This is a genomic window from Neobacillus terrae (assembly GCF_011393025.1).
Classification (GTDB): domain Bacteria; phylum Bacillota; class Bacilli; order Bacillales; family Cytobacillaceae; genus Neobacillus_A; species Neobacillus_A terrae.
Genome location: NZ_JAAOEO010000005.1, coordinates 57,672 through 115,342 on the forward strand (window position 1 = coordinate 57,672; position 57,671 = coordinate 115,342).

General features: G+C 37.8%; 47 protein-coding genes, 1 tRNA gene and 6 pseudogenes (1 of these 54 only partly in view). 17 read left to right on the forward strand and 37 right to left on the reverse strand.

The features are described 5' to 3' along the window. The 11 genes and pseudogenes from G8761_RS08645 to G8761_RS08695 all read right to left on the reverse strand — a co-directional run. On the reverse strand, window positions 1-918 hold the 5' portion of the coding sequence (locus G8761_RS08645) for a PTS ascorbate transporter subunit IIC (RefSeq protein WP_166025645.1). Its footprint begins 417 nt before the window's first position; 918 of the gene's 1,335 nt are visible here — the first part of the coding sequence; the start codon lies at window positions 916-918; its stop codon lies beyond the left edge, outside the window. A 26-nt stretch (window positions 919-944) separates the two neighbouring features. After that, a complete protein-coding gene (locus G8761_RS08650) occupies window positions 945-1,217 on the reverse strand; it encodes a PTS sugar transporter subunit IIB (protein ID WP_166025647.1) in 273 nt (90 codons plus the stop codon). Window positions 1,218-1,234: 17 nt separating this feature from the next. Then, window positions 1,235-1,684: a PTS sugar transporter subunit IIA gene (locus G8761_RS08655; protein WP_166025649.1), complete on the reverse strand. Its 450-nt coding sequence runs from the start codon at window positions 1,682-1,684 to the stop codon at window positions 1,235-1,237. Window positions 1,685-2,890: 1,206 nt separating this feature from the next. After that, window positions 2,891-3,078, reverse strand: a pseudogene (locus tag G8761_RS08660) (DnaB-like helicase C-terminal domain-containing protein); the annotation flags it as partial. Window positions 3,079-3,225: 147 nt separating this feature from the next. Further along, window positions 3,226-3,720 (reverse strand): DUF2179 domain-containing protein, encoded by a 495-nt coding sequence (locus tag G8761_RS08665; RefSeq protein WP_166025651.1) that lies wholly within the window; start codon window positions 3,718-3,720, stop codon window positions 3,226-3,228. Window positions 3,721-3,749: 29 nt separating this feature from the next. Beyond that, window positions 3,750-4,835 carry a tartrate dehydrogenase gene (locus tag G8761_RS08670; protein WP_166025653.1) on the reverse strand — a complete coding sequence of 362 codons (1,086 nt, stop codon included), beginning with the start codon at window positions 4,833-4,835 and terminating at the stop codon, window positions 3,750-3,752. Between the two features lie 44 nt (window positions 4,836-4,879). Beyond that, window positions 4,880-5,539: an ABC transporter permease gene (locus G8761_RS08675; RefSeq protein ID WP_166025655.1), complete on the reverse strand. Its 660-nt coding sequence runs from the start codon at window positions 5,537-5,539 to the stop codon at window positions 4,880-4,882. 38 nt (window positions 5,540-5,577) lie between these two features. Further along, on the reverse strand, window positions 5,578-6,471 hold the full coding sequence (locus G8761_RS08680; protein ID WP_166025657.1) for an osmoprotectant ABC transporter substrate-binding protein: 894 nt from the start codon (window positions 6,469-6,471) through the stop codon (window positions 5,578-5,580). Between the two features lie 22 nt (window positions 6,472-6,493). Next, window positions 6,494-7,132: an ABC transporter permease gene (locus tag G8761_RS08685; protein WP_166025659.1), complete on the reverse strand. Its 639-nt coding sequence runs from the start codon at window positions 7,130-7,132 to the stop codon at window positions 6,494-6,496. Then, on the reverse strand, window positions 7,125-7,925 hold the full coding sequence (locus G8761_RS08690; protein WP_166025661.1) for a betaine/proline/choline family ABC transporter ATP-binding protein: 801 nt from the start codon (window positions 7,923-7,925) through the stop codon (window positions 7,125-7,127). The genes G8761_RS08685 and G8761_RS08690 overlap by 8 nt, the downstream gene beginning before the upstream one ends. 172 nt (window positions 7,926-8,097) lie before the next feature. Beyond that, a complete protein-coding gene (locus tag G8761_RS08695) occupies window positions 8,098-9,195 on the reverse strand; it encodes an aromatic ring-hydroxylating oxygenase subunit alpha (protein WP_166025664.1) in 1,098 nt (365 codons plus the stop codon). A gap of 252 nt (window positions 9,196-9,447) precedes the next feature. Between G8761_RS08695 and G8761_RS08700 the strand changes: the two genes are divergently transcribed. Next, window positions 9,448-10,815: a sigma-54 interaction domain-containing protein gene (locus G8761_RS08700; RefSeq protein ID WP_166025666.1), complete on the forward strand. Its 1,368-nt coding sequence runs from the start codon at window positions 9,448-9,450 to the stop codon at window positions 10,813-10,815. 29 nt (window positions 10,816-10,844) lie between these two features. Here the strand turns inward: G8761_RS08700 and G8761_RS08705 are convergent, their stop codons facing one another. From G8761_RS08705 to G8761_RS08720, 4 genes and pseudogenes are all read right to left on the reverse strand, one after another. Further along, window positions 10,845-12,269, reverse strand: coding sequence for an aldehyde dehydrogenase family protein (locus G8761_RS08705; RefSeq protein ID WP_166025668.1), 1,425 nt, complete (start codon window positions 12,267-12,269; stop codon window positions 10,845-10,847). 135 nt (window positions 12,270-12,404) lie between these two features. Continuing rightward, a pseudogene (locus tag G8761_RS08710) lies at window positions 12,405-12,794 on the reverse strand (DnaB-like helicase C-terminal domain-containing protein); the annotation flags it as partial. 180 nt (window positions 12,795-12,974) lie between these two features. Further along, a complete protein-coding gene (locus tag G8761_RS08715) occupies window positions 12,975-13,460 on the reverse strand; it encodes a hypothetical protein (RefSeq protein WP_166025672.1) in 486 nt (161 codons plus the stop codon). Window positions 13,461-13,915: 455 nt separating this feature from the next. Beyond that, window positions 13,916-14,335, reverse strand: coding sequence for a hypothetical protein (locus G8761_RS08720; protein ID WP_166025674.1), 420 nt, complete (start codon window positions 14,333-14,335; stop codon window positions 13,916-13,918). Between the two features lie 94 nt (window positions 14,336-14,429). Here G8761_RS08720 and G8761_RS08725 point away from each other — a divergent pair. Together G8761_RS08725 and G8761_RS08730 are read left to right on the forward strand one after the other, a co-directional pair. Next, window positions 14,430-14,543: pseudogene (locus G8761_RS08725) on the forward strand (IS1595 family transposase); the annotation flags it as partial. A 51-nt stretch (window positions 14,544-14,594) separates the two neighbouring features. Beyond that, window positions 14,595-15,032 (forward strand): GNAT family N-acetyltransferase, encoded by a 438-nt coding sequence (locus tag G8761_RS08730; RefSeq protein WP_166025676.1) that lies wholly within the window; start codon window positions 14,595-14,597, stop codon window positions 15,030-15,032. A gap of 473 nt (window positions 15,033-15,505) precedes the next feature. On the opposite strand, the gene G8761_RS08735 is transcribed toward G8761_RS08730, so the two are convergent. Genes G8761_RS08735 through G8761_RS08750 form a run of 4 tightly spaced genes read right to left on the reverse strand, consistent with a single transcriptional unit; the run spans window position 15,506 to window position 19,678 of the window. Further along, the gene (locus G8761_RS08735) at window positions 15,506-16,987 is read right to left on the reverse strand and encodes a sodium:solute symporter family protein (protein WP_166025678.1); all 1,482 of its coding nucleotides are present in this window, start codon (window positions 16,985-16,987) and stop codon (window positions 15,506-15,508) included. Continuing rightward, window positions 16,984-17,184: a DUF3311 domain-containing protein gene (locus G8761_RS08740; protein ID WP_166025680.1), complete on the reverse strand. Its 201-nt coding sequence runs from the start codon at window positions 17,182-17,184 to the stop codon at window positions 16,984-16,986. Before G8761_RS08740 ends, G8761_RS08735 begins: the two co-directional genes overlap by 4 nt. A 32-nt stretch (window positions 17,185-17,216) precedes the next feature. Beyond that, window positions 17,217-18,395, reverse strand: coding sequence for a M20 family metallopeptidase (locus tag G8761_RS08745; protein ID WP_166025682.1), 1,179 nt, complete (start codon window positions 18,393-18,395; stop codon window positions 17,217-17,219). Window positions 18,396-18,409: 14 nt separating this feature from the next. After that, the gene (locus tag G8761_RS08750) at window positions 18,410-19,678 is read right to left on the reverse strand and encodes a M20 family metallo-hydrolase (RefSeq protein ID WP_166025684.1); all 1,269 of its coding nucleotides are present in this window, start codon (window positions 19,676-19,678) and stop codon (window positions 18,410-18,412) included. A gap of 250 nt (window positions 19,679-19,928) precedes the next feature. Here G8761_RS08750 and G8761_RS08755 point away from each other — a divergent pair, with 250 nt between their 5' ends. Continuing rightward, window positions 19,929-21,290, forward strand: coding sequence for a sigma-54 interaction domain-containing protein (locus G8761_RS08755; protein WP_166025686.1), 1,362 nt, complete (start codon window positions 19,929-19,931; stop codon window positions 21,288-21,290). Window positions 21,291-21,659: 369 nt separating this feature from the next. Here G8761_RS08755 and G8761_RS08760 read toward each other — a convergent pair whose 3' ends face one another. The 3 genes from G8761_RS08760 to G8761_RS08770 all read right to left on the reverse strand — a co-directional run bounded on the left by G8761_RS08760 (window position 21,660) and on the right by G8761_RS08770 (window position 26,464). Beyond that, window positions 21,660-22,997, reverse strand: a complete 1,338-nt coding sequence (locus G8761_RS08760; RefSeq protein WP_243449947.1) for an aspartate aminotransferase family protein — start codon at window positions 22,995-22,997, stop codon at window positions 21,660-21,662. A gap of 79 nt (window positions 22,998-23,076) precedes the next feature. Beyond that, complete coding sequence (locus tag G8761_RS08765) at window positions 23,077-24,705, reverse strand: amidohydrolase (RefSeq protein ID WP_166025688.1); 1,629 nt, start codon at window positions 24,703-24,705, stop codon at window positions 23,077-23,079. A 247-nt stretch (window positions 24,706-24,952) separates the two neighbouring features. Continuing rightward, window positions 24,953-26,464 (reverse strand): amidase, encoded by a 1,512-nt coding sequence (locus tag G8761_RS08770; RefSeq protein ID WP_166025690.1) that lies wholly within the window; start codon window positions 26,462-26,464, stop codon window positions 24,953-24,955. A gap of 709 nt (window positions 26,465-27,173) precedes the next feature. On the opposite strand from G8761_RS08770, the gene G8761_RS08775 reads away from it, so the two are divergent. After that, a complete protein-coding gene (locus tag G8761_RS08775) occupies window positions 27,174-27,419 on the forward strand; it encodes a hypothetical protein (RefSeq protein ID WP_166025691.1) in 246 nt (81 codons plus the stop codon). A 250-nt stretch (window positions 27,420-27,669) separates the two neighbouring features. On the opposite strand, the gene G8761_RS08780 is transcribed toward G8761_RS08775, so the two are convergent. Both G8761_RS08780 and G8761_RS08785 read right to left on the reverse strand, forming a co-directional pair. After that, window positions 27,670-28,182: an acyl-CoA thioesterase gene (locus G8761_RS08780; protein WP_166025693.1), complete on the reverse strand. Its 513-nt coding sequence runs from the start codon at window positions 28,180-28,182 to the stop codon at window positions 27,670-27,672. Between the two features lie 635 nt (window positions 28,183-28,817). Then, on the reverse strand, window positions 28,818-29,417 hold the full coding sequence (locus G8761_RS08785; protein WP_207789166.1) for a DedA family protein: 600 nt from the start codon (window positions 29,415-29,417) through the stop codon (window positions 28,818-28,820). A gap of 609 nt (window positions 29,418-30,026) precedes the next feature. Here G8761_RS08785 and G8761_RS08790 point away from each other — a divergent pair. Next, window positions 30,027-30,698 (forward strand): CotD family spore coat protein, encoded by a 672-nt coding sequence (locus G8761_RS08790; protein WP_243449948.1) that lies wholly within the window; start codon window positions 30,027-30,029, stop codon window positions 30,696-30,698. A 127-nt stretch (window positions 30,699-30,825) separates the two neighbouring features. Then, window positions 30,826-32,625, forward strand: coding sequence for a transglycosylase domain-containing protein (locus tag G8761_RS08795; RefSeq protein WP_166025698.1), 1,800 nt, complete (start codon window positions 30,826-30,828; stop codon window positions 32,623-32,625). A gap of 57 nt (window positions 32,626-32,682) precedes the next feature. Here G8761_RS08795 and G8761_RS08800 read toward each other — a convergent pair whose 3' ends face one another. The 3 genes from G8761_RS08800 to G8761_RS08810 all read right to left on the reverse strand — a co-directional run bounded on the left by G8761_RS08800 (window position 32,683) and on the right by G8761_RS08810 (window position 34,854). After that, window positions 32,683-33,225 carry a DoxX family membrane protein gene (locus G8761_RS08800; RefSeq protein WP_166025700.1) on the reverse strand — a complete coding sequence of 181 codons (543 nt, stop codon included), beginning with the start codon at window positions 33,223-33,225 and terminating at the stop codon, window positions 32,683-32,685. 553 nt (window positions 33,226-33,778) lie between these two features. Next, a complete protein-coding gene (locus G8761_RS08805) occupies window positions 33,779-34,396 on the reverse strand; it encodes a cell wall hydrolase (protein ID WP_166025702.1) in 618 nt (205 codons plus the stop codon). Between the two features lie 233 nt (window positions 34,397-34,629). After that, on the reverse strand, window positions 34,630-34,854 hold the full coding sequence (locus G8761_RS08810; protein WP_166025704.1) for a hypothetical protein: 225 nt from the start codon (window positions 34,852-34,854) through the stop codon (window positions 34,630-34,632). Between the two features lie 344 nt (window positions 34,855-35,198). Here G8761_RS08810 and G8761_RS08815 point away from each other — a divergent pair, with 344 nt between their 5' ends. Further along, on the forward strand, window positions 35,199-35,417 hold the full coding sequence (locus G8761_RS08815; RefSeq protein WP_166025706.1) for a hypothetical protein: 219 nt from the start codon (window positions 35,199-35,201) through the stop codon (window positions 35,415-35,417). 911 nt (window positions 35,418-36,328) lie between these two features. Here the strand turns inward: G8761_RS08815 and G8761_RS08820 are convergent. The 3 genes from G8761_RS08820 to G8761_RS08830 all read right to left on the reverse strand — a co-directional run bounded on the left by G8761_RS08820 (window position 36,329) and on the right by G8761_RS08830 (window position 39,744). Beyond that, complete coding sequence (locus G8761_RS08820; RefSeq protein WP_166025707.1) at window positions 36,329-37,837, reverse strand: COG4705 family protein; 1,509 nt, start codon at window positions 37,835-37,837, stop codon at window positions 36,329-36,331. A gap of 380 nt (window positions 37,838-38,217) precedes the next feature. Beyond that, complete coding sequence (locus G8761_RS08825) at window positions 38,218-38,655, reverse strand: hypothetical protein (RefSeq protein ID WP_166025709.1); 438 nt, start codon at window positions 38,653-38,655, stop codon at window positions 38,218-38,220. Window positions 38,656-38,715: 60 nt separating this feature from the next. Beyond that, on the reverse strand, window positions 38,716-39,744 hold the full coding sequence (locus G8761_RS08830; RefSeq protein ID WP_166025711.1) for a threonine aldolase family protein: 1,029 nt from the start codon (window positions 39,742-39,744) through the stop codon (window positions 38,716-38,718). Window positions 39,745-39,994: 250 nt separating this feature from the next. Here G8761_RS08830 and G8761_RS08835 point away from each other — a divergent pair, with 250 nt between their 5' ends. Continuing rightward, window positions 39,995-40,729, forward strand: coding sequence for a cell wall hydrolase (locus G8761_RS08835; RefSeq protein ID WP_166025714.1), 735 nt, complete (start codon window positions 39,995-39,997; stop codon window positions 40,727-40,729). A gap of 372 nt (window positions 40,730-41,101) precedes the next feature. Here G8761_RS08835 and ppsA read toward each other — a convergent pair whose 3' ends face one another. Next, window positions 41,102-43,702 (reverse strand): phosphoenolpyruvate synthase, encoded by a 2,601-nt coding sequence (gene ppsA, locus G8761_RS08840; protein ID WP_166025716.1) that lies wholly within the window; start codon window positions 43,700-43,702, stop codon window positions 41,102-41,104. A gap of 203 nt (window positions 43,703-43,905) precedes the next feature. Between ppsA and G8761_RS27080 the strand changes: the two genes are divergently transcribed. Then, window positions 43,906-44,187 carry a hypothetical protein gene (locus G8761_RS27080; RefSeq protein WP_243449949.1) on the forward strand — a complete coding sequence of 94 codons (282 nt, stop codon included), beginning with the start codon at window positions 43,906-43,908 and terminating at the stop codon, window positions 44,185-44,187. A gap of 466 nt (window positions 44,188-44,653) precedes the next feature. After that, window positions 44,654-45,091 carry a VOC family protein gene (locus tag G8761_RS08850; protein WP_166025718.1) on the forward strand — a complete coding sequence of 146 codons (438 nt, stop codon included), beginning with the start codon at window positions 44,654-44,656 and terminating at the stop codon, window positions 45,089-45,091. Between the two features lie 444 nt (window positions 45,092-45,535). On the opposite strand, the pseudogene G8761_RS28035 reads toward G8761_RS08850, so the two are convergent. Continuing rightward, window positions 45,536-46,011 (reverse strand): annotated as a pseudogene (locus G8761_RS28035) (DUF6609 family protein). Between the two features lie 349 nt (window positions 46,012-46,360). Here G8761_RS28035 and G8761_RS08860 point away from each other — a divergent pair. Next, a complete protein-coding gene (locus G8761_RS08860) occupies window positions 46,361-47,488 on the forward strand; it encodes a CAP domain-containing protein (protein WP_166025720.1) in 1,128 nt (375 codons plus the stop codon). Between the two features lie 156 nt (window positions 47,489-47,644). Here G8761_RS08860 and lacZ read toward each other — a convergent pair whose 3' ends face one another. After that, the gene (lacZ, locus tag G8761_RS08865) at window positions 47,645-50,683 is read right to left on the reverse strand and encodes a beta-galactosidase, LacZ type (protein WP_166025721.1); all 3,039 of its coding nucleotides are present in this window, start codon (window positions 50,681-50,683) and stop codon (window positions 47,645-47,647) included. Window positions 50,684-50,736: 53 nt separating this feature from the next. Further along, window positions 50,737-50,994 (reverse strand): annotated as a pseudogene (locus tag G8761_RS27085) (carbohydrate ABC transporter permease); the annotation flags it as partial. Between G8761_RS27085 and G8761_RS08870 the strand changes: the two are divergent. Beyond that, window positions 50,993-51,405, forward strand: a pseudogene (locus G8761_RS08870) (immunity protein Imm33 domain-containing protein); the annotation flags it as partial. The pseudogenes G8761_RS27085 and G8761_RS08870 sit on opposite strands and share 2 nt — an antisense overlap. A 126-nt stretch (window positions 51,406-51,531) precedes the next feature. On the opposite strand, the gene G8761_RS08875 reads toward G8761_RS08870, so the two are convergent. Together G8761_RS08875 and G8761_RS08880 are read right to left on the reverse strand one after the other, a co-directional pair. After that, entirely contained in the window at window positions 51,532-52,029 is a 498-nt protein-coding gene (locus G8761_RS08875; RefSeq protein ID WP_166025724.1) for a DinB family protein, read from the reverse strand. 891 nt (window positions 52,030-52,920) lie between these two features. After that, window positions 52,921-53,265 carry a hypothetical protein gene (locus G8761_RS08880; protein WP_166025726.1) on the reverse strand — a complete coding sequence of 115 codons (345 nt, stop codon included), beginning with the start codon at window positions 53,263-53,265 and terminating at the stop codon, window positions 52,921-52,923. A gap of 514 nt (window positions 53,266-53,779) precedes the next feature. Between G8761_RS08880 and G8761_RS08885 the strand changes: the two genes are divergently transcribed. Together G8761_RS08885 and G8761_RS08890 are read left to right on the forward strand one after the other, a co-directional pair. Next, on the forward strand, window positions 53,780-54,580 hold the full coding sequence (locus G8761_RS08885; protein WP_166025728.1) for a COG4705 family protein: 801 nt from the start codon (window positions 53,780-53,782) through the stop codon (window positions 54,578-54,580). 967 nt (window positions 54,581-55,547) lie between these two features. After that, window positions 55,548-55,626: transfer RNA gene (locus G8761_RS08890), tRNA-OTHER, on the forward strand. A 162-nt stretch (window positions 55,627-55,788) separates the two neighbouring features. Here G8761_RS08890 and G8761_RS08895 read toward each other — a convergent pair. Beyond that, window positions 55,789-56,175, reverse strand: a complete 387-nt coding sequence (locus tag G8761_RS08895; protein ID WP_166025730.1) for a YybH family protein — start codon at window positions 56,173-56,175, stop codon at window positions 55,789-55,791. 133 nt (window positions 56,176-56,308) lie between these two features. On the opposite strand from G8761_RS08895, the gene G8761_RS08900 reads away from it, so the two are divergent. Both G8761_RS08900 and G8761_RS08905 read left to right on the forward strand, forming a co-directional pair. Then, window positions 56,309-56,542, forward strand: coding sequence for a hypothetical protein (locus G8761_RS08900; RefSeq protein WP_166025732.1), 234 nt, complete (start codon window positions 56,309-56,311; stop codon window positions 56,540-56,542). Window positions 56,543-56,556: 14 nt separating this feature from the next. Next, on the forward strand, window positions 56,557-57,534 hold the full coding sequence (locus G8761_RS08905) for a hypothetical protein (protein WP_166025734.1): 978 nt from the start codon (window positions 56,557-56,559) through the stop codon (window positions 57,532-57,534). Window positions 57,535-57,671: the final 137 nt, after the last annotated feature.

Consider the following 57,671-nt stretch of genomic DNA (forward strand, 5'->3'; position numbering starts at 1 on the left):
GGCTGGACAGTCTAGAGCTGGAAGAGCATTTGGAACCACACGGTCCGCAACCCCTTTAAAGGCAGGGACGATTTCTGCAATCAGCATACGCACACCTGCTAATACGATGTAAACCCCGGCAGCAAACGTAATCGCCTGTGTGATGGAGAAGATGATGAAGTTCGATCCACCACTAAGTTTTGTTTCAATGAAGTCCTGTCCTGAAGCAAAAGCAGCAATAAAGAACATAATGGCCATCGTAAGTGATATTGAAACAGAAGTATCTCTCAGGAAGCCAAGTGATTTAGGAACCTTGATATCTTCTGTGGATTTTGATTTATTGCCAACCCACTTACCGATGGTTCCTGATACAAAATAGCCGATGGTGCCAAAGTGGCCTAGTGCGATATCATCGGACCCAGTAATTTGTCTTGTATATGGCTGAAGAAGAGCTGGCATAAGAACCATTAAGATACCAAGAGTCAGGGAACCGGTTACAACTAATGAAACTCCTTTGATTCCGCCAGTTGATAGGATAACTCCTATCATACAGGCCATATATAAGGTATGATGTCCTGTCAGGAAGATGTATTTAAACTTCGTGAACCGGGCTAATAAAATGTTAACGACCATACCGAATAACATAATAAGTGCTGTTTCTTTTGCAAAAGTCTTCTGTGCAAGAGCAACAATCGCCTCATTGTTTGGAATGACTCCTTTTATATGGAAGCCATGCTCGAACATTTTTCCGAAGATATCAAGTGAACCGACCAATACTCCGGCACCTGCACCGAGTATGATAAATCCCATTACGGTTTTTAAGGTCCCTGAGATCGTATCGGCAACACTTTTTCGCTGCAAAATTAATCCTAATAAAGCAAAGATTCCAATCAGGATGGCGGGTGTACCTAAAATATCTTTCATGATGACATTTAACATCGATATCCCTCCGCTTTACTTGCAGATTAGTTGTTTACGATATTTTTTTGTATCGCTTCCTTTATCTCCGGCAGGCTGAACAGATTTTTGAGCGAAATGGTTTTTCTGACTCCGTCCTCCAGCTGCTCCATAATTTCAGGAGAGCCAATATAGTAATCTGCCTTTTCCGCCTTGCCTGTCGTTAAATCCGTATGGGAAACGTCTGCCTCAATCCCCAATTCCTTCAGCACTTTTTTGACATTCAGTTCAATCATGAAGCTGCTGCCTAGTCCCACTCCGCAAACGACTAATATTTTCATTGTCTCCTCCTCCTTTTTCAGCTTGAATACTGATTGATCACCTTCATGATCTGCAAAGTAGAATCTGCTTCCATAATCGACTGGATCGCCTCTTCATTCGACAGCAGCCCGGCTAACTGTGATAAGGTATTCAAGTGTGTCTCTGAATCCGCCGCTGCCAGGACGAAAATTAAATTCGCATCATGCCTGGATTCCTGTGAAAAAGCGACACTTTCCTTTAAGCACAGCAGGCTCATTCCCAGTTCCTTCACCCCTTGCTCCGGCCTGGCATGTGCTAGGGCAATTTTTGGAGCGAGGACGATGTAAGGCCCATAATCCTGAACATTTTCAATCATTGCATCAATATACTCCGGCTGGATGCTGCCTTTTTTTAATAAAGGCACAGCAGCTATTTGTATTGCTTCCTTCCAGTCCCGAACATCTTGCCTGATTTGAATGGTATCCAAAGTTAACAATTGGTTTAGCATCTAACATGCTCCTTCGTTATCTGGTTATCTGAGAGAATATGAGAAAAATAGATGGGAACATTGTCTCGTATGTTTTATTCGTGCAAAAGAACATGCTTTTTCCACCCCCACCTTTCTCTAAAAAAACTAAATTTATGATTCTATTTCGTGTAATTATTATATTTGGGAAAATTTTTATTTAGTCCAAGTGGTCAGAATATTTTTATTTAATGGCGCTTTTAAACAATTTAATTAAGCGATGTTCTATAATGGTTATATATGGGTTTGGGTAGGAAAGTCATAAAAAGGAGGGTTTGAATCTGAGAAAATTTATGCCCATTTTATCTTTATTGACACCAATTATATGGTTTTATATTGTGTTTAGGACGCCGCTTTTTCATCACGCTTCCCATTTATTTGTTTATATGATGATAGGTTTGGGATATATAATATCCATTTTCATCGCTTGGTATAGCCCAAGTGAATTTTGGAGAGTTGTATCACTTGTCATTTTGTCAATCATCCCAGTTGGTTTTATCATAATAGCTATTTTATTTGGAATGTCAGGAGCATAGAAAGACAATCATCACTTACAAAAAGACCGAAATAAAAAGGTATTATTTCTTTCATTAAAATCAACTAATTTTTATACCTGAACCTATTTATAACTCGTTAGGTAGTTGAAGTTCAATAACTGCAGCTGATATTATGGATGTAACAACTAAATAATTAGGAGTGTGATTGCTAAGTGAGTAATGGAGCTTTTATTGCTATTTTTTCAAGTTTTATTGGTGCGTTTGTTTGTATAATGGCAGCTATTAAAATAAGAAAAGACAAAAAGAATCATCCTAAATAGACCTCACTCAATCAAGATTAATTTTTTTGCCGTTTTAAACATTTGAACAAGGTTATAATTTGATTTTTGACACGCTGAAAAAAAGCATTTATTCCACTCGTTTATCCAATGATAAATCCTCTAATTCAAGACCACAGTACCTATAATGATAATTGCCAAGATATTTGGTTACAACTCCCGAAACCCGTCCATCCAATCTTTGCAACGATGGTGGAAGTTATTAACGTGCTTATGCTTTCACTTTTTCCACCGGACCATATAAAGGGTGGTGGTGGTACCTGGATAAGGTTATTGGTGGAACTATAAAAATTGGAATTACTTCTCTTTTTGAGTAGAAAATATGTAAGAGAACCAATTAAGGTTCTCTTTTTTCATCCAAGATTCACAAACTCTCCGTACTCTTTTTTAAATCCAAGCTTTACGGTTCCGATTGGGCCGTTCCACTGTTTGGCAACAATGATTCGATGATATCCTTTTGCTTAGAATCTTTTTGATAATAATCCTCTCTGTAGAGGAAGGTGATGACATCCGCGTCCTGTTCGATCTGACCGCTTTCACGTCAATCAGATAAAAAACAAATCTTATCGTAAAAAAGTAACATTATGAAAATTGCCATTAAAAAAGCTCAGAGCAAGCTCTCAGCTTTTTGAAATATTATTGTTTCCAAAGTCCGATTTTAATGTTTTGTGTGTAACCAATATTAATTCTATTTAACAACATAGCCACCGACATATTCAGTAGGTTCATAAAAAATCATGAAAGCTTCATTATCCAATGATTTTATGATTTTTTTTAAACGATTAAGATCTTTTCTTTTTGCGAGAATAAGATGAACATCATGAGTGCCTAAAGAGCCTTGACCTTTCCAGGTGGTAACTCCAAAACTTTCTTCTCTAAGCTTATTACTTAATTCCGATTCATTTATGGTAATGACCTGCAGAACTACATTACCTAAAGCTAATCTCTTTTCAATTGTCATACCCATGAAAATTCCAATTGCATATGTACTACAATAAATAAATACTCCCATTGGAGAATTTAGATTTTTGAGCACCATTGATAAACCGATTATATACACAAAAATTTCAAGCATTCCAACCAAAACGGTAACATTCCTCTGCCCTTTTACCATAAAGACGCTTCTTAAACAGAATAAAGCTACATAGGAGAGCTGAATGCCGGCAAGCACCAAATAATTCATCGAATTCCCTCATTATCAATTTGAGAATCTTAAAATTTAATAAGCTCTTCACTAAACAGAATTTCTCTTATTTTATCTCCTACTTCAGAAGTTGTGGCAGTGCCGCCAATGTCCGGTGTCAAACACTTTTTTTCAACTAATAATTTTTCGATTGCTTGGAGGACCTTTCTTGCCCAATTTTCATAGCCAAGAAACTCCAGCATTTGGCTCACAGACCAAATGGCTGCCATAGGGTTTGCGATTCCTTTTCCAGCTATATCTGGAGCTGATCCATGAATGGGCTCAAACATAGATGGAAATTCGCGTTCAGGATTAATATTTGCACCGGCTGCAAGACCTAAACCACCAGCAAGTGCAGCACCCAGGTCTGTTAGAATATCGCCAAATAAATTCGAAGTAACAACTACCTCGAAACGTTCTGGCTGCATAACCATAAACATGGCAGCCGCATCAACTAAATAAGAATGTGTCGGAACATCTGGATACTCAAGCGCTATTTCCTCAAAGACCTGATCCCAGAAAACCATTGAATATTGCAGTGCATTCCCTTTACTTATACTAGTAAGGCTTTTTCCTAATTTTCTTGCTGTTTCAAAAGCATATCGTATAACTCTTTCAGTGCCCTTCCTTGAAAATACACCTGTTTGTAGAACAACCTCGTTTTCCTTCCCCTTATATAACCAATCACCTGCTCCGGCGTATTCACCCTCTGTATTCTCACGGATAAACAGCATTTGCACTTTATCTGTGGTTACTTCTTTCAACGGGCAAGGTGCTCCATTTAATAAATAGATAGGCCGAACATTAATGTATTGGTTAAATTGCTTTCTTATGACTAATAAAAGCTCTGTTAATGAAATATGATCAGGAACTCCTGGAAAGCCTACTGCTCCCAAATAAATAGCATCAAATTCCTTTAGGATCTCCATACCATCTGCTGCCATCATCCTTTGTTTTTCCAGATAATACTGACAGCCCCAATCGAAGTACTGATAATCAACCTTAAAGGAACCATCTAATTCTGCGACTGCGTTAAGTATTTTTATTCCCTCTGTTATTACTTCTGGACCAATTCCATCTCCAGCAATTACTGCAACTTTGAAGGTTTTAGTCATGTTTTCCCCTCCCTTTCATAGAAAAATGTTACAAGCTGACTTTTTTATTCTTGTGGTTTTGTTTTATGAAGATGAATACCGGACTTCTTCTCTACAAATCGAAGAAAGAAGTCGACTGAAATAGCCAGCAAAGCAGCTGGTATTGACCCGGAAAGTATTTTAACATCATCTGTAGACATTATTCCGCGATAGATCCAATCACCCAATCCACCGGCTCCTACAAATGTAGCAATGGTAGCTACACCAATGGCAATAACAGTTGCAATTCTTATGCCTGCTAATATGATCGGGAAAGCGAGTGGCAGCTTTACTTTAAAATATAGTTGCTGATTCGTCATTCCCATTGCCAGCCCAGCTTCTATAAGGTGTTTGTCTACTCCTTTTAAGCCAATATAGGTATTAGAAATGATCGGCAATAAGGAGTAAAAAAATAAAGCAACGATTGCAGTTGTAGAACCCAGACCAAAGAAAATCATTATTACTAGTAATAAGGCAATTGATGGTATCGTCTGTATCGCATTCACTATGGTCTGTATCAGGATAGCAAGTTTCTCATTTCTTGACATTATTATCGCCAACGGAATTCCTGCCAGGATTGATAATAGGACACCAGAAAAACTCATATAAATATGCTGAAGGGTAAGCTCAAGAATTGTGTCCCAATCTTTTACAAGCAATATAATGGCTTGAATGAAGGTATCCATTTACCACTCGCCTCCTTGAATAGCCTGTATATTTATTCTCACTTTTTAATCAAACCCTTTTGTTCTAAAAATTCTTTTGCTACATCTGCTGGTTCTTTCTTTTCAACATCGGCTTTGAAGTTCAGCTCTGTCATTGTCTTGGAATCAATTAACCCTCCAAGTTTCGCAATTATTCCTTTTAATTCAGGGTGTTTTTTAAGCAAATCATCATTAACAACCGCAGCACATTGATATGACGGGAAGAACCTTTTATCATCTGTTAATGTCTTTAAGTTATAATCCTTTAATCTTGGGTCAGTAGAGTAGGCTAAAACAACATCTACATCCTTGTTTTTAACTGCCTTATATACCAAGCCTATCTCCATTGGAGAAGTTTTACCAAATTTAAACCCATAAGTTTTTTGAAATGCAGGGTAACCATCTTGAACGCGCTCCAACCAGCCATTGTCTGTACCAAGACTTAGTTTTTCAGCGTGAGGAGCAACATCGGAGACCTTTTCTAATTTTAATTTATCCGCAACGTCTTGCCTGACTGTAAATGCATATGTGTTTTCAAAGCCAAATGGCGGCAGCCACGTTTGTTTAAACTTTTTTTCAAATTGTTTAGATACAAGGTCAAAGGATTCTTTTGGGTCTGTTGGAAAAGAAGTCATGCCCAGTGAACCGCTAAGATCAGTACCTACATAACGGATAGAAACCTGAATATCACCATTTTTTTGGGCTTTATGGACAACAGGAGTAGAACCTAGTCCTTCAACAATTTTTGCTTTTAAATCTGTTTTATCTTCAATTAACAATTTAACCATGTTTGATAGAATAAGCTGTTCTGACCATGACTGTGATCCAATGTTTACAGTATCATCTTTACCGCAACCCGCTAACATTGTAAAAATTAATAATACTAGCATTAAACAGCCCATTAATTTTTTCATCTATATCCCCCTAAAAATATTTTTATTTTCGCAGACCCTTTGGAGTAGCAAAGAATTGTAATTTTCTAGTTAAAAACTCTGTAAGCGTTGCCAAAAGTACCGCTCCTAGGGCTCCGGCAATAATCATATTATTATTCGACGTAGCTAACCCTGTAAAAACTAAATACCCAAGGCCTCCGCCACCAATGAGAGATGCGAGCGTGGCCCAGCTAATCGTGTAAATGGTTGCTGTTCGGAAACCACTCATAATGACAGATACTGCCATTGGTATTTCAACTTTCATTAAAATTTGCAATTCCGTCATTCCCATCCCTTTTGCAGCATTTGTTAACGCCGGATCCACATCCTTAATTCCCGTGTAGGTATTTTGTAACATTGGCAGCAGGGAATACAAAAAAAGTGCACTAATCGCTGGAGTCACTCCAATCCCTAGCAATGGAATCATGAAGCCTAAGAGAGCTAAGCTTGGAATAGTTTGAATGATATTAACAAAACCTAAAATGTATTTACTCAGCTTTTCAAATTTTGTTAGTATAATTCCTAACGGTATGGCAACGATAAAACCCGCGCCTACCGAAATGAAAGATATATAGACATGCTGCCATATAATTTGGAGGATTTCGCTGTGCCGGCTGCTTATAAACTGTAAAAGGTCATTCATTGCCAGCTACCTCAGAAGGAATTTCAATATCTCTATCTCTATATCCCTTCAATACTTTCAAATTCTGCTGTAGTCTCTTCGAACCAATAAACTCAATTACAAATTCATTCGCAGGGTGAGCGAGCAGGTTTTCCGGAGTATCCAGCTGAACAATTTCTCCATCTCGCAATAAGCAAATACGATCAGCAATCTTTAGTGCCTCATCCATATCATGTGTTACAAACACAATGGTTTTTTTAATCGTTTTTTGAAGCTTTACTAATTCATCCTGCAATTGTTCCCGACTAATTGGGTCCAGTGCACTAAATGGCTCATCCATTAGAATAATAGAAGGATTTGCAGCCATGGCACGGATAACCCCGACACGCTGCTGCTGTCCCCCACTTAATTCTGACGGATATCGTTTTTTAAATTCTTCTGGTTTTAAGCCAACCATTGTTAACAGCTCATCCACACGTTTTTCGAATTCTGCTGCCTTCATCTTCTTTAATTTAGGAACTAACGCAACATTCTGAGCGATCGTCATATGAGGAAATAATCCAATTTGTTGAATAACGTAACCAATGTCTCTTCTGAGTTGAACCGGATTCTTTTCAGTAATGTCCCGGTCATCAATCATAATCCGACCGCTTGAAGGATCTATTAACCTATTTATCATTTTCATTGTAGTAGTTTTTCCACACCCACTCGGACCAATTAAAACAAACAGCTCTCCTTCATTAATTGTAAAATTTAGACCCTTTATGATCTCTTTTTTGTTATATGCTTTTTTTACGTCTCGAAATGTAATCAAAAATCTCCCTCCTTAAATTCAAATAAGTATTACACTTGTTGGATAAAATAATGAATTTCGAAATTAGAACCCTTTCCTAACAGTAAAATGATTGAAGATTTTAAAAATCATCAATACACTATCTATTAATTCAAATGTGTTACCAACCTAGTCAATCTGTACGAAACCTTTTTTAACTTTTTACTGGTAAAGCCTCTTTTTCTAAATTGAGTGATTCTCTGATAAGATTGTGGAAGTAGAGAACTCCATGCTCTGAAGGTGAAAGAATCCCCTGTGAAAAAGCCTTTGAACGAAATCCTATTTGTTCTCTTTCAACAAGTTCTAGATCTTCGATTCTTACTTGCTCTGCAAATTCCAGCAGGGTTTGTTGTTCTGGAGTAGGCTCTCCACCTTTAAAATATACCTGATATGTCCCTTTAGTAGTTTCATGGTCTATCGGCGACATTTTAATTATAGAAATGTTTCCTGGCCCTGGATAAACTGTAATCATTGTATTCGGCCATAACCAGTAAAACCGTCCTTCCTGGACTTCTGCGGTATCTAAATCCAGCTTCAAACTTTGTTTATTTTGTTTCTCTTTAATTTGAGTTCCCTGAACACTGCAATTAGACTGATTGATAATCTGATATTTGCTTAAGTCAAGGGTAGCTGCAAAGCCTGGATGTGCAATTGGACAATGATCGCATTCTAAATAATTATCAACAAAGGCTTTCCAGTTACACTTAATTTCACGTATTCTCTCATTGAATTGCCTTAACTCACCATGAAAATTAAATTGGCTAAAATCGTCGAAAAAGTCTTTATAAGTTTCATAAAGAGATGGAGCATTCGGGTCTAAGTTAACGAATACAAGAGAACCCTCTACTTCGCATCTTACCGTTTTTAAGGATATATCACTTGAACAAAAACACGGATTGTCTTTAAAATTTGGAGCTCTATGCAGCTTGCCATCCAGATGAAACGTCCATCCATGGTAAGAACATTGAAGAATTTTTTTATTGCCTGCTTCATTGTTTTCTAATCTAGTTGCGCGGTGTGGACAAACATTATAAAATGCACGAATTAAATTATCTTCTCCCCTGACCACTACAATTGGCTCGCCAGCAACGTCACATGTAATAAAATCTCCAGGATTTTTAATATCATTTTCGTGTCCTATAATTTGCCAAGTCCTTTCAAAAATTAATTCATTTTCGGCCGCTAGAATGTCTGGATCCACATACAAAGAATATGGAATGGTTGAGAAAATAAAATTTTTATCATTAGTCATGGTTTTTTCCCCTTTCGAATTAAAAAAGTGTGGCTTATCTTAAATATTGCAAGAATCGTGCCAACACTTTTCCCCTATCAATATAGGGAAAAAGTATGGGATTTTCATTTTTAATCCAAGAACACCGAGTTGAATGGAACTCATTGAGTTGAATTAAACTCAAATAAGCCATTTTACCGAAATTTTTATTACAATATTTTAAATTGTCTGATAAAATTGAGTCTATACCAACTCATTTCGGGGGAATTTAAGTTGATTAGTAATATTCAAATCACAAAAGAGATATTAGAAAAGATATTGGAGAATTCTTCGGATGAGATTTTTGTATTAGACAAAAACTTACGGGTAGTGTATGTTAACAAGCAATGTGAGCGTCACTACGGACTTACACAGGAAGATGTGTTAGGAAGAAAAAATAGTGATTTTGTAGATAGAGGATTGTGGAAACCTTCTATAGTTCCTTTGGTTCTTCAGGATAAAAAACCTGTTACTATTAAACAGGTAACCTACTTAGGCAATGAATTACTAACGACAGCAGTACCCATTTATAATGAAATTCATGAAATCGACCTGATTGTAATAACCTCTCGCGAACTCCTGGACTATAAGATGGTGAAGCAGAAACCCAAGATAAAAAAGGTTTTAGAAGAAGAAGGACAAAAGAATATCATCACTACTAGCAGTAAGCTGAAAGATGTTTTTGAATTGGCTGAAAAAGTAGCTCTTGTCGATTCAACAGTACTAATACGGGGAGAATCTGGAACAGGAAAAGGGGTGATTGCAGACTTTATACATCAAAAGAGCCACAGAAAGAACAAAACCATGTTAACAATCAATTGCGCTGCAATTCCTGATGATTTAATTGAATCCGAACTGTTTGGATATGCCCAAGGCGCTTTTACTGGTGCGAGTAAGGGTGGGAAAAAAGGGCTTTTGGAAGCTGCTAATAATGGAACCGTTTTTTTAGATGAAATCGGTGAAGTATCCCTTAAAGTTCAAGCTAAGCTCCTTCAGGTTATTCAAAACAAAGAATTTATTCCAGTTGGAGGAAATGAAGTAAAAAAAGTAAATGTCCGCATTGTTGCAGCTACAAACCAAAATTTAGAAGAATTTGTGAAACAAAAAAAATTCAGAGAAGACTTGTATTATCGTTTGAACGTAATAGAGTTATATATGCCCCCTTTACGCGAAGTACCTGAGGATATAATTCCATTAACCTCCTATTTTTTAGGTGTCTTTAATGAGAGGTACAATAAAGCTGTGAAAATTACCAAGGAAACCTTAAAATTGTTTTTTAATTATTCCTGGCCAGGGAATGTCCGACAGCTACAAAATTTAATAGAACGTTTAGTTGTGATTACCGATTCCGATATTACAATAAAGGACATACCTGAACTGATCCGCAGCAAAATTCCCATTGATCTTCCTTTATTTGATTCCTTAGAACAGGCTTTGGAGAATACTGAAAAAAGAATGGTGTTAGAAGCGTACGAACGATATAAAAGTACCAGAAGTGTAGCAAAAGCACTGAATATTAGCCAAACTAAAGCGTCCAAACTGATTAGAAAACACAAGAAAAATACGGAATACCGAAATGAAAAGCCTCAATTAAACAATTGAGGCCCTTCACAGATAAGGATTTGTTTTTTTTATAAATTTCTATTAAATATTGTTAGTTTCATTTCGGTCATTTCTTCCACCGCATATTTTAAACCTTCTCTTCCTGATCCACTTTCTTTCACACCACCATACGGCATATGATCTACTCGATATGTTGGAATATCATTAATTAAAACAGCACCAACATGAAGCCTTTCAGATGCATCTAAAGCAGTATGAACATTTTCTGTATAAATGCCCGCCTGTAAACCAAATCGTGAATCGTTAACACAATCAATGGCTTCTTCGACAGTTTTTACTTTATTAATGAGGACGATTGGTGCGAAAACCTCTTGACAGGAAACCTTAAAGTCGGGTTTACTATTTAAAATAACGGTAGGATGTAAAATATTTCCCTCAGCTGCACCTCCTGCTGCTACTGTTGCTCCAAGTTCTTTTGCTTCATTAATCCATGTTATTGTCCGTTCTACATCGTTAGGGGAAATTAAAGCTGATACTTGAGTTTCTGGATCAAGAGGGTTTCCCAGCTTCAACAATTCAGTCGCTTCAACAAACTTTTTTACAAGTTCCTCATATACTTCTTCATGCGCATAAATTCGTTGCAGAGAAATACATACTTGGCCTTGATTCGAAAACGCCCCTTCTACACAACGATCAATTATTTTATCTATCTTTACTCCTTTATCAATTATTACTGCTGCATTAGAGCCAAGTTCAAGAGTAACTCTCTTTAATCCAGCTTTATTCCGAATTCCCATTCCAACCTCTGGTGAACCAGTAAAAGTAACCATATCTACTCTTTCATCTGTTACAATCGTCTCTCCTACAACCCTTCCTCCCCCTGTTACAACATTCAGGGCTCCTGCAGGTAGTCCCGCTTCTTGGAATAGCTCTGCAATAAACAGAGCTGATAACGGAGTTTGAGTTGCCGGTTTTAAAACTATCGAATTTCCAGCTGCTATTGCAGGACCAACCTTATGTGCAACCAAATTCATAGGGAAATTAAATGGAGTAATGGCTCCGATTACTCCTAAAGGTTCACGGCTTGTGTACGCTATTCTTTTTTCACCGCCTGGGGCTGCATCCAGAGGAATCGTTTCCCCGTAAATCCTTTTGGCTTCTTCCGCTGCAAACTTATACGTAAGTACAGTTCTGGCAACTTCACCCCTTGAATATTTAATAGGTTTTGAAGCTTCTAATGCAATGATTTCTGCAGCTTCTTCCGCTTTCTCCTCTAATAGGATGGCCACCCTTTCTAATATTGTGGCTCGTTGATGTGCCGGCATTTTAGACATTACATTTTTTGCATTAAAAGCTACTTCGATTGCATGTTTTGTTTCTTCTTCAGTAGCTAACGGTATTTCTGCAATAACTTCTTGAGAATAGGGTGAAAGAAGAGGATTATATCGTTCGGATTCTACCCACTCACCATTAATAAATAATCGCTTTTTCATTTAATTTCCTCACTCTCTTTTCAAAGTAATTAAAGCCAGCAAGCAGCTATATAGAGAATTATGCAAGTTTTATGCCAAATTTCAGTTTCAGCGAAAAGAGTACTAAAAAAATTTTCATCTTTATAAACCTCTTTTTCAGATATTCACAAACTCTCCGTACTCTTTTTTAAATCCAAGCTTTACGGTTCCGATTGGGCCGTTCCACCGTTTGGCAACAATGACTTCGATGATATCCTTTTGCTCAGAATCTTTTTGATAATAATCCTCATAGTAGAGGAAGGCGATGAGGTCGGCATCCTGTTCGATCTGGTCGCTTTCACGCAAGTCTGAAAGAAGAGGCCGGTTGTCCTGACGGTTTTCCACTCCCCTTCTCAGCTGGGAGAGTGCCAGAACGACTACATTCCTTTCCCTGGCCAGATGCTTGAGTCCACGGCTGATCTGACTGATTTCCGCCTGGCGGTTTTTTTGGTATTTTGCCTCCGCTGATATGAGCTGCAGATAATCAATCATGACGATGATCCTCTTGCTGGTGCCATTTTATTACCTCCATTTGACCTTTGAATATTAAGTCTTTTCTTATTTTCATTTTAATCACCCATTACAATATTCCCTACTGGAATTACTAAATTTTAAAAACTATTTCGATTAGGAAATCATTAACTTGGCACAGTTCTATCAAAAAAAAAAACCTTCTTTATTGAAGGTTTATCGAGTCCACTTTTTATTAAAAAACGATTTCTTAGTACGAGTTGGTTCAGTTATATATTGAAAAGCATATAGAATCAAACACCTTATAAAGCTAAAAAATAAGTATTGAAATTTAGTTAAGTTTTCTAAAGAAAATACTTTAAAACCTTTTACAAATTTTAATCCCCCGAAGATAAATAAAATATGAAGACTAACATTTGTAATTAAAAATAACGGGAATTTACCATAAGTCATTTTTAACACCCATAAGCTAGTGGCAAAGTAAGGACCGAAATTCATAAAGTTCATACTATTAAAAGGTCCGAAACCACTATAAAATTTCCACCACTTTTTCTTTTCACCGTAAAAATCTATAGCCTTAGTGAATGTACACATAAATATGGCGGTGGGAAGAAATCTTTTAAATGCTTTCCTACCTAGTAACGGTACAGATAACCAAGGAACAACGAGTAACGCAATTAAAAACAATTTTTGATTTTTCATTTTACCACCTATATAGGATATGTTTAATAAGATTTACACCTATTGTTAACAAGAATGCCTACTTTATACAGCAAACGGATACTATAATTTACTGGAAACTTTATCCTAGCTAAGAAAATAATTATTTGAAGTGATATACTGGAATAAGTCGGGGGTTTATTGCCTTCGGCTTTTTTGCTTATTGGGGATTGAACAAATTTATTTCCGAGAAAAATAATAAACGGAAAAGATAAAGGAACTTATGAAGAAATAGTTAATAAATATCCTGAATACAAAAAGTCTTTTATTGTATCGGATAATCCAATAACAGAATTAATGGTTATTTCTTCACATAGAAAAGGGAGAAAAAGGTACATATTTAAAGGGAGTCAGAAAAGTTATCTGATTCCCTTTTATTTTTGAAAACTTTGTTGAACTTTAGCACCAAGTAGTGACACAAATATTAAAAACATTTATTATTCCTTTCTAAAAATAACTATGCCGAAAAACATTGGAATTATCATCAGCAGTGCCACTGATAATGTAGGAAATGGTAATTTTGCAGCAAAAATTGAACTTATTACTCCTAAAAAACCAGCAATGACAAAAGGAATAGAAGTTGTAGCTTTGTTTGCACCTTCCTTTGCATAATACCAAGCATCCCATACTACATACACAAAGAACCCTGGATAAAATAACATACCCTGATAATTAACTACCTCTAATGCTTGTTGGTGGAAACCATTAAAATCAAGTTGAATAGCATTATTTATGTTACCAACCATATTATCAAAATGTTCCAATATTACGAAAATAACACCTTTTATAAATTGCCGATTATATATTTGACCAAACCCTGGCATCAGTAATGAAAATAATGCTGCAACATTCCTCATAATATTTTCCTTTTTTAAATTGAATATATTTAGCTTTATTTTCTCTGTTGGTTTCCGTTTTATACCTATTTCTTATTTAACTATCCTGCCCTTTAGTCGCAGTAATGAAAGCACTAAGCAACATATTAAAGAGCTTCTTTTAACATCATTTGTATTTGAAATGACAGAAACTTATGATAGTCTGCAACTATCTAAGTTCATTGCTTAAAACAGGTATTAACGGGCAATCTGCTTAAAATACTGGGAGAGGACTCAATTTATGGATATAAGAAAACCAAACGATTCGGAATATAAAAGGATTTTATCGCTTTCGCCACAAGCCTTATTCGATGGTACATTAGGTGAGGTAAAACCATCGGATGAAAAAATCAAACAACTTATTGAACCGCTATTGCAGAAAGGAAGCTACTATTTAATAGCTTCTGAAGAAGATAATCTATTGGGCTGGATTCTTATAGGAACAAGCAAAGACCAATTTACTGAAAAGAAATATGGTTTTATTTATGAATTGTTTGTGTTAGAAGAATTTAGAGGAAATGGAATTTCAAAACGATTGATAGAATCAGGTATGGAACATCTTAAACAGGACGGATATTCAGAGGCTCGTTTAAGTGTATACGCAGGTAATCAAGCCATAAAACTATATGAAAAAATGGGATTCAAAAATAGAACCATTACAATGAGTATGTCCATTTAAAAAAACTGTTTACTGATAATACGCCGATTTAGGGAACCAGTTAAATTGGTTCCCTACATTTTATTAAAAAATCAACATTAAACTTTAACAGAGCTTATTTTTTAAAAAAGCAATATTAAAGCTCGTTGGTGATTTGGCAGAAAGCGGGACTCCGGCAGGAAAAGCGGTCCTGGGAGAGCTCAGGTGCATAGCGCCGTGCTGAAAGAAGAACGGATTTAAGGAATTAGTTGAAGATATAAAAATTGGCCAAGAACAAAAGGCGCAAGCGCCCTGATTAGCCCCAACAGGCATAAGACGAATCATGTAGGAAATCCTGATTTCTGAAGTGATTAGGCTTATGACCCCGAGGGGCTGGGCGCTGGAGCTGGATTACAATAATTTAGTTCGAAGTTATCCACAAGGTGAAAATCTATAATTTCCTAAACGACAAAAAAAGAGCGAAAATCGCTCTTTAAAGTCTTTCACAATATTTACTATTCCAAATCCGTTGCTTCCTTCTTCGCTAATGGAATGGAATATTTCTGTGTGACTACGCTGACAATAGTCATTGCCACAATGTTTAAGATGAGCGCGATAATTCCAACATTCAAATCTTTTACCATCTGAGGCAAAGATGGGAACAATGTACCGACTGTGGAGCTTGTGATCGTTACATATAAGACGGTCAGCTCCCCTACAATGATCCCGACCATTGCACCTTGCTTGGTTACGAAATTATTCTTCATCAAACTAGCAATTAGTGCAGGGAATAATTGAGTTACAAAACTATAGCCCATTAACAGCAGTACGACAATGGTATTTCCGCCATTCAGCGTGAGATAGACTGATAATAAAGAAATCACTGGGACCAGGTATTTTGCCAGCTTCATAATTTGATTGTCGGTAGCATTTTTGGCAAATGGTTTATAAACGTTTCTGGCCAAAAGGGTTGCTGCGGACATCAACAGCATCGACCCCGGAACAAGGGCCGTTAATAGACCGGCAGCTCCAATAAAGCCGACAACCCATGGATCAAAGGTTTTAATAGAAAGCTTTAATAACGAAAGATCCTGATCTGCTCCCTCTAATCCCTTGACTTGCAAAATAGCAGCGAACCCGACGAAAAAGACAAACAACAAAAGCATTGCATAAATAGGGCTGATTGCTGCATTTTTACGGAATACTTTTTCGCTTTTTGCTGAAAAGGCAGATCCAAAGGTATGCGGCCACATATAAAATCCAAGTGAGGTTAATAAGACGGTTGATATAAACCAGGATATGCTTAAACCTTGTTTTGGTATGGTAACAAAATTAGGATGTGCCTTATCGATTGCTTCGAACATCGGCTGAATGCCGCCATAATAGTGGAAAGGCAGATAGAGTCCTATAATCATAACAAGTATAAGGATCATGATATCCTTTAAGACGGCCGTCCAAGCGGACCCGTGGATACCGGAGATCATAACGTAGACAGTTACGGCAATCGCCCCAATCCAAATTGCCAGAGTTGGCGAAATCGTGCCGTAAGAGGCCTGTGAAACGATAATCCCTAAGCCCTTGAATTGCAGGATAATATAAGGAACAATGGCAAGAACGCCTACAAGGGCAACAATAATTCCAAGAGCCTGGCTATTATATTTGCTGGCAAAAAAATCAGATTGCGACAAAAGATTTTTTTCTTTCCCATATCTCCAAACAGCCGGCAATAAATAATAAGAAATCGCATATGCCAGCATCATATAACCTAAAATATAAAGGGCCGGTCCGCCTTTTCCATAGGCCCAGGCGCTTCCTCCCAGAAAAGTAAAAGTTGTATAGATTTCACCGGCCATTAATAAGAAGACGAACACAGCCCCAAAACCCCGGCCTCCAACTGTCCATTGCTCCAAGTTCATGTCATGGCCTTTTTTTGCCCTTATCCCCATGGCAACAGCAAGTAAAAGAAAAGCAAATATGATGACTAATGCAATATTCATTGAGTTTCACTCTCCCTATTGGCGGGATCAATTTTATAAACAATCCACATAATAATCGACGTCAGGACAACCCACATAACCATCCAAAAGATAACAAAAGGCAATCCGAGGACATACGGTTTTACTGTATTCACAAATGGGATACAAACGAGAACGCCGATAAACGGTAACACAGTCAATAAATGATGAAGCTTCATTTTTCAGTCCCCCTCAGTAAGAAATATTTTTATTAAAACTCAAAAACAGCTTCAAGGAACATCTTTAAAGCTATTTCAAGAGAGTCTTCATCAATCGTGAATTTAGGATGATGGTGGGGATACGTAATACCTTTTTCTGTGTTCCCTGCTCCAACGAAAAAGAAGGTGCCCGGAGCTTTTTGCTGGTAGGCAGAAAAATCTTCTCCTCCCATGGTTGGCCTCACCTGAATCACATTTTGTTTCCCTACAACTTTATTGGCAAGTTCCTCAATCACACTCGTTACAGAATGATCATTATCAACAGGCCTGTATCCGAATTCGTAGTTGAACGTATAGGTCGCATGATGGGCCTTCGTAATTCCCTCGATGATTTCTTCCATTCTCTGAGGAAGACTTTCGCGAACACTGCTATTGAGTGTACGGGTTGTTCCGACTATTTCTACTGTATCGGGGATGACATTGTGTGTCGTGCCTCCGATAAATTTTGTAACAGACAGGACAACAGGATCAATTGGATCGATATTCCGGGAAACGATCTGCTGCAGGTTGCTTACCACCTGTGTGGCGATCACGATGCTGTCAATCGTTTGATGCGGCATGGCAGCATGCCCGCCTTTACCCTGGATTGTCAGGTAAAAAGTATCCATGGACGCCATCACTGGGCCATATCCAATTCCGATCTTACCAGTCTCTATCGGTGACCATAGATGCTGCCCAATCACCAAATCCACCCCATCCATCACACCAGCCTGAACCATTTCCTCTGCCCCGCCAGGCAGCGTTTCTTCCGCATGCTGAAAGAGAAAACGAACCTCGCCTTTAATCTTCTCTTTTAAGGAGGAAAGAATCTTGGCTGTTCCCAAAAGGACAGCCGTATGGCCATCATGGCCACAGGCATGCATAACACCCGGGGTTTCCGATACAAAATCAAAGTCGTTTTCTTCCTGGATCGGTAGAGCATCCATGTCCGCACGGATCGCTAATACCTTTCCTGGCTGATCACCAATTAATCGAGCCATTACACTGGTTTTGGTTGGACGGGATACTTCCAAATCTCCAAAAGAAATAAGAGTTTGATAGACAAAATCGGAGGTTTTTGCCTCCTGAAAGGATAACTCAGGGTTACGGTGTAAATAGCGCCGCCATTTAACCACCTCGTCTTTTACCTCATTTACTAGGTTTTGAACATTGTTAACTGACTCAATAATCATAACTGCTGCCTCCCTTATCTATTTTGTAATTCGTGAATCACATTTTTCTTTACTGCCAGCGCCTCTACAGCATGAAGTAATAGCTGGCAGCCGTCTTTAATATCTTCTAGCTTTGAAAACTCCTCAGGACAATGACTCTTTCCTTTTATACTTGGTATAAAGATCATTCCCACATCTGTTACGTCAGACATTAGCGCAGCATCATGTACGGCGCCGCTATTCATCACTTTATAATCCAATCCATTTTTAATGGCTTCCTGTTCAAGAATCTTTCGTATCCTAGGGGATAGCTGTTTACTATCCGATTTGCCAACCAGTTCGATATGGCATTTAAGCGAGTGAACCTTACAAACCTCATTTACCTTTTGAAATAACTCTTTCGTAACAAAGTCGATTCCTTCCATCTCTACATCTCTTGCATCAATATAGAATTCTACTTTCTGAGGAATGACATTTGGCAGATTTGGCTCACAAGTAATTTTTCCTGCTGTTGCCACCGTTGTTGGCAATGGGGAATCTTTCACCACGCTTTGAAGATGGGCGATGACAAGGGAGGCTCCTACCAAAGGGTCTGACCGTAAATTCATGGGTGTGGTACCGGCATGATTGGACTCTCCTTCAAGGGTCACTCTGTAGGTTTTCATTCCAGCAATCGCTTGAACAATCCCAATCGATTTCTTTTCTGTTTCCAAAACAGCCCCTTGTTCGATATGTAATTCAATCATGGAGTCTACTTCATGTTTGCGAAGGACTTCATTTTCAACATTGTCTATTGCGAGCCCAAAATCCTTCACCACATCGTAAACGGATTTCCCATCGCCGTTTTTGATGGATTTTAATTCATTTAGAGAATATTTCCCTGTAAGCACCTTGCTCCCCAGCATGGTAATTCCAAAATTAGAACCCTCTTCTTCTGAAAAAATAATTAGTTCAACGGGACGGATCAGCTCCGCATTTTCTTCCTTCAAAACTCTAATAATCTCTAAAGCAGCTAACACTCCTATTAAACCATCATACTTTCCGCCATTTGCAACGGTATCAATATGGGAACCAATTAAAATAGGCAGGTCATTTAGCTCCTCACCACCATACCTGGCTCTTATATTTCCGAACCCATCAACCGTAAGGACTAAATCCATTTTTTTTATCTCTGCTAACAAATAATCCCTTGCTTGCTGATCCTCGCTGCTAAAAGAAAAACGAGTACATCCCTTTCCTGGCGTTTTTGTAAAAGCAACTATATTTTCCATATCCTTTAAAACTCTCTCTATCTTAATTTCCATATCTATCACCGCCTCAATTGTTATAAAAATTTAATCCTCGTATCACCCTTAAAACAAAAATAAGTGATAAAATATTCTAAATACTCAAAACTCCTTTGAATATACTTCTTTGCAATTTTCGTGCCAAGTTAATTGAGGGCGAGAGTATAGGAAAATATAGTTTTCGATTTTAATTTTTGATGAATTTTATCATCAAAAGCGATGAATTTTATCATCATCCTTTTCATTTATCTATTAAGGGGGAAATCAAATGGAAAATAGTCTGCTTGATCCTTATCTAAAAGGATTTGAAGAATTGGAATCTATATTAAATTTAAGCTATGACGGAATTACGGTTGCTGATGGGAACGGAGTTTTTAGGAATGTAAGTCTCTCCTGGACTGAATTATCCGGAATTCACTCGTCTGAGATTATCGGAAAGAGTTCATCATTCTTAGAAAAAAATGGATTTTGTGATATATCTGTCACTTCTGAAGTTTTAAAAGCAAAGACACCAGTAATTCTTACACAGCAGATTGCAGGAAAGAAAAAGGTCTTAGTAACCGGTATCCCGATTTTTGATCAAGATACAAATAATATTGAGAAAATCATTAATATCACCAAAGACATTACGGAGATGAATACATTAACAAGCGCTTCTTCTCTTTTACAAAACGGGAGTGAAAATAAGTTACATAAACGGACAAGATTGGATAGGAACAATAACAGTCAAGCCCTATTAAAAATATTCGACATGGCCAATCATGTTGCTGATCTGCCTGTAACTGTGCTGCTATTGGGAGAAACAGGGGTTGGAAAAGGGTTTATGGCTAAACTCATGCATAATAACAGCAAGAGAAAGAATCAGCCTTTTGTCCTCATCAATAGCGGGGCCATCCCGGAAAATCTGCTTGAATCTGAACTATTCGGTTATGAGAAAGGTGCTTTTACAGGAGCCTCGAAGGAAGGAAAAAAAGGTCTTTTTGAGATTGCTGATAACGGTACTATTTTTCTGGATGAAATCGGCGACCTGCCATTAAGCTTGCAGGTAAAGCTCCTGCATGTATTAGATGAAAAAAGAGCACGAAGAATTGGCGGGTCCTCCTCTTATGAAGTAAAGGCGAGAGTCATTGCGGCAACCAATAAGAATTTAAAGGATTTGGTAGGTAAAGGGCAATTTCGGGAGGATTTATTTTACCGTTTAAACATCGTTCCCATCAAAATTCCCCCTTTGAGAGAGCGAAAGGAAGATATTTTTTTTCTCACTCAAAGCTTTCTGGATCACTTTAATATCAAATATGAAACCAATAAAAAGCTTACTGAAGAGGCTATGAGACTATTATATGATTATGACTATCCGGGTAATATCAGAGAACTGGAGAACATAATAGAGAGATTGGTTATCATGACGATCGGGGACATTATTGATAAAACTGCCATCCTTGAAGTGATAGAACCTCCGAATAAGGTGATTGATAGAGAAATTATTCCCCTGAAAGAGGCAGTCGAGCAATTGGAAAGAAGTTTACTATTAAATGCTTTTAACAAATATAAGACTACCAGGAAGGTAGCGGAAGCATTGCAAATAGATCAATCCACTGTTGTGAAGAAAACTAAAAAGCTTAATATATAAAAATTGAAGGTGTGGATTTCTTCTCAGCAGAAAAAAAGGCGCAAGCGCCCTGGTTTTATGATGAAAGGCTAAATACGCCACATCCTGTGGCAACGCCTTTCTGACCCACTTCCTGTGGGCCTCCAACAGGCATAAGACGAATCACGTAGTCATCCTCGGAAAAGCAAAAGCTTTTCCTTCGTGCGATGCGGATGCTTCCGAAGCTTTCCTTGTCCTGATTTCTGAAGTGATTTGGCTTATGACCCCGAGGGGCTGGGCGCTGGAGCTGGATTACAATTTCCTAGTTCGGAGTTTTCCACAAGGTGAAAATCTATAATTTCCTAACCGACGAAGAAGTCCGGGCAAATCTGCCCGGCCTTTCTGTTACTTTTAGATTGATTTGATGCTTTCTTTTACACATTGAACTATAAATGAAAAATCATCTTCCGTAATGCTTAATGGCGGGGCTAGCTGTAAAACATTATTAAAGCCTGCCACTGTATCACCATTCTTACCAATGAGTAAGCCTTTTTGCCTGCATGCATTGATGACTTTCGTTAACATTTCGGCTGGTGCAGGTTCTTTCGTTTGTTTGTTATTTACTAACTCGATCCCCAGAAGAAGGCCTTTTCCTCGAACATCTCCCACATTTGGATGCTCTGTTAGCTCACCTAATTCCTGTAATAACCGTTCACCCAGTTCTTTTGACCGTTCTACTAGTTTTTCATTTTCCATAATTTCAAGATTTTTTAAGGCCAAAGCACATGCCGCGGGATTTCCCCCAAAGGTATTTACATGGCGAAAGCGATCGTAATCCTCACTGCCTACATACGCTTCGTAAATTTCCCTTTTAACAGCCGTCGCAGATAATGGAAGATAGCCACTTGTAATCCCTTTTGCCATTGTGATTATATCCGGCTTAACTCCATAGTTCATAAATCCGAACGGTTTACCTGTGCGGCCAAATCCACAGATCACTTCATCACAAATCAAGAGTGCTCCGTGTTTTTCACAAATTTCCTTTACTCTTGCCATATATCCATCTGGAGGCATTAAAATTCCCCCACCTGTGATAATCGGCTCCATGATCACTCCAGCAATTGTTTCGCTTAATTCCCAGGTCATAACTCTATCGATTTCTTCAGCACTCGAAAGTGTATCGGCGTCACTTGGATTTCGATAAGTATCAGGCGGGGCTACATGGAGGAACCCTTGCCCTAATGGTTCATATTTATATTTTCGTTGAGCCTGCCCTGTTGCGGCCAGCGCCCCCATGGAATTTCCGTGATAGGACCGATAACGGGAGATAAACTTGTAACGGCCTGAATTCCCTTTTTGCTGATGGTATTGGCGGGCTATTTTAAAGGCTGCTTCATTTGCTTCTGAACCGCTGTTTGAAAAGAAAGTAACATAATCATCCCCAAGCCATTCGTTTAACTTTTCTGCTAGTTTAATAGCCGGCAAGTGACTTTGTGACAAGGGGTAGTACGGCATTTCCTCCAACTGCTCATAAGCTGCCTTCGCTAGTTCCTTTCTTCCGTACCCCACGTTAACACACCAAAGACCGGACATTCCGTCAAGGTAGCGGTTTCCATTGATATCGGTTACCCAAGCCCCTTCTGCTTTGGTAATAATCAAATTGGAGGGATTTGCGCCTGCACCCTTCATCGAATGCCAAAGATATTTTTCATCTGTAGCTTGAAAATCCTTTGTTCTTGTTTCCATCATAATGATCTCCTTTCTTTTTTCCATTTAGAGTCCTTAAAGTGTTTTACCTTCTGTTGTAAGTTCACTGGCTTAAATATATTCACATTTTTACAGCTTCATTTTCATGTTTTTCTTCATAGACAACTTCCCCATCGATCATGGTACATACCACTTTAATGGATGGGATTTCATCCGTTTTTGCATTAAGGATGGAGCGGTCTAATATAATTAAATCCGCCCGTTTCCCAACCTCAATGGAGCCTGTTTCATTTTCACTGAAGGAGGCGTATGCTCCGTTCCAGGTAATCATGCGAATGGCATCCAGCAGACCAATTCGTTCCTTTTCACCGACAACGGCTCCAGTTGGAGAAATTCTGGTGATTGCACTGTGAATTCCTCTCAATGGATTGAAATCTGTCACTGGGCAGTCAGAAGCAATGGCAGCCGGTACCCCTGCTTGGATATAGCAATTCAATGGATACATTTGTTTAGCACGGTCCCCGTAATTTTTTATATATCCATCTCCATATTCAAAAAAGAAAGCCGGATTCGGCGTTGGAATAACGCCTTCATTAACCATCCTTTCAATCAGGTCCTTTTGTGCAATGCCCGCGTGTTCGATCCGGTGCCGCGCATCCTCTCGAGGGTATAACTTGTTCGCTTTTTCGATGCAGGTCAGCAGCATATCGATGGCGGCATCACCCTGGGCATGGGATGTAATTTGCCAGCCTTTTTGATGAGCTGGAATAAAAAGCTTCTCGATTTCTTCCTGCTGATGATAATGGATGCCATAATTAGTGGGATCACTGTCGTATGGCTCTCTTGTCCAGACGGTTGGGCCGCTGCTGCTTCCATCCAAAAATAATTTTACTGGGCCATATTTAAAACGGTCATTTCCATCGTTTGTTTTGACATCACAATCAAGAAAATGTTTGACTACACTCTCAGGATCATTCAGAGCCCCGATCATTGCATAGACTCTCTGTTTAATTACATCGTTCTCAGTATCCTCTTTAAGGGCTTCCACATTAGATATTCCATATCCTGTTGCATCATGGATGGATGTAATCCCTTTTTGAACAAAATGCTCGGAAGCAATCGAATGAGCCTGCCTGATTTCTTCACGTGTAAACCCTGCTATTTGGAACATTTGCATATGGGCATTCTCAAGCAGCAATCCACTTGGCTCTCCATTATCCCTGCGTACAATTTTCCCACCCTCCGGATCTGGAGTATTTTTATCGATGGAGGCCAGCTGAAGGGCATAACTATTTACGGCTGATATGTGGTTGCAGGCACGAACAACAATAATCGGATGCTCGTCCGAAACCGAATCCAATTCCTCCTTAGTAGGGAAGCGCCCATCTTCAATTTTTTGGTCATTAAATCCCCACGCCCGGATCCATTCACCTTTAAGAGTATCCTTCGCCTTCTCTTTCAGTTTTTCCAGCAAATCTGAAATGGTTTGGACGGATTCGTCTTTACAGGAAACAGATAATTCGTTCGTTCCATACAGGGTAATATGCAGATGGGACTCAATAAAGCCAGGAAGGATCGTTCTTCCGTCCAAGTCAATGACCGTACTATTTCCATCCTTCCATTTCAAAATTTCATCCGTGCTGCCAACAGCGGCGATTCTGTTATCCTCAACCGCCACAGCATTAACAATTTCATTCTTTGAATTGACCGTAATGACTTCTCCATTGGTAAATAAGAATTTTTTTGTCATCTGCCGATACCCCTCCATTTTACGGAATTGTCTACATTAGATTTATTACAGCGGTAACATAAAGCGCTTTCAGTAGACATGCAGGGGGGTGTCCATAAATACTTCCTTTTACCCAGCATGACTTCTATCCTCCAATAAAAGAGATTCCAACTGCGAAACCAAAGGTCAAGCCCGTGGGAGTACTCTGTACGATGAAATGAAATGCCCCCCACGACGATATGATGGAGGGCTTTTCTTTCTTTTCTTATTAAACCCGTATATATTTGTTCGGATTTACTAATGAACGTTCCTTACAGACATTGTAAATATGCTGCCATGGTTTTAATCTTTCAAACATTGCACTAGCCGTTAATACATCAGCATCCCCATATCGTTTTCCGATAATTTGCATTCCAACAGGCATATTATTTTCCGACATACCGGCTGGAATGGATGCAGAAGGGTGACCCGAAAAGTTGGTAAAGTAGGTCATACACCAGCCAATTAATGGGTCAACTTCTTCCCCGTTAATATGTGTGGGACCTTTTGTATTTCCATCGTTTGCATTATCAACAGGTAAACAGGCTAATGTCGGTGTAATTAAAAGATCAAAATTTTCAAAGACATTTTGAATAGAATCATAGATTTCTGTTCTTATTTGCTGATCCCGCAGCATATCCAAAGTTGTGAACTTATAACCTTGTTCAATCCAAGATATATATTCAGGAGGAAGATCATTCGGATGATCTTTCAATATATCTATACCCTGAGCCTTTAGGTTCTCTAATGTCTCGATGTTAATCGGCATCATTAATCTGGACCAAAGGTCACTCAGCTCTCTTTGATCACGTTTAATTCCAAGGTTAACCTCTTCTACATGTGCACCTGCTTTTTCAAACTCTTTTACTGCTTGATTGACAACATCTGTTACGCGCTTGTCGACAGGGAAGACATCAAAATTAGGGCTATAAGCAATTTTCCATCCCTTTAATGGACGGCGAAGTGCAGCAACAAAATCAACCTTTTCATCCAAGCTAAATGGATCTCTTGGATCATACCCAGATAATGCTGTTAGTCCAAGTGCTGCATCCTCTACGGTTCTTGTCAATGTTCCTTCAAATAAAAATGGCATTGTGCCGCCAAATGCATTAGGACGGGTTACAGATGGTACACGGCCAAAAGAAGCTTTATAACCATATAATCCACACCATGAAGCTGGAATTCTAATGGAACCTCCCCCATCTGTCCCTTCTGCAATAGGCAGAAGACCATCAGCAACTGCAGCGGCACTTCCCCCGGATGAGCCGCCGCTATTTTTGGTTAAGTCAAACGGATTACTCGTCGGTCCAAACAAATAGTTATCGCATGTACCACGGAATCCCATAACAGGACTATTGGTTTTGCCAAGAATAATAGCTCCGGCTCTTTCCATCCTTTCAGCAAATACACAATAAAAGTCAGCAACATTATCCTTAAAGGCTCTTATTCCGCCAAAAGTAGAAACCCATCCTGGCTTAAAATCAAACAGGTCTTTAATAGCTGTCGGGATGCCATGTAAAATACCGAGTTCTTCTCCTGACATAAAAGCACGTTCTGCTTCTTGCGCTCTTTTTTTAGCTTCTTCAAAGCCAAAATAAACAAACGCATTTAAACTTTCATTTCTTTCTTGGATTCGGTGGATATAAGCATCTACAATATCAACAGGTGACAGTTCACGCCTCATCATTTTCGTGGATAATTCACTTACGGACATATAAGCTACTTGTTTGGCTAATTCCATAATTATTGGCCCCTTTCAGTTTATAAGAAGTATAATGTGCTGGAATCTAGCTGCTCTATTAAATCCGCTTGCTTTTATATGTAGGAAGGATTCTCTTGGAGGTGTCATTTTCATCATCGAGTCTTTTTGAGGCTAACTCTTTTAGAATAAAAATATGCGGATTCTTGACTCTGAGAAATGCAAATTTGCGGCTTTTTGTTCCAATTATTATTCAAGCTTCAAAAAAATATCGTATACCTTTTCTCGTTAGATCTTTAACAATATATCCTTTTTAAGGATTATATTTCATACCCTTAAGAGCTTCACATATTTGTGTTTTGCCCGTTTCAAATAATATTTAACCCAGTGAAAATTAACATAAAAGATGTATTCCTTTATAACTCGGCAGACATTTTCCAAGCTGGGTGTTATTGTCTTTTGATTCAGAACACCACCTTTTAATGGATATTTATGTTGTAGGATATATTAGTGATATATTTTAAATATAAATTAAATTACCGAATTGTCAATATTTACGGAATTTTTAGTATTTGTTAGCTTTTTATCTGATAACCAAAGAAATTAATAGAAAAATCGATAAAGAAGTTATATAAGGAAATAGGTCACGATAACTGAAAATGAGAAATAGAACAGAAAAATATCTTCAGCTGTAATAGGTGTTTGTTTTTTATTAGCCAAAAGAAATTTTGTGGGATTTTAGGAGTTTTGAATGAATGATTTTGTGGGATTTCTTCTTTTTTTACTGCTTCTGTTTTTATCATTAAGCTTTTCCCTGCTCATTGCGAAAAAGCTATTAAATAATGGATTGAACCGAAAGAGGTGCAGAATGGTTTTTGGCCTGTTAACTGGATTGATCGTCGGTTTTGGCGGCTTTCTGTTATCTTTTATAGATGGTATAAATATTGGTTTTGACGGCACTGCTTCCCTCATTATCCTGACTGGATTTCTGGCATAGTTCGGCAGCAAAGGTTCTACAGTTGGTTACGGGTTTGAAAGGAAAAACTTTGTTTTATTGGATTTTAATTTTAAAAGCTTCAAAAAAGAATTAAGAGTGGAATCAATAAAAATTTATAGGGACAGGAGATTCAAAAATCTGATTTTCATCCTTTTCCTCTTTTCCCTGCCCTTTATCGTCATTATTTTTGTCCTTAAATTTTTCTGAAATAAGATAGAAAAAAAGGATGCTTTTGTTTAAGCATCCTTCCTTACCAAGGTAAACCTGTACCAAAGTCCTGTGCCAGGTTACCACTTTCTTTTCTTCTTCTTTTTCGATTTTCTGCTCTATCTGGTGCTGAATTAAACAGTCCTTTTTCCATATCCGTTTCCGGAACTACTTGGGGTACCGGTGTGGGATGCCCATTTTCATCTATAGCCACCATGGTTAAAAAAGAAAGTGCACATACATTCCGTTCTCCCGTTAATAAATTCTCTGCGATTACTTTCACGAATACTTCCATTGAGGTACGCCCTGTGTAAGTTACAAATGCCTCTAGGCAAACAGCATAGCTCTCATAAATGGGGTGGAGAAAATCAACAGAATCAGTCGAAGCCGTTACGATATTTCTTCGGGAATGACGCATTGCTGCGATGGAGGCAATATCATCTATATAAGCCATTAGCTTGCCTCCAAACAAGGTTCCATGATTATTGGTATCTGGAGGTAATACGATGCTTGTTTTCACTACAAAAGAATCTCGGCATTTTTTTTCTTCTCTCATATGGACTCCACCTTTCTGCTATTTCTATCTTTTATTATGTACGCAATGTATGAAGCTTTACCAAAACTGTTCCATTACAAATCCAGAGTTATAGGTATTAAAGAGTCATTCAAGGATCTTTATTTTTGTTTAATATTCTGTATATGTTCATATGTTTTTTTAGCTATCATTCTTAGTTGATCGTCACTCATTGGTGAGTCAAATTTATTGGAAACCTTCTTTTTTTCTTGCAAAGGATCCTCTCCATTCTTAATAAATTTTCTTAATAAAATCAAGGAAATTTTCGACATTTTCTAGAATCTTAATTTCTAATACCAATGACATCACAACTAAAAGTTCTCATGACGGGAATGTTTTACTGCATAGGTTGTTGAATTCATAATTATTGTACCTTTTACTTTAAGTTTTTATACTGTCATGTCAGTTTAATAATGGAGTGTTAACTACATAAAACCTCTCAGTGCCGCCCTGGTTTTTCCGTCAAGCTACTATAAAATTCCTTGTAAATTATGTAAAATTGTTAATTTCGAATGATTCAAATTCCTCCTCGAGTGTTACCGAACACTCGAGGATTCATCTTTTATCTTAGGAAATTTCATAATTTAAAGAATACCAATATCATTCGTTTCTCAAGCTTATTTTCTCCCTCTTTTCTTCCAAAAATAATAAAAGATGGCTAAACTAAATAATAAAAGTAATATTAAATAACCGCTATAATGTGATACATAAGCTGCTACGTGATGCCAATCCTGCCCTAATTTTCTGCCTAAGGTAATGAAGGTAAAACTCCATAACAGTGCCCCAGTATAGGCATAGATGACAAATTTTTTAAAAGAATATTTATTAATAGCAGCCATATATGCCGCTAAATGGCGAACTCCAGGAATAAAATAGCCAATTAGCAAAAGAATTGGTCCTATTTTTTGGAATAATTTACTTGTTAAATTGATTTTTTGTTCAGTAATGTGAAACTTCGGTCCAAACTTTTTTAATAATGGCAGACCAAATTTATAGCCAATAAAGTAGCTAAGAGAAATTCCTGCTGCTGCACCAAAAAATGCACTTATCAAGGAAAGTGAATACGTTAATTTCCCTTGAAAGACGTTAAATCCCACATAAGTAAGGAGTACCTCATCAGGTATCGGAAGACCTATTATTCCACCTATTAAAACAATAATAATTCCAAAATAACCAAAATGATCAATAAGATAATTTAAGTGCTGTTCCACAAACATCCCACCAATAAATAATAATTAAGTCTACCCAAATACAATCTTTTTATTTTCTATAAGCCCTAAAGACCCAAAAATTAAAAAAATAAAAGAAAGTAAGCTTTCCCACTCTACACAATACCTCATATTACTAAATATTCTCTAAATGTATCCTTAAATATCTATTAAAATTTCTCGATTATGGGATGTTTTGCCCTACAGCTTTTTAAAATCAAAAACATTTAACTAACTTGCGAAATTTTCTTGAGTTGCTTTTTCAAGGACAAAGCTTTGTTGGTGATCGTGCGAAAAGTCCTCGTGAGCATGTTTCAATTACGAGACGGGATATAAAATTAATACGAATGTAATGATTTGTTCATACTTTTTTAATATCTAAGATTTAAGATTGTATTTGTTGCTAGGACAAAGCAATTGCTTTATCAAACCCCCTTTTAATAAAAGTGCCAGGAACCTTCCGCCAAAAGGTCCTGGCTCTTTTTGTATATTAATGTAGATGATAAACAACGAGCAAATTGCCTAATATCTCTTTTCAAAATGGGTATTTGACCAGTCCTCCCACTCAATCGTTACATAGACTATGGTGTATAGAAAAAATTACAGATGGAGGTTATTATGATGTTGTTTAGAGATAGGAAGGAACCACCTGCCCCCCCAGTATATCATGTACCGGCACAGCCTATGCCTGTACCACAAATGCCTGCAGCACCAATCCCAGCTCCAGCCTTAGCACCACAAATGCCTGTAGCCCCAATCCCAGCACCAACCTGTGTACCAGAACCAGTAGGATGTCCAGAATTTTGTCCGCCAACCGCATTTCCTGCTGAGTATGATCCGCCACTTGTTTCTCCAACGCAGGATTTTGTAAAAACAAATTTATTTAACAGGGTAGTTTCACATGTACATCCCACTCATACGACGACTGTAAATAAAGAATTGATTACTCATCAGCACTTTTTCCCGCACACTGAATCCTGTGTAAATGAATGCTGTGAGCAGCATGTAATGTGCGGTGTTCCTGTTAACCCATGTTGCGTGCCAGGACCGATCGGAGCGTTTGGACCGGGTGGACCGATTGGACCAGGTGGACCGATTGGACCAGGTGGAGCGTTCGGACCGGGTGGACCGATTGGACCTGGTGGAGCATTTGGACCGGGTGGACCGATTGGACCGGGTGGAGCGTTTGGACCGGGTGGACCGATTGGACCAGGTGGAGCGTTTGGACCGGGTGGACCGATTGGACCAGGTGGAGCGTTTGGACCGCCATTTAGACCGGTTGGTTTTTAATTTTCCCAAAGCCCAAAGAACTTTGACATTTTAATTATGATAAAAACAGGCTAAATGACAGATGGTCAAAAGGCCTGTTTTTTACTATTATTGTATTTTAAATTACATTTTTGCAAAGAGGAAAAATATGAAGCATACATCCATCAAGTTATTACTTCCAGTTTTATCTTTATCTTTATTTTTATCAGGCTGCTCTTCGGGTAGTCTAGTTAATAGCGTCAAAATCGATGACTCAAAGATGATGTTTGTAAACAACTCCATCATTTACGATCAAAACAATCAAGAAATTCAAAGCCTTTCATCCTCTCAAAATAGACAAATGTTCCATTTGAAAGACCTGCCTGAATATCTAAAGATGGCCTTTGTCACGACTGAGGACAAGCGGTTTTACCAGCATGGAAGTGTGGATCCCAAAGGCATTTTCAGAGCGCTTTATAATGATGTAATGACAGGCAGCAAAAAAGAAGGCGCCAGTACCATTACTCAGCAACTCGCACGGAATGTTTTTTTATCCAATGAAAAAACATACGAAAGAAAATCAAAAGAAATCATTATCGCGGCTGAAATTGAAAAAAAGTATACAAAGGATCAGATCCTCGAAATGTATTTGAATTATATTTATCTGGGTAGCGGGGCTTATGGGGTACAGGCTGCCGCCCATGAGTATTTTGGCAAGGATGCGAAGGATCTTACGATTGCTGAATCTGCTCTTTTGGCAGGTTTGCCAAAAGCACCGAGCAGTTACTCCCCTCGCAATCATATGGATTTGGCAAAGAAACGCAGGGCCGTTGTACTTTCGATTATGAAAAAAAATAACCTTATTACTCCCGAACAGGAAAAAGAAGCGAATGCTGAAGAAATCACTTTAGCGAAAAAAACAGTCACCCGATATAGTCCTTATCAAGCATATATCGATTATGCAGCTAAGGAAGCCGCAAAGGATCTCAACATCCCTCTTGAACAGCTTTCTCGCGGAGGATACCAAATATATACGAATCTTGATATTTCCCTGCAAAAGTCAATGAACCAGGCTGTATCTAATTATTCTTTTTCAGAGGATGAACCGGATCAAGTGGTGGAAGTTGGAATGACGTCCATTGATCCAAAAACTGGAGGAATCCTGGCTTTATATGGCGGTAGAAATTACACCTATCAGGATTTTAACCATAGTACTGCCCCCTTTCAACCGGGGTCTGTTTTAAAGCCGCTTGCTGTATATGCGCCAGCTTTGGAAACAAAGCTATGGAAACCTGAATCATTGATTAAGGACGAACCAATGAGTTTTGGCAATTACTCGCCGCACAATGCTGGCGGGCGTTATCATGGATACGTCACTCTTAAAGAGGCACTTGCCAGGTCGTTGAATATACCAGCCGTTTCCCTTTTGCAGCAAATTGGTGTTGATAAGGGTTATCGTTTTGTACAAAATGCAGGAATACCGTTAGATTCAAATGACAGAAATCTATCTCTTGCACTTGGAGGTTTGACCAGAGGGGTATCAACACTTGAAATGGCTCAGGCGTACGGAGCATTTGCGAATAAAGGGTTGATGAATGAAGCCCATTCTGTTCGGGAAATAAAAGACAAGAATGGAACAACCATTTTTACAGTTAGCCCCAAATCTAAGGCTATTATGACCCCTGAAACGGCTGATGATATAACCAAAATGCTGAAGGATGTTATTTTTAAGCCGTATGGAACAGGCCGGTCTGCCAATATTGGACGACCTGTCTCCGGCAAGACAGGGACAACTCAGTTAAATATTAAAGGTATGGATGGTAACAAGGATGCCTGGTTCACTGGTTACACAGATGAAGCCGTCACCTCCATCCATATTGGATTTGACCGGACAGATAGAAACCACTATATAACTGGCGGAGGCGGAAAAACCCCTGCAGAATTATTTAGAGTTTTGATGATTAATTAATAAAACCCCTAACCATTAAAAAAGGAACATCCATTTGCGGAAGTTCCTTTTCTTTTTCTAAAAATTATGTTTTGGTTGATCGTGCTCTAACTGGATAAGCTCCAATTTTTGATTATCTTTAGGTAATAAATCTAGCAAAAATGGAATCACCCAGCGATCAAGCCCAAGTTTTCCTGCATTAAAACCTGCAAAAAGGATGATACCTCCTAATAAAATATCTATTGGGTTAGAAGAAATCGTTCCAGCCATCAGATAAGAGAAGTTCATCAAAAGGCCAAAAAACATAGCCGCTGTCGTTAAGCAGCCTAAGATTAATCCTAAGCCAACTAAAAATTCACCGATAGGAATAATGTTATTAAAGAAATCAACATTAGGTAGTGCTACTTGTTTTAAGAAGCTGACATACGGACCAAAGACCACCGATCCGTCGGGTCCTTTTACCGGATGAGCAATGGCATTCTTTAAGATTCCAGAAGCGTCGAAGCCCCCACTTAATAATTTATGCAAACCTGCAGTAAGCCATGTGTAACCCAAATATAAACGAATAACTGCTAAAATACCCGAAGCTATTCTGTTTTGTCTTAACAATTTTACAACCATTTGCAACACTCCTTAGGAAATTTGTTTTTATGTACAAACTCACCTTAACAAAATTACTTTGCCTCAAGGAGATATTGTTCAATTTTTAACATACTCTTAAAAAGGATTTAAACCAAACTAAACAATTTAATCAGTTTGTTACATAGTAAAAAGTGGTAGATATGGTGGTTTCAGTATTCTGAAAGTACTCACTTTCCTACTTAAAGAAAAAAGCACCAGGAACGGCAGCCGGCTTGTCTACGTCAAATAATTGTAATCCTGTTCTTCCACGGCCAGAATTAATTTGTTATTTTCTGTCCCAGCACAATAAGTGGAGAGAATGGGCAAATCAGTGATTTATTGAACCGAAGCACTCACATCTCCGGATTTTACTGTTAAAAAGAAACAGGGTGACAATCATGGATTGCCACCCTGTTGGTTGGTGTACTCCTACCCTCAAGGTAGCTTGAAGGTTACCTGAAACTTGCAATAAATATTTAAAAAACCATTCACTTTATGTGAATGGCTTAAAAAAACAAAACTCCGCAACTATATGCAGGGTGTCTCCTTGAGATTAAATTCCAAATAAATGATTTCCTATTCTCTTAGTTACCGTACGAGTATAAATCCAGTTATCCGTTGCTAAACCCGGATTATAGTAATAAACTGCACCTCCGCTCGGATCCCAGCCCATAAATGCATCCTTTACCGCCTTATAAGCACCTGTGTTGGGAGGTAAAAGAGATTGTCCATCCATAACCGAAGAAAAGGCATTCCTTTGAAGAATAACTCCGGATATGGAATTAGGGAATTCATCGGACTGCACCCGATTTAAGATAACTGCCGCTACGGCAACCTGTCCTTCATAGCTTTCTCCACGAGCTTCCCCGTAAACCACATGCGCCATCATATCTACATCCTCTAGCCTTTTTGAAGTTTGTGGACCGACAATACCTAATTGTTCTATGTTAAAATCTCTTTGGAACCGTGCTACCGAATTTTTAGTGATAGGACCATAGTAACCGGTAGGCAGTGACTGGAAATAGCCTAATTCTTTTAAAATGGATTGAATATGTATGACTTGCTCCCCTGTTGACCCAGTCGATAACGTGGCAGCCTTCGCTTCGTGATTTATTGCTCCTAACCCTACTAAAAACAATACTGTAAAAACAAATGGCTTTAAAATTTTCATTTACTCTCTCCTCTGGTATTTAGTTTTTATGATGTACTTGCTTAGTAACCTCCTTTCTTAAAAACACAAATATCCATTACCCCTATTTTTACAGGGCTAAAACAGAATCTGAGAAAATAGGAATATCTTACCGGGTTTAAGTTTTAAATATTTTAACCCCGAAGACACGCTCCGGGGTTTTTTCATTTATTTAGTTAAAAAACTGTTCAAGTATTAAAGAATGGATATGTCTCTTAACAAAAATGGTGATGGAATCCATGGTGATGATGGTGGAAAGGATAGCCGCCATAAAAGCCTCCATATCCATATCCATACCCCGGAAAGCCTCCGTATCCATATCCATAACCAGGGAAGCCTCCATATCCATAACCAGGGAAGCCTCCATATCCGTAACCAGGAAACCCAAATCCCATTCCGAATCCAGGAAAACCACCGACAGCAATGATTTGTCTATCCATTTTTATCTCCTCCTCACATTCTTTCGAAGATAGTCTATGTGTCCATATCTAAAGAGGATTAGGTATTTGCCTAGTAGGTGAAAATTCTGTAACTAATAAATCATATTTCCTTTTGGTACAGCAGTCCACATTGATTGACATATCGAAAATAACAGCTTATCTATATATGTCATGGTCATTTATTTCACCCCCCAATACGGTTGAATATTTTCAGCTATTACACTACATACCTTTCATTCCTACGAACAATCCCAAACTAAAAATCTATTCAATTAACTAGCTAAATGTCTATACTCTTTTTAATAATCTGCATTTACTAATAAGTAAGAATGGAGGTGGAAACTATGAGTAATCAAGATTTTAAATCCGAAGCTTACAGTCTTGTTGGACAAGAGGTCGAAGTTGTAACAACGGAAGGAAGATATACAGGCACACTTATGTCAGTTGGAAGTGATTCTCTTATTCTTCAAACCAGAATTAGGGGCCGTTTGGTACGATTAATTATCCGCTTAGCGTTGATTGTTGCGCTTTTTAGATTAATAGGCCAAAGAGGTATTTTTTAAAGACAAGTCCATTTTGATAAGCGCATAGCGCTTTTTTTTTGGTAACTAAAATGTTAACTTTGCTGGTTTCAACATAAACAAAACCCTTAAGTTAAAAATCTTAAGATTATTTAAATACCCAAGAATCGTTCTGGCTTTCTTAATTCCCATCTTCTGCTTTACAGGAACCTATACACTCTATACGTATATAACACCCATTCTAGAAAATGCATTAAATATTCCTTTAAAACTTGTAGGCATTGTATTACTTGCTTACGGCGGTTTTTCCATTTTCAGTAACATTCTAGCAGGAAAAATAGCCAGCAAAAATGGTGTATCCAGACTGCTTTATGTTTTTTTATCCATGCTATCATTCTTACTTCTTTTTATTTTACGATGTCATCCCTTATTCCAGGCCTTATCAGCAGTATGCTAATGGCCGTTATGCTTTATGCCATGAACGCAACCATTCAAGTGTACTTTATGGATTTGGCTGATAAATACTCCCCAGGGACAAAAAGACTTTGCCTCTTCGCTCACTCCTGTTTCCGTTAATATCGGCATTGCAACAGGTTCGGCTTTGGGGGTTTTGTTGTTTCAACAGGTAACTTAGTCGATCTTTCATGGGTTGGCAGTCTGGCAGCTATCAGTTGATAAAAAAGACAAGAATTCTAACAAGAATATTAGAGTTGAAAAGAAAGCTATATAAGGAAAAAGGGTAACAAATCGCCATGATTTCTTACCCTTTTTTCACTTCTTTGCCTTAACATTTTGATTTGTGTCGCAGCGAATCCTTTTCTGAATCGTTAGAAAAACTTGGCATTCGCCAATTCCTTTTGGTGGATGCCTTAGTTTTACTTTTGCGTTCAGAATTTATGGATATAAATTCTGATTAGCCAAAAAAGGAACCGCGATTGCGATTCCTTAGACTTTTATTTATTTGCTCCGTTAATAACACTAAGCGATTTGTTAATTGCAGATTTACATTTACCCGCATCAGGATTTGACGAGCGAACCGCTGCTAATACAACATCAATTGTTCCGTCAATTTTAGTCCATGTTGTACCGTCTATTTTCCTTAGTTTAGGCTCCGATGTATCCCATTGATGCTCCAAATCGTCAGCATTTTTTTTCGCGGAAGCAAAATCTTTTGAGTTAACATGGTTTAGCATATCACTTTCAATTTTAGCGAAATCTGTTAATTGACCAGTTAAGGCTGCTTGTGAGGAAGATGCTCCTTTATTTGCTCCGTTTAAAACATTAAGCGAATTGTTAAGTGCAGTTTTGGACTTGACTGAATCAGGGTTTGATGAACGGACCGCTGATAATACAACGTCAATCGTTCCATCAATTTTAGTCCATGTCGTGCCATCTATTTTCCTTAGTTTTGGCTCAGAAGTGTCCCATTGATGTTCCAAATTGTCAGCACTCTTTTTAGCTAGTGTAAAGTTATTTGAGTTTACATCTTTTAACATATCATTTTCAATTTTAACAAAATCCGTTAGCTGCCCAGCTAAGGTTGCTTGTGCAGAATTAGTTTGCGATGCTATATAATTACTTCGCCAAATGTAACCGCCTATACCAGCAACCAAGAAAATACAAAGCACAGCAATGGTTTGCGACATAACATTCTTCTTGCTTCCTTTAGTTTCGTATGATTCTGCTGTTTCCGTTTTGGAATTTATATCAATTTTTGAAACAGCAAGAAAAACGATAATCACTAAAATGGCTATAAGAAAAATGACACTCGTAACGGTTGTTCCTAAACCTAACCCACCATTTACTTTTGTTTGAGATAGATAATCACCTAATGATGCCCCAAGTGGACGAGTAAGAATATACGCAATCCAAAAGGCTAATACACCATCAAGTTTGAAGAATTTCCAAGCTAAAAATACGCAAGCTATGATAATAATGACTGCAATCCCGGTGTTTAGATAACCAAAACCGAGTTGTTCGGAATATAAATCTCCGACTGCTGTTCCAAGTGCAAATGTAAAAAGAATGGTAAGCCAATAGAAAGCTTCTCTCTTTCTTGTATGAATGGAGTGGATTGATAGAGTTTTTTCACTAAGATACCAAAATAGAAAAGTCAATCCTAACAGCACGGAGAAAACTGCTGTACTAACCTCAAGAGGAACTCCAATTCCATCTGTCAGGTTATCAGTTACCAATGTTCCAAATACGCTTATGAGTACAACCGTGGTCCAATAAATGCCTGGAACATATTTCGTTGCTCTGAACTGAAGAAATAATAAAATGATAAATGCTACTCCCATAATCACGGTAGTGAGAGTTAAACCCAACCCAAGGTTGAAATTTATGAAATCAGCAAAGGTTTCCCCGACAGTGGTGCATAATATTTTGATTATCCAGAAGAAAATAGTAACTTCCGGTACCTTATTAAGTAAAATTCTCCATTTACTTTGATTTGTTTGCATACCTAGATTCCTTTCTTAATGTAATTGGCATAGATATCAAAACAATTGGGTGCAATTTCAACAACCCTGCAACTTCTACTATGCACAAATAATTATGACATTATCTATTGATTAATTTATTTTAATTCTCTTAAAGATTTCTTAATTAATTATTAAATGTTTATTTACTCTATTAAACTTAATTGAAATGCATAGATATCAATTCCTCTGGAGCTTTTTTTAGGTCCTCACCAAATTAACCGATTAATTTGTTAGCCGCTCGATAATTTCACTTTCTTCTTGCTTGATATGCGCAATAAAAAAGACAGACTTAAACTTGTTATTAGGTCTGTCTTTATCTTTATTTACTTTTCTCTCCCAAAGGAACTCGTTTCATAGTACTAATTGGTTTCTATTTCTTTTCCGCCCTTAGATGTGTATAGCCTTAATGATTCCCCTTCATCTGAATGAGGGTAGTATTTAACCTTGCAATAATATTGACCTTCTCGGACTTTGTCATATTCATAGATATCAAACCAAATGGCGTGATCCCCAAACCACGCCTCTAAATGAGCATGTTTTCCTGTTTCTTTGTCAATTTCACACATACCTTCATAATATGTTGGCCGATGATGGATAACATCTGGCAAATCCGGTACAAATATGGTAAACAATAAACCGCCGGCTAACAAACCAAACAAGGATCCTGCTGTTTGCTTGAACGGAATTTTATATCTTCTCCCTCGTTTCCATTTTTCTGTAAAAATGAACCAAAGGGAAACTACTGAAATTAGTAATATAAATAAAGATATTAGTAACATTGCGTAATAGCGAGCCAATACCGGGCCTCCTCAAGCAATAAAAAAGGATGATAAATTGATTTTATCACCCTTTTTACATTACTTAACTAACTTTTTCATATCCTCAATAAATTCAGCTACAGCTTCTTCCTTTGTAGCCCAGGAGGTTACGAAACGCACAGCTGAAGAGTCTCCATCGACTCGTTCCCACACCAGGAAAGCGTACTTCTTTTGAAGCTCAGCAATCAATGTGTCAGGGAGAATCGGGAAAATCTGATTCGATGGAGAATGGGTCAGGAATGTAAAGCTTTCTTCCTCAAAGGCAGCCCTTAACAGACTTGCCATCTTGTTTGCGTGCAACGCCAGATCAAAGAACAAATTGTCCTTAAATAGCTCTAAGAACTGGATTCCAAGGAGTCTCCCTTTTGCCAAAAGCGCCCCCTTTTGCTTCATATGAAAACGGAAATCTTCTTTTAAGGATTCTCGGCAAATAACGAGTGCCTCTCCCAAAAGGGCACCATTCTTTGTACCTCCGATATAAAAAGCATCCACAAGATTTGGCAGGTCTTCAAGAGAAAGGTCATTTTCCTCCGCGCACAAAGTAGATCCCAGTCTGGCACCATCCATGAAAAGAATAAGATTATGCGCATCACAAAAGTCTCTTAATTCCCTTAGCTCACTTTTTAAATAGATAGAGCCTATTTCGGTTGAGTTTGATATGTAAACAAGCTTTGGTTTTACCATATGTTCATCAGTATGCATGTTAATAACGGCCTTAACGTGCGAGGCGGTTAGTTTGCCATTTTCAGCATCAATCGTAACAACCTTATGGCCGGTTGCTTCAATAGAGCCTGTCTCATGCGTAGCAATATGCCCGCTAGTTGCAGCTATAGCAGCTTCATGCGGCCGAAGGAAAGCCGATATGGCTATTAAATTCGTTTGCGTGCCGCCAGTTAATAGATGAATATCCACGTCACTCCGCCCGATTTTACCCTTCAGCAATTCAATTGCTTTTTGAGAATAGGAATCTTCCCCATACCCATCCTCTTGTTGGAAATTCGTTTCCATCAAAGCGTTAAGGATTCTGGGGTGTGCACCCTCACTGTAATCATTTTTAAAACTATACATATATTAGTCTCTCCTTTCGTGTTCCTAAATTTATTTTAAAAGAAAAACGTCCTCAGGTGAAAAATTTTTTATTCCAAAATAGAAATTCTTTTTAGGCGCTTTACCTAGTATTTTGTAGGTTTTTCCCTACTTTGTCTTTCAATTGCATTTTTCTTGTAATGAAACTGTAATGCTAATCTTTTTTCTTTGTTCATACAAATGGATTGTACAAGAGATTCAGAAGACTTTTAAATATTGGAGGAACTGAACTATGAAAAAAATAATTGCAGCCATTACCCTATTAACATCTTTTCTTTTTGCCTCACCAGCCTTTGCGTATACAGTAAAAAAAGGTGATACAATGACTCAGATTGCAACTGAATCCCACATGACATTGGACCAATTGGCGGAACTTAATCCCCAGGTGAACGATTTGAATCTTATCTACGTTAACCAGAACATCAATACAACCCCCGAAGAAGCGAAAACATACGAAATGACATACAAGGAAGTAAAAATACATACTGAAAACACAATTGAGAGTGCTGCTGTTCAAACTGAAACTCCAGCTGCACCAGCAGTACCCATTGTCAAGAAGCCCGCTGAACAGCCGAAACAACCTGCAGCTCCGGAACCAGCCAAAACTTATTCGGATGCAGACATCGATTTATTAGCCAGATTAGTGAGAGCAGAAGCACAAGCTGAATCTCTCCAAGGAAAAATCGCTGTTGCCTGTGTTGTTTTAAACCGAGTAGAAAGCCCTCGTTTTCCTGACAGCATTAGAGGGGTCATCTATCAGCGCGGTCAGTTTTCTCCTGTAAACAATTGCCAAATCAATAAACCAGCAGATGCCGATTCGATAGCAGCCGTCAAGGCGGCACTAACAGAAAGCCGCAATCTTGTACAAGGATCCTTATTTTTCTATAACCCTTCAATTGCCTCTAGTCACTGGCTGGATTCCAAAGCTACGACCGCAGTAATTGGACACCATGTGTTTAAAAAATAAGCTCTTTTAGCGTTTCACATACGGAAGTAAGAAAACCAGTAGTCATTCATGATTTAGTGTTCATTAATCATTCTTAATACCATGCATGCTTTTATAGGTATATATCACAGAACAAAACCGGACAAATCCGTGGAGTTAAATTCTGTATGGCACCTTGGAAGCTGGTGTTTTTAAGACTTGCTGCCACAAATTTTTGGGTACAGTCATTCTTGTATCACATGATCGCATGTTCTTTGAACGAGTCGCGGATTGTGAATATGCCATTGAAGAACAAAAACTGGTATTCAGAAAATATTAATTGAAATAATATAATACACCGCTCCGGTAACCACTAGAGCGGTGCTACAAATTAAATTTAGACATATTCAGCCATTACAATATTTCGATATACCCTTCTGTTCCGTTTACAAGAATTCGTTGCCCATCTTTTATCAGTTTGGTGGCATTTTCCACTCCGACAACTGCTGGTAAGCCGTATTCTCGTGCGATAACTGCTCCATGAGTCATTAGCCCACCCACTTCGGTTACTAGGCCTTTTATGGATACAAACAATGGTGTCCAGCTGGGGTCAGTAAAGGTAGTGACTAATATATCTCCATCTTCTAAATCTGCTTCTTTCAAGTTTAAGATGACACGAGCGCGCCCCTCTATAATTCCTGAAGAAACAGGGAGACCTGCAATTGCTTTATCTGGGGTATTTCCCCTTTTGTACTTCCCTTCAATGATTTCACCATCGGATGTGATTACACGTGGAGGAGTCAGTTTTTCATATAATTTGTATTCGTCTTTTCTCTTGTTGATAATCTGGTAATCCAGTTTATTTGTGCATACGGCTTCACGGAATTCTTCAAATGTTAGATAGTATATATCTTCTTTTTCATGAATAACGCCCGCTTGCACGAGTCGTTCGGCTTCTTTCAGTAAGGCCTGCTTATAAACGAAGTAACGGCTAATAATGCCGTATTTCGGATATTCACGATAACCGATGAAATTTCTGATTAGGTCAATCATCCGTTTTGTTTCTTTGGCCTTTTGTTCACCATCCGGCAGTTGTTTAAATCGGTCTAATAACTCTTTTTCCTTTTCCAAAGCAACGCGCCTACCTTGCTCGAATATGCGCTTGCCGGCATTTGATTCAAAGTTTTTGATATTACCAAGAATCATTGGGACAAGTGTAAGTGGTTTTTCACACCACCGAGTTCTCGTAATATCAATTTCTCCGGTACACCGCATTCCGTATTTGTTGAGGAAAGCAATTATTGCGTCTCTTGCTTCCTGCCCACCATCTAACTTGACCATTTCATCCAAAAAGTGATCATCTTTTACACGTTGCAAATAATCAATTACTTTCGGACAAGGACGAATCACATCCGCCACATCCAATAGAGCCAAACCCATTTCTGAAGTAATATTGTTTGGTACAGATTGGGAAAGCGTGTCCGCTGCGTTTTTTTCGCCTAACCACTCGTTCATTTTTTCATTGATCCATGTTGAAGCATTCATGGCAGCCATGAATACAGCTGTACTTTGCGGGTCGAATAAAATCCTCTTTAATTCCTGAATATCTTCCAGAATAAAATCAAATAAATCTGTTCCAGATTTGGTTTTAATGTTTTGTTTTAACTCTTCAATGGATATTTGGCTACGCTTTATGAAATCAGAAACAATGGAAGGATTATTTTCGAATTGTGCCTGCATACCTGTATTGCCTCTTACGAGATTCGGTGCTTTATGATTATTAGGTAATAATTTTATAAAATTTCCCCGCTCAATGATGTTCATGAGTGCGTCTTTTAGGAGCGGATCGTGTTGTCCCATGCCTTTTAATAACATGTTTCTACTAGTAGGTGAAGCAAGTTGTTGTGTGACATTAACAAACAACCTTCCACCCGCTTTACGCATAGGTGCATTAGTCGTCAACAGGAAAAAAGACAATCCCAATGGTTTTATTGCGTCTGTCATCATTTGCTGATGGCCGACAGATATATAAACGTGATTTTCTTGGGTCTCCGCCTCAGGAATGGGGAAAAGCGTCGTGATCGGCCTGCTCTGGACAATATAAAATTTATCATCAGCCAAACACCATTCGATGTCCTGCGGGCTGCCAAAATAAGCTTCGATTTGTCTTCCAATCCGTGCCAGCTGTAAAATCTGCCGGTCAGTCAGTGTTTGCGCCTTTTGCCGCTCAGGATTAATGGACTGCGTTTTTGTTCCGCCGCCTTCAAGGGCAGAGACAGCCAATTTTTTGGCAGTAATCTTTTTATCGACGATTTTACCTTCCTGAACCTTATAATTATCGGCCGATACCAAGCCAGAGACTAGCGCTTCTCCAAGCCCAAAACTGGCATCGATGGATAGTACCCTTCGGTTGGAGGTAAGCGGATCAGCGGTAAATAAAATCCCTGAAGCCTGTGAGAAAACCATCCTTTGAACGATAACGGATAAATAAACTTGTCTGTGGTCGAATCTATTTTGCATACGGTAGCTTACTGCGCGATCCGTAAATAAGGAAGCCCAGCATTTCTTGATATGCTGCAAGATGGCTTCTTTTCCAATGATATTTAAATAGGTGTCTTGTTGACCGGCAAAAGAGGCATATGGCAAATCTTCAGCAGTCGCACTGGAACGCACTGCATACGCTTGTTCCTCACCAAACTGGGAGAGATAGTCAGCAACTTTTCGCACAACCTCGGATGGTATTTCCGCTTCCAAAATGATTTGACGAATATTCCTGCTAATTCCACTAATTTGATCTCGATCTTCTACATTTAGCGTTGTTAGTTGATGCAACAAAGCTTGAAACGTTTCGTTTTGTTCAATGGCTTTTTGATACCCCTCTGTTGTAACACAAAATCCTTCTGGTACTTGTATTCCTTGTATTTTTGATAATTCCCATAGATTTAACCCTTTTCCTCCAACGAACATAAGTTGTGTTTTTCCTATTTCCTGTAGACCGAGAACCAAAGAACTCATTTGCATCTCTCCTAACCATTAATGTTCTATTGATTTTAGCAGTAGTAAATGAGAATAAACAGTCTATTATTACCATTTTTTGTATGGTATAATTAATTTAGGAAGGGTACTATTTTAAAAAAATAGCAGCCCTTATCTTTACAATTTTAAAAGAAATGAGAAAGGATAAGAAAAACACTTATTGTAGATTGAGGGCTACAAAAATGTCATTTCTTATCCTAATGGTTATATTATTCAATTTAGTTGTCATAATTTTTACAAAACGAATATCTGGGATAGAAATATTAACTACAATATTGTTTGCGGAAGCATTACAAGTAATGACAGATATATTCTTGGATTTAAAATACGCTCTATACGGTTATTATCACAAAAGCGTTGATAAGGGAGGACTTATCTATATTTTTGGTATCTTCCCAGCAGTAAATATTGGATTTTTAAATTTCTTTCCGAATAAAAAACCCTTAATAAATAAGGTAATATAAATCTTTGTTGGACAACTTTCGCTGTTCATTTTGAGTTACTCTTTTTGTTGAGTGGGACATTTTATTATAATGGATGGAAATTATGGTATTCTGCATGAATTTATCCTGCTTTATATTTGATTTTAGTGTTATTCCATAAATATACCCTTTATCTTCTTAAACGTTTTGAGAGTAAAAAAAGTTAATAAACTTTTAACGGTTTCCGTTCCTTTCGCAAAACGTAAATTTACAACGTAAAATGTAAAATAAAATGCATTTCAAATTGCACCGCAATCTGCGGTGCTCTTTGTTTAAAAAAATGGCTTTGTTAAAGGTAAATGTTGATAACTGAACCTCCCTGATTTACGATAGTTTACGCTTATTAAAATTCGCTGTATAGTGCTTATTTAACTATCGTGGCAGGGATTTGCAATAAGTTTGGTGAATAATTCTGTGAAGAGCACTTAATCTCAAGGAGGTATGAGGTTTGAAGATCAATAGAATAGATCATGTGAGTATAAACGTGAACGACCTTTCGGCGGCTAAAGTGTTTTTTCTTGATTTAGGACTTGAAGTGCAAGCGGAATGGGAATTGGATGGAGAACAGTTGGACAGAATAATTGGGCTTAATGATGTTAAAACGGCATGTGTAGGATTGGGGATGCCAAATGGTCAGGCATGGATAGAGCTAGTCAAATTTTATACGCCGTCAGATGAAAACGATATTAAACAACCTTTTGCAAATACGCTCGGTATCCGGCATATTTGCTTCGCTGTTGAAGATATTGAAGCTATTGTGGCAAAACTGAAAAAGAAGGGTACAAAAATCTTTAGTGAGATACAGCAATATGAAGAAAGTTATAAATTATGCTACGTTCGCGGTCCAGAGGGAATTATTTTAGAGTTGGCGGAGAAAATCAAATAAACAGACGATTTACTGATACATAGAGTAACACTTTCGCTTATCTAAACACACTCATATTTTAGACTGGTCGGCTGTCTTTTTTAGGGGCAGCTGTTCTTACTCTTTGTTGGACAAACGGGGGCATTAGCTGAAAAAAATGGGGAACCTCGACATATGCATTCTTAATTTACGGACCCTGAGGTAACTAATTTGTTGTCAACCATCTCTTTGAGTTGTTTCCATAAGGAAGGCTTTAGAAAAACAATGTCCTTTCAAACATTTATGGCAAGAATAATCAGCATACTAAAGAGTAGAATCAGATATTTAAAATAATGAAATTAAGGCCACCTTTATCAATACCCGCACTCTCCACATAATAAAAGAGCAGCGATAAGCTACTCATTTTTTCCATTCTTGTATAGATAGTTTGCACTCACCCAATTGCCAGAAGGATTATTAGGTTGACTATATACTTGTTGCCGTAGAATTCGAATGAATTAAAGGTTTCTTGGAACGAAGCATAATAATTCCGAATAGCACTTTAATAGCTGCGTCTATATAAGCGAAAACAGCAAAATCAACTGATGGCAGAAGCATTCCAACTATCGCGTTTAATGATGCCAGTACTGCAAGAGGAACCATGATTTTCCCATGAACATAAGTGAATGGAAAAAAATGATTCCCTATGGCTAAAAAAGCCGAAAGCCATATCATACGGTAATTTTGTGTTGCAAAAAAGGACCGCCCATCCCTACCAATAAAATAAGGGAAATAATGATCGAAGCGTTTGTCATGTTTTTCTGAAACTTGGTTGGAGAACCAAAAGTAATCCGCTTATAAATTCTTTTGTTAAGCAAAATAAGGGCGAATCCCACAAAATAACCAATATCAAATATAGGCATGTTAATGATTTGCGCTCCACCTATGATTTTACCAAGCAAGATTACAACAGAAATCCATATAAGCCAAAGTCCACAAACTCACCTTGTTAAAAACTTTAATGGCTCACTTTTTACATAACCTAACTTCTTTAAAAGGACATGAATAGGAACCACCCTCCTTAAAATGAAAATTTTTCCTTTATTCTAAAATATATAAGATCAGGTTAAAAGTGTACATTAATTTTTGGAGATCGAAAAATTATACAACAAGATACAAAGATGCTGCTGTAACTTTGTATAATATACATTCAAAATTTCCAATATACCTGCCAATTTCTATCAATTCAAGCAAATCACTTATATATTTGCCCTCCACAGGTTAGAATTCTAATAGAATGGAGGGCGAGTAATGTTTCGAATAATAAAATCCATTGTTTATATCTTTGTACTGTATTTTGCGGTGCAGTTTATTATAAATAACTTAGGTAACAATACGGTGACAAAGGATTCCGCTTTATCCGGTTTCAAGGACCTTAATATTAAAAAGGATATAGGTGCAACCGTTAGTGATATATATCAGGATTTACGCCAAACTGTAAATCAGCTAAGCTCTGGTATGGTTGAGATGCCACAAACTCTGCCAAAAGAAATACAGAAAAAGATACCCTTAAAAGCACCCGCCAGACAAGTATATTCTGTTTATAATGTGGAAATTGGAGATTCAAAAGCTGAAGTTGAACGCCATTTAGGTTCCCCAAAGCGTTCGAGTATGAATGAATACGGATTAAAATGGTATGCCTATCATGATCATTATCAGCATTTTATGATGGTTATGTATGACCAATACGATAAAGTGGTTGGGCTCTATACTGACCAGGACCTCATCGCGTCTACAAATGGGATCAAGTTGGGCTCCAAAAAAGAAGATGTTCGCGCCAAAATGGGTGAACCGTCTACGACCATCCAAAAAAGAATGGTTCTCTACAAGATGCAAAACAATGATGAATATGACATGTTTTTACTGAATGGCGTTTATACGACTATCTTTTATGATAAACATGAGGGAAATACCGTTACAGCCATCCAATTAATTGACCAAAATACAGAACAGCAAAAAACAAATATCTATACAAAGGCAAGTCCTGAGCTTAGGGAAGGATTTGAGTATCAGTTATTTGATTTAACCAACTCATCCCGGCTGCAGCATCGGCTTCCTATTCTTTCATGGGATCAGCATGTCCGCGATACTGCGGCTAAACATAGCACCGATATGGCCGAGCATCATTATTTCGATCATACAGACCCTAGAGGGAAATCACCGTTTGACCGAATGGCTGATGATCATATTCAATTTAATATGGCTGGAGAAAATTTGGCATATGGACAGTTCAGCAGTATTTTTGCCCATGAAGGTCTCATGAATTCACTTGGACACAGGGAGAATATTCTTCGCAACGGCTATGAGTTTTTAGGCGTAGGTGTTGCGTTTAATGACCAATCACAGCCTTACTATACTGAGAATTATTACGCGAAATAGTATGAAATAGACAAAAACGAACCAATGCTGGTTCGTTTTTTCTATTCCGTCAAATAGTATGTTCATCACTAACAGCCTTTAAACGAAATGAACGTAAAGAGCCTGCTAAAATCAGCCTCTCTACGCTTTTAAGCATATTTACTACTCCAATAACTCTTATAATCTATGAATCATAAATTCGAATTCCATGTCGTCGTCAGCAGGGATTAAATACTCGTCATGAACCGGTGCTCCCCAACTGTCATCCCCGCCAACACCCATTTGCTTTCCCGCTACTGTCACTACTGTATAGTGCACATTTGGCAGCTCATATAAATGCTGGGCATTTTCTAGCTCCATTGCTGTGTATGGAGAAAAATTACACTTCAGCGGCTGGCTGACAGAGGAAATCCTGATACCCTTTCCCTTCTTATCCGTCAAATTTACTCGGCGGACACCGGTACGGTTACCTGATTCCTGTGGCATTATATAATCCGAAAGATTGTCGGTCACTGTATTTTTAAATACACCTAATCTCGCTCCATTTTTGCGGTCCACATAGTTTTCCTCTGGTCCCATTGCATACCATTCCAATTGGTTATATTCCGCTGGCACTTTAAAGGACAAAGCGAACGTCGGAATCTGGGGAAGATTCTCTGCTCCCTTGTATACAGATTTGACGCGAATACTACCATCGGCATAAACGGCATATAGAATCTTCGCTTTAATATCACTGTTGATTGAAAACTTATAGGTAAATCCGATTGTTGCTGAACCTTTTTCTTCAGTTACTTCTACCTCCACACATTTCCGTGCAAGGCTTGCAGCCAACCAAACTCCAGAATCATACCCTTGTAAAAAGCCCCGATCGTTATCAGTAGTTGCTCTCCAGAATAACGGCATAGGTGGATAAGAAATGAGCTCTTTACCGGAATAGTTTATTGAAGTTAAGCTTGCCATCTGCCTTGAGAACATAATGGAAAAATCACGACCGTGGACACCTATATTGACATCACCGTGAACTACTTCTATTTCTCCTTCTGGCAAAGTGGCTTCTTCTAAAGCTTCAACTTCAAACACGTATTGTCCGAATGCAATTTCATATCCTTTATCAGCCCATATCTTATTCTCCTTTAACTTGTAGGAAACCTGGATACTATATTCCCCAGGTGAAAGAGTAATATTTTCCGGCCAATTGAATTCTGCCCTTCCATCGCTTAATGGAGATACATTCACCTCCGCTTTATTTCGATACAACTCCTGGCCTTCCAGGTTAAGGGCATATTCTAATATATAATCAGAATTATCATTGAACAGGTTCTGATTAGAAATTGTAACACCGTTTTGATCAGGAACCAGTTTTAGGTTTTGATATAGAAACTTAACCTCCTGCATTTTTGGCGACAACTTACGGTTCGCGTAAACAATGCCATTTGTACAGAAACCATAATCAGTCGGACGGTCTTCAAAATCACCGCCGTATGCCAAAAATTCTTTTCCATAGCGGTCTTTTTTCATAATCGACTGGTCGATATAATCCCAGATAAAGCCGCCCTGGTACATTGGATACTTATCTTCCAGATTCGTATATTTCTTCATCCCTCCAAGGGAATTTCCCATAGCGTGCATATATTCGCAGCTGATATAAGGCTTTTCAGGATTTTCCAAAAGATACTTTTCAATATCTGCTGGCTTCGCATACATCCTGCTTTCCATATCACTTGTATCATTATAATTCCGGTTGTGGAACACACCTTCATAGTGGACTAGACGGCTTGGATCCGCTGCCTTGAAATATTTAGATACATTAAGGATAACCTCTCCTGCGTAAGACTCATTTCCACATGACCAAATTAAAATGGATGGATGGTTCTTATCACGTTCGAGCATAGAAACAGCACGATCCAGAACTATATTCTGCCACTCCGGTTTATTGCCGGGTATGTTCCAGGAAGGCTCCACTTTGCCCATTTTTTGCCACGAGCCATGTGATTCAAGATTCATTTCATCAATCACATAAACGCCATACTCATCACAAAGCTCATACCATAAGCTCTGGTTTGGATAATGGGATGTTCGGACAGCGTTTATGTTATTCTGTTTCAATGTTTTTATGTCCCATAACATATCTTCCTTGGTAACAGCCCTGCCTGAACGGCAATTAAATTCGTGGCGGTTGACACCTTTAAAAACAATCCTTTTTCCATTAAGCTGCATCACCTTATCCACTATCTCAAACCGTCTGAAACCAACTTTTTGAGGAACAACTTCAACCAGTTGTCCAGCCTGGTTAAACACTTTAATAAACAAGGTATATAAATATGGATTTTCGGCACTCCAAAGCTCGAGTCCTTCAGCGATGATATCTAGGCTTCCCTTTCCCTCTTCAAGTAACGAATCTACTGAAGCTACCAATCTGCCTTTTCTGTCATAGAGCTCTCCCTCTATTTTGCCTGCATTTGCTGTTTGAAAGATTTGGAACTTTATGTCCGCAGTAAGCTTTCCTTTCGTAAAAGAGTCATCCAATTCAGTACGAATAAAGACATTATTTATATGTACTTCAGGTATTGTATATAGGTACACATCCCGGAAAATTCCTGATAAACGCCAGAAATCCTGGTCCTCCAGCCAGCTGCCTGTACTGTATTGATAAACCTCGACAGCAAGCTTGTTCTCCCCTTCCTTAATGAAAGGAGTAAGATCAAATTCTGATGGAGTGAAAGAATCTTCGCTATAGCCCACCAACTCACCATTCAGCCAAACAAAAAAAGCTGATTCCACACCTTGGAAGGAAATATAAACAGGTTTGTTTTTCATCATGTTTGGCAAAGTAAAATATTTCACATAACTCCCGACCGGGTTATAATCCATGCGGACTTCCGGTGGCCGCAGCTCTTTATGCCCGTCCCATGGGTACATGGTATTTACATACTGAGGATTTCCATAGCCTTGAAACTGAATATGCCCGGGGACTGTTATATTTTCCCATTTGGTGATATCAAAATCATTATCAAAAAAATTCTCCGGCCGGTTCGCAGGGTTAATCGAATAGTTGAATTTCCAGTACCCATTTAACTCATGGCGCATGCTCATTGCCGAAGCATTTTTCGCTTCTTCCATCGTTGTATAATAGCGATGGTCCGAGTGGGCTGGTAGTCGATTTACCGAAAATACATTTAGATCAGAGAGCCAGTTTAAATTGGAGCTGTTTGCCATTTTTTACACCTCTATATTTAATGATTTGGTTTTTCAATCATAAAAATATTAAACTATTTCACAGATCCCATCATTCCAGCAACAAAGTGCTTTTGCATAATAAAGAATATGATTGCTGCAGGGAGAGTTGCAATAACAATCGCAGTCATGATCATTCCAAAGTCAGGTGAGTAGCTGGATCCAAAGTTTGAAATTAACAACGGAATAGTTTGATTCTCAGGCGACTGAATGACAACAAGCGGCCACAGGTAACTATTCTAGCTGGCCATAAAGGTGATGATTGCCGATGCAGCATAAGTAGTTTTCATAATCGCCAACATAGAAGAAAAGAAATTTATAGGCAAACTGGACAAAGAACCTCATCGTTTACCTTTAAAAATAGGCGATGAGATTTCATTCGGAATTGAAAACATATGCGGTACGGAATATGATGACCCAAATTCATCTGAATGGGACTTTTATTTTGACACTTTAGTAACGGTTAGTGAAGATGTACTTGAAAAAAGAGAATTCAACTTTATGCTAAGGGATTCTCCGAATGGTGAAGGCGATTCTGGTTGGTCAATATTAGGCGGATATGAAGATGATGCCTTTCTTAGTGATTCTGAAAATTTTCAAATTGTTTCTCTTGGAGTAACCTTGAATATCGACGATTCATTTTAGAATTTATCCAAGAACCGCCTTTATGTGCATATGAAAGAAATGATGAAGACGAATTTTAAAAGATTGACGATTACGATTGGGAAGATTACTTAAACAGTTAAATCAAAAAGGAGCGATTTTCGCTCCTTTATTTGTTATTCTTATTGTTATTTCTTATGTTGATTTATTTTGCATCACTGAGAATATTAGCTCTTTTGAGCATTCATTGCTTCCCATTCTTCTTTGCTAGGACCATATACGCCAGGAACCTTCAAGTCAGCTTGTCTCATAAGGACAGTCAATTGTCCGCGATGATGAGCCTGATGTTGTATTAGTAGACGGAAAACAGCTTGAAACGGCATATCCCTTCCAAATAAATTCACCATTTTATTCATTTTATCATCTGAAACCTGTTCAGAAAGTGCTTGCGTTAACCGCTGACTTACTGTTTTATAGGTCTCGCTGATTTCAGCAGCTGATTTTGGAGAATCTTTTTGAAGATCAGGAGTTTCGAATTTTACTCCTACCTGTGAAGGAAAGTAATAAACTGCTCCGGTAATGTGCCAAGCGAGGCTTCCAATACTGTATAATCCTGGAGAAACTTCCTGGTTCAAAGATTCATCTGTCAGCGCGTCCAGCACTTTTTGGGTAACCGCTGCTTCTTGTTTCCATTCGTTTAAGAAATCATTAACTGATGTGAACATTTTGTTCCCTCCTAAAATTAGCAAATCCTTCACTTTTTATACAAGACTTTCAAATTCATTGTAACATGTTCAGGTAAATGTTTCCGCTTTTCTCAAGGGCTTATTAATCATAGGAAGAAATTACGAGCCGCGTCATGATAAGATGAAAAACTGGTCAAGGTAACTAACTTGATAGAGTCATAGTTGAGTAAAATATAATAAGCTTGAAATCAGAATAAAGAGTGGAAAAACTAAAGATAATAATACATTGGCTGTTTTCCCTTTTATTATGTTTCTTCCTAAATAATATAAAATGGCACCAACTAGGGTAGATCTACTAAATATAGGAAATAGGAAGGAAAGAATTATTCCTAGACCTTTTGAAATACCAAAAGCAAAAGACCTTTCATTAAACTTAAACTGAACCCATTTAATAAGTCCTTCTGTGGCAATACATACTATAGATAATAAAGACAAATATTGGTATAACTCCGACTAACATTGGTTTATAGTCATTTTCTATCATATCTAAAATAAAGACTTCTAAGGCTACACCTGTATATGATAAGCCTGCTCCTCTAAGAAAATATTTAATAGGAATCTCCCCTTCTTGTATAAAAAGGGAGAGATTTCTCCCACCCTTTTTTGGCTCTGTAATAGAAGCTATGTTGACAATATGACAAATTCAAACCATCCCAAAAGTTTAAATGGCCCTGAATAAATATAATCTGCAAATCTATGAACTTAATTACCAGATTTAGTAAGCCGTTGTCTTTACCCGCACATCTAAAAACCTATATAAAAGCAGTGAATTTCGAATAAGAAATCACACTGCTAATAAAGTTTTTTGATGTAGTCATTATTATTATCTATGTATGCAAAAAATGAGGCTGCATGGATGCAAACTCATTTTTATCGTTCCTCTAATTGTTTACATATAACTGCTAATCGTCTAATTTCTTGACACATATTTTGATTTATAGGAAAAGCTTCTTCTAAATAGTTCAAAATTTTAAGTGCAGATTCAGGAACTCGCTGATATCCTTGTAACATTTCTCCCACCTTTGCTACAAACTCTGGAAAACTTTTTTCCATGCGTCTCTCATTACCAAAAATATCTGGGTAATATTCTATTTCCTTTTCAATTTGATTGAGCACGGAGAGGATATTATCTAATGCGTGGTTTTCGATAAACTTCATACCGGAAAGCTTTTCACCCCTCGCATACCTGCAAAGTCCTACATATAAATTAGTCAAAGCTTCGTGACTCTTGGCGGACCGATGGAGCTTTTCTTAAAGGGGATCATTTCTACATTATTAAAGGAAGGATCCTTCCATACAATACCTTCAGGAGAAAAAAGAATATTTTCCATTTCCTCAATTATAAAATGCCACCCATACTTAATAGACACTTAAGTTAATTTTAATTTAGGTTTAATAAATAGCTGACCAATTTGTAATATAGTAGAGACTAGCGTCATCTCAAATGAACAAGTGATGGAAAGTACTTAGAAGAATATACTTCATAAAAGGAGATGAATTCTTTTTAAAAATTCTTAACCGTTTCAGAAACTACAAAAATGCTACAACCTTCAAGTCATCAAATGTTAAGAAAATTACTAGAAGTTACTATTTAATTTGACTTACCAAGGTTTTAGGATTTGTACAACTACACTAGGCGTACTAGCTGAAGATCTGTTATCAACAAGAAAGATTTGGAGCTGTATTAACGCCTTTGTCATTGAAGATTATTGGAAGAAGGTCCTTAAATATGAACAAATCTTTATCGTTCACCATGAATCAGGCAAAAGAAATGTTTGCTAAAGTTCCAGAAATAACTCTTTACTTTTGGATTACTAAGCTATTAACTACTGGAATGGGTGAAGTAGCATCCGATTATTTATTCGAGAATCTAAATCCGCTTATTTCAGCACCGCTAAGTGTTATTATTTTCGTAGCCGCAATGATATTACAGTTTAAAGTACGCCGATATATACCAAAGGTCTACTGGTTAGTTGTCATTATGGTTAGTATATTTGGCACAATGGCTGCAGATGTGGTTCGTGTTGGACTGGCCATACCTTACATCGTTTCAACCATTTTCTTTATAGTGGCTCTCGCCGTCGTTCTCATAGCTTGGTATTCTAAAGAAAAAACTCTGTCCGTACACAGCATTTTCACCCGTCGCCGCGAGATCTTTTACTGGCTTACCGTACTGGTTACATTCGCACTCGGTACAGCAGCAGGGGATATGACCGCATCAAGCATGCACTTGGGCTACTTCTCTTCAGGTTTATTATTTACTGTCTTGCTTGTTATTCCAGCTTTGGGTTACCGATTATTTGGTCTTAATGAAATTTTTTCTTTCTGGTTCGCTTATATCATGACGCGTCCAGTAGGTGCCTCGTTCTCGGATTGGTTAGCAGCGTCTCATAGCTCGGGTGGTCTGGGGATAGACAAAGGTATAGTTAGCCTTGTTTTACTGATCTTTATTATCCTCTTAGTCATTTTTCGGGGAGGCTCACCCGCAAAAAGCGTGGAATTTAACAATGAAAAGGAAAGAGCGTCTTAGTAATAATTCCCTGGATGGAAACCCTAATGAGGAGTGAGAGAAATAAATTTAAGTTGTGGGGAAACCACTTTAAAGAAAGAAAATGATATATGCGAGAAAACCAAAATAAAATGAAAATTTTATTTAACAAAGTGCCACAAGGTACGATTCTCTTTTGGATTATCAAAAGTGTTGTGTACAACTGTTGGTGAAACATTTGCTGATTTCATCACTTTCAACATTTGACTTGGTTTAACTTTAACTTTTACTACCATAATTATGGGAGTTGCGTTTCTTATGCATTGTTTTTTCAATTTAAAGCAAACAAATATGTTCCAGTCATTTACTGGATAACGGTTGTTCTTGTAAGCGTATTTGGAACATCAGTGGGATACACAAGAAGCTAAGCTTCGGAAAATGATAGCACTACATGGACAAAAATTGATGGTACAATTGAATCTGTCTAGCAGTGGTTCGTTCATCTAATCCCGATGTAAACAAGTGTAAAACAGCAATTAACAAGTCACTTCGTACAATAAATACAGCAAATAAATAATAATCTTAGGAATCGCCAATCGCGATTCCTTTTTTATATGAAACTTTTATTAAACTAAATTGCCACTTTAGTACAATATGAAAAACTGCACATTTTGCTATGGGATACTCGCTCTGCCTTCTTAATCTCTTATTCCAATTCCTAAAAATCTTTTTGTATCAATATCCATATATATAACATAATCACCGATTGAAGGATTTTCATTTGTGGGAAAGCTAACTATATAGACTTCTTTCTTATTAAAATGTTCTAATTGTCTTTTAATAACATTTGCACCTTTCCAATCACCAACAATATGTAGCATTTCCTCAAGTTACATAAAAAGGGAAAATCTTCTTAAAAATAAAAACAAAAAACCTTTAAGCAGGCAATGTTCAACATATTCTGTAAATAAATGCATAATTACTTTTTAAACTGCTCATATTAGAGGTAGGGATTTTGTAGCTCAATGGCAGAGCAGCCGGCATTTCGATGCTGTGCTTTTCGTGGGTTCGATTCCCACCAAGTCCCTATCACTGAAACTAAAAAGGACCTTATATAGGTCCTATATGTTTTTATTATAAATGATGCAATTATCGTTTATTTCAAAATCACCGAATCCAAGATGAACAACACGATGGGCGCCTTTGGATTTGTAGGAGCTTTTTCATATTTTTCCCGATATAGCACAATGCTATTTATTGAGTAAATCCGTACCATACGAGTTATCGATCGCACAAAGCCATTGACCATTTTGTTTTTTAAAAACGTAGGTTGCCCTTCTCTCCATCGAAAATTCGGAGTCCTTTTTATCAGCAGCTAGCATGGTTTGGGAAATTACTAACACAGTGTCCCCCGCTTCTAATAAAAGCATTTCCCCTTGTGTTGGGACAATACTGTTATTAAAGTATTTTGCGATAGCTATAAATGCTTTTTTTATTTCTTCTTTACCTCTGGCAATTGTTCCTGGTTTAACAACCAGAATGGCATCATCCGTATAGTAATTCATCAGTGTTTCAAAATCCTCCTGTTTGATAGCAAGGTCAGACTTTTTAATCACTTCTCTTAATTCATGTTCCATCTTCATTCCTCCTTTTAAAATTTGTATAAATTTGGTAAAACCCTAAATAAAAAACTCTTTCTAATAGAAAGTTAAGAAAAAATTAAGATTGAAATGCTACTATGGTATTTATTCACATTTTTGAGGTGCTGAAATGAACCAGCTTATTCTTTCTCACATTGCCCTAGAAACCCAGATTCATTCTCAATTCGAGTCAGTTCTCCTGATTCTGTGTAATGTAATAATGGTACTGTTAGGTATAATCTTGATTTATAAATTATTTAGGCAGGCAGAAATGAAATGGACTGCCATTTATTTTGCCATTGTATTGACTGTTAATTATATAGTGATCGCATTTTATGGTGGCATAACTGAATTACTTGGATGAATGAGGGAGAAGTTATGAAATATTATCGTTTTTGGGTATTAGCATTTCTGCTGAAATTTGCCGGGTCCGCCTGGGACGCTTCTTATCACTTTAAATATTTATTCGAAAAATATTCAATTCCGCATCTAGTAAATTTTTCCGGTCTTTTACTGGGACTTGTTCTTCTTTTTCGAGAATGGAAACAAGGTAAGTACATGGACGCTTTTTCAAGGAATATAACCACAATAGGTTATATTTTATTTTTGGTTGGTATACCGTTGGACTTTAGTTATCACTATGCTTTTGGAATTGATTTAACAACTTGGAGCCCTACTCATTTTGTTTATTATATTTCTACGGGAATTATGATATTTGGCGTGTGGAGAGCATATTACTTATACACCTATGACATCACACCTTCCTGGAAATCACTTCATACCTGGTTTTCGATGTTTCTTTTGGAATGTCTATTATTTCCGAATATGCAGCAAGAAAATGGAGCGATTTCATATGATCAGTATATACATCATCACTCCATCGCTTCTCAGGAGATTCTTAACTTAATCTCTAATCCATCTTCACAAATCTTTGGCGGAATACCTGCTTGGGTTTATCCCACCTATTCCGTTGCAGCTGTAACTATCCTTGTTCTTATTGTAAATAAAATTTTCAGAGATCAAAAAATAGCTCTTGCCGGTGCAACCCTGTATATCCTGTGCAGGTTTTTTGCAAAATCAATTTTTTATTCGGTACATTATCCGACATCCTATGTACCAATTACCATTCTATTCATCCCGCTTGCTTTTATGTTCTTAAAGGAATCTTCTTGGATAACAGGTTTAATAGGAAGCAGCCTATATTTTATTGGTATTTATGTCATCCAGAATTTAAATATTTTAATTACTCCCCCTTTAACTCTTTTTGAGCTTGTTCCAACTCTTATACTGGGGATGACCATTCCTGCAATCCTCAAAATCCAAGGAGCACTTATAAGGAAGTATTTACACAGTTAAAAAATTCAAGTCGGAATCCTTTCAGAGGGTTCCTTTTTTGTCTTTGTTAAAGAATTTTGATACCTACCTACCTCTTCCGAAGGGGGTCATTAAATTAATGAAATGAGGGAAACTTACGTTAATTTGCTTTTGGCAAA

What these genes read in the sequence shown, in the direction of transcription:
- G8761_RS08650 (WP_166025647.1), bottom strand. Translation starts at nt 1,217, where the DNA reads ATGAAAATATTAGTCGTTTGCGGAGTGGGACTAGGCAGCAGCTTCATG.
- G8761_RS08655 (WP_166025649.1), bottom strand. Translation starts at nt 1,684, where the DNA reads ATGCTAAACCAATTGTTAACTTTGGATACCATTCAAATCAGGCAAGAT.
- G8761_RS08665 (WP_166025651.1), bottom strand. Translation starts at nt 3,720, where the DNA reads ATGAATTATTTGGTGCTTGCCGGCATTCAGCTCTCCTATGTAGCTTTA.
- G8761_RS08670 (WP_166025653.1), bottom strand. Translation starts at nt 4,835, where the DNA reads ATGACTAAAACCTTCAAAGTTGCAGTAATTGCTGGAGATGGAATTGGT.
- G8761_RS08675 (WP_166025655.1), bottom strand. Translation starts at nt 5,539, where the DNA reads ATGGATACCTTCATTCAAGCCATTATATTGCTTGTAAAAGATTGGGAC.
- G8761_RS08680 (WP_166025657.1), bottom strand. Translation starts at nt 6,471, where the DNA reads ATGAAAAAATTAATGGGCTGTTTAATGCTAGTATTATTAATTTTTACA.
- G8761_RS08685 (WP_166025659.1), bottom strand. Translation starts at nt 7,132, where the DNA reads ATGAATGACCTTTTACAGTTTATAAGCAGCCGGCACAGCGAAATCCTC.
- G8761_RS08695 (WP_166025664.1), bottom strand. Translation starts at nt 9,195, where the DNA reads ATGACTAATGATAAAAATTTTATTTTCTCAACCATTCCATATTCTTTG.
- G8761_RS08705 (WP_166025668.1), bottom strand. Translation starts at nt 12,269, where the DNA reads ATGAAAAAGCGATTATTTATTAATGGTGAGTGGGTAGAATCCGAACGA.
- G8761_RS08715 (WP_166025672.1), bottom strand. Translation starts at nt 13,460, where the DNA reads ATGAAAAATCAAAAATTGTTTTTAATTGCGTTACTCGTTGTTCCTTGG.
- G8761_RS08720 (WP_166025674.1), bottom strand. Translation starts at nt 14,335, where the DNA reads ATGAGGAATGTTGCAGCATTATTTTCATTACTGATGCCAGGGTTTGGT.
- G8761_RS08730 (WP_166025676.1), top strand. Translation starts at nt 14,595, where the DNA reads ATGGATATAAGAAAACCAAACGATTCGGAATATAAAAGGATTTTATCG.
- G8761_RS08735 (WP_166025678.1), bottom strand. Translation starts at nt 16,987, where the DNA reads ATGAATATTGCATTAGTCATCATATTTGCTTTTCTTTTACTTGCTGTT.
- G8761_RS08740 (WP_166025680.1), bottom strand. Translation starts at nt 17,184, where the DNA reads ATGAAGCTTCATCATTTATTGACTGTGTTACCGTTTATCGGCGTTCTC.
- G8761_RS08745 (WP_166025682.1), bottom strand. Translation starts at nt 18,395, where the DNA reads ATGATTATTGAGTCAGTTAACAATGTTCAAAACCTAGTAAATGAGGTA.
- G8761_RS08750 (WP_166025684.1), bottom strand. Translation starts at nt 19,678, where the DNA reads ATGGAAATTAAGATAGAGAGAGTTTTAAAGGATATGGAAAATATAGTT.
- G8761_RS08755 (WP_166025686.1), top strand. Translation starts at nt 19,929, where the DNA reads ATGGAAAATAGTCTGCTTGATCCTTATCTAAAAGGATTTGAAGAATTG.
- G8761_RS08760 (WP_243449947.1), bottom strand. Translation starts at nt 22,997, where the DNA reads ATGATGGAAACAAGAACAAAGGATTTTCAAGCTACAGATGAAAAATAT.
- G8761_RS08765 (WP_166025688.1), bottom strand. Translation starts at nt 24,705, where the DNA reads ATGACAAAAAAATTCTTATTTACCAATGGAGAAGTCATTACGGTCAAT.
- G8761_RS08770 (WP_166025690.1), bottom strand. Translation starts at nt 26,464, where the DNA reads ATGGAATTAGCCAAACAAGTAGCTTATATGTCCGTAAGTGAATTATCC.
- G8761_RS08775 (WP_166025691.1), top strand. Translation starts at nt 27,174, where the DNA reads ATGAATGATTTTGTGGGATTTCTTCTTTTTTTACTGCTTCTGTTTTTA.
- G8761_RS08780 (WP_166025693.1), bottom strand. Translation starts at nt 28,182, where the DNA reads ATGAGAGAAGAAAAAAAATGCCGAGATTCTTTTGTAGTGAAAACAAGC.
- G8761_RS08785 (WP_207789166.1), bottom strand. Translation starts at nt 29,417, where the DNA reads ATGTTTGTGGAACAGCACTTAAATTATCTTATTGATCATTTTGGTTAT.
- G8761_RS08790 (WP_243449948.1), top strand. Translation starts at nt 30,027, where the DNA reads ATGATGTTGTTTAGAGATAGGAAGGAACCACCTGCCCCCCCAGTATAT.
- G8761_RS08795 (WP_166025698.1), top strand. Translation starts at nt 30,826, where the DNA reads ATGAAGCATACATCCATCAAGTTATTACTTCCAGTTTTATCTTTATCT.
- G8761_RS08800 (WP_166025700.1), bottom strand. Translation starts at nt 33,225, where the DNA reads ATGGTTGTAAAATTGTTAAGACAAAACAGAATAGCTTCGGGTATTTTA.
- G8761_RS08805 (WP_166025702.1), bottom strand. Translation starts at nt 34,396, where the DNA reads ATGAAAATTTTAAAGCCATTTGTTTTTACAGTATTGTTTTTAGTAGGG.
- G8761_RS08810 (WP_166025704.1), bottom strand. Translation starts at nt 34,854, where the DNA reads ATGGATAGACAAATCATTGCTGTCGGTGGTTTTCCTGGATTCGGAATG.
- G8761_RS08815 (WP_166025706.1), top strand. Translation starts at nt 35,199, where the DNA reads ATGAGTAATCAAGATTTTAAATCCGAAGCTTACAGTCTTGTTGGACAA.
- G8761_RS08820 (WP_166025707.1), bottom strand. Translation starts at nt 37,837, where the DNA reads ATGCAAACAAATCAAAGTAAATGGAGAATTTTACTTAATAAGGTACCG.
- G8761_RS08830 (WP_166025711.1), bottom strand. Translation starts at nt 39,744, where the DNA reads ATGTATAGTTTTAAAAATGATTACAGTGAGGGTGCACACCCCAGAATC.
- G8761_RS08835 (WP_166025714.1), top strand. Translation starts at nt 39,995, where the DNA reads ATGAAAAAAATAATTGCAGCCATTACCCTATTAACATCTTTTCTTTTT.
- ppsA (WP_166025716.1), bottom strand. Translation starts at nt 43,702, where the DNA reads ATGAGTTCTTTGGTTCTCGGTCTACAGGAAATAGGAAAAACACAACTT.
- G8761_RS27080 (WP_243449949.1), top strand. Translation starts at nt 43,906, where the DNA reads ATGTCATTTCTTATCCTAATGGTTATATTATTCAATTTAGTTGTCATA.
- G8761_RS08860 (WP_166025720.1), top strand. Translation starts at nt 46,361, where the DNA reads ATGTTTCGAATAATAAAATCCATTGTTTATATCTTTGTACTGTATTTT.
- lacZ (WP_166025721.1), bottom strand. Translation starts at nt 50,683, where the DNA reads ATGGCAAACAGCTCCAATTTAAACTGGCTCTCTGATCTAAATGTATTT.
- G8761_RS08875 (WP_166025724.1), bottom strand. Translation starts at nt 52,029, where the DNA reads ATGTTCACATCAGTTAATGATTTCTTAAACGAATGGAAACAAGAAGCA.
- G8761_RS08885 (WP_166025728.1), top strand. Translation starts at nt 53,780, where the DNA reads ATGAACAAATCTTTATCGTTCACCATGAATCAGGCAAAAGAAATGTTT.
- G8761_RS08895 (WP_166025730.1), bottom strand. Translation starts at nt 56,175, where the DNA reads ATGGAACATGAATTAAGAGAAGTGATTAAAAAGTCTGACCTTGCTATC.
- G8761_RS08900 (WP_166025732.1), top strand. Translation starts at nt 56,309, where the DNA reads ATGAACCAGCTTATTCTTTCTCACATTGCCCTAGAAACCCAGATTCAT.
- G8761_RS08905 (WP_166025734.1), top strand. Translation starts at nt 56,557, where the DNA reads ATGAAATATTATCGTTTTTGGGTATTAGCATTTCTGCTGAAATTTGCC.